Raw genomic sequence first — 57,230 nt, 5'->3', positions numbered from 1 at the left:
CGGGCAGGACGACCCGTCACCCGGCGTGCGCACTCCATCGAAGGGGAACCGGGCGGCCCATGGGCATCTCCCTGATCGTCGTCGTCGTGATCGTGACGGCGTTGGCGTTCGACTTCACCAACGGCTTCCACGACACCGCGAACGCCATGGCGACGTCGATCGCGACCGGGGCGCTGAAGCCCAAGGTCGCGGTTCTCATCTCCGGCGTCCTCAACATCGTCGGCGCCTTCCTCTCGGTGGAGGTCGCGAAGACGATCTCCAGCGGGCTCGTCGACGAGACCAAGATCAACCCGTACATCATCTTCGCGGGCCTGATCGGCGCCATCCTGTGGAACCTGCTGACGTGGCTGCTCGGCCTGCCGTCGAGCTCGTCGCATGCGCTCTTCGGCGGGCTCATCGGCGCCGTGATCGTCGCGGCCGGCGCCGGCGCAGTGCACTTCAGCACCCTGATCTCGAAGATCATCCTCCCGGCGGTGATCTCGCCGATCCTGGCCGGCGTCATCGCGCTGGTCGGCACGGTGATCGCCTACCGGAGCACGGCGAAGTCCGACAGCGAGAGCACCAAGCGTGGCTTCAAGCTCGGCCAGATCGCCTCGGCCTCGATGGTCTCGCTGGCCCACGGCACCTCGGACGCCCAGAAGACGATGGGCGTCATCACGCTGGTCCTCATCACCGCGGGCGTCCTCGCCCCGAACGCCGGCCCGCCCGTCTGGGTGATCCTCGCCGCCGGCCTCGCGATCGGCCTCGGCACCTACCTCGGCGGCTGGCGCATCATCCGCACCCTCGGCAAGCGCGTCAGCGACATCGAGACCCCGCAGGGGTTCGCCGCGGAGACGGCGACGACGGCCGTCATCCTCGCCTCGTCGCACCTGGGCTTCGCGCTCTCGACGACGCAGGTCGCCACCGGCTCCATCTTCGGCGCCGGCGCCGGCCGCCGGATCGCCGGCGTGCAGTGGGGCGTCGCCGGCCAGATGGCCGTCGCCTGGATCCTGACGCTGCCAGCCGCGGCCATCGTCGGCGCGGTCGCCGCGTTCGCCGCCTCCCAGGGCGTCGTCGGGACGGTCCTCGTCGCGGTCGTCGCCATCGCGGTCGGGATCGGCATCTACGCGGCCTCGCGCCGCACCCCGGTCACCGCGGAGAACGTCAACGACGTCGAGTCGCCGGTGGCGCCCGACGAGATCAGGACCAAGGACGGGGTGGTGCAGGCATGAGCATCGCGTGGGGTTCCCTGGGCCTCGTGGCCATCGTGTCCTTCGCCGCCGCGGTGGTGGTGACGGCGCTGGTGTCGTTCGGGATCGTCGGGCTCGCGGCGCGGTCGCCGCGCCCGGACGGGCCCGAGCCGGCGCTCTCGCCGGCGGCGGGTACGGCGGTCGGGGCGACCTGCCTCGTGGTGGCCGCCCTGATCGTGCTCTACGGGCTCTACATCATCGTCGCCTGAGACGCTCGGCCGACGTCGAGACGCGCGGCGTCGCGGACCCTCCCTCGGTCCGCGGCGCCGTTCGTTGATCCGGGGGTCGGCCGATCACGCGCGAACCGTGGTGACCCAGGAACGCGCCGTTGCTGGCGGTCGGGGTGTCAGCGCACGACGTCGTCGGCGAGCGTGTGGCGGCCTCGTTGACCGAGCGTGACACCCCCCGGCCGACTCGGGGTCGGGTCCTGGCGGTATCGACGCGTGCCGCACACACATCGGTCCCGGGGCGCTGTCGGTTCGGGGCAGCACCGACGCGCGCCGCACACTGATCGGGCCCGGGCGCTGTCGGTCCGGGCAGCACCGACGCGCGCCGCACACTGATTCCCCCTACGAGCACGGCGCGGCCGAATGGTCGCCCGCCTCGGAACGGCGAGGGAGTCGGTGCGCGTCGAGCGGATCTCCATTCGCCGTGCAGCGGCTCCCTGATCACCGTCCGAGCCGGCCCCGCGCACCCCGAGCAGTGCGCCGACCACCCCGTGCGCGGGCGGAGTGTGTGCGTCGCGCGCAGGTGCGTTCGGTCTCCTGCAGTCGGGCGGCTGGAGTGTGTGCGTCCCGCGCAGGAGCGTCCGGTCTCCTGCAGTCGGGCGGCTGGAGTGTGTGCGTCCCGCACAGGCGCGTTCGGCCTCCTGCAACCGCGCAGGCGGAGCCCCCCACCCCCGTCAGCCCACGTCCGGGAACGTGGCTTTCCCGACGCTCAGGCGGACCCGCGCGCCCGGCCCAGCTTCTCCCCCACCCCGGCCGCGAGCGTCCGGACCTCATCGGGGTCGGTCCCCGCGTCCGGGCGCACGTGCAGCACGACACCGGCCGGGGTGCGGCGCTGGACGAACCACGCGCCGCCGCTGGGCAGGTCGTGGTGCTGACGGGAGTGGATGGCGCCGGTGACGCGGCGGTGCACGGTCTCGGGGATGCGTCCCGGGTCGGGCAGGGGCAGCGTCACCGGCACCGCGTCGGCCAGCACCACCACCCCGCCCTCGAGGTGCTCGACCTCGCGCGCCTCGATCACCTCGAGCGCCCCCGAGGCCCAGGTCGCCTTCGAGACCAGGTGCCAGGGGACGCGGTGGTCGTCGACCCAGAGCCCCCGGTCGGTGGCGAGCACGACCTCCCCGCGCCGGGTCCGCGAGTCGGCCAGCACGTGCTCATCGGGCTCCAGGGTCCCGGTGAAGCCCTCGGGCGTGATCTCCCGCCCGGTGAGCAGCGCCGCGATCCGGGCCCCTAGGCCGACCACTGGCCCCCGATCGCCTGGTCGCGCAGCGCCTTCTTGTACTGCTCGAGCGCGACGAGGTCCCCGAACAGCTCGTGGTACTCGTCCGCGTCGGTGACCGGGGAGATCCGCTGCAGCCGCGACTTGATCTCCGCGACCTGCCGTTCCACCAGCGCGCCCTGCAGCGCGGTGAGCATCGAGGAGACGTAGCGGTGGTCGTCGGCCTCGCGCGACTGCATCGGCTCGACGGCGAGCTCCGCCACCAGCCGCCCGTACCCGGGCGGGGTGACCTCACCGGTGACCGCCGAGACCCAGCTCGACCCGGAGTACCCGCTCGCCGTGCCGCCCGCGGCGAGGATCGCGCGGTGCACCGCGAGGTAGGCGTCATGGCTGAACGCGTCCTCGGGCAGCGTGTCGTAGACGGGCCCGGCCAGACCGGGCACCTGCAGCGCCGCCTTGAGGACCTCCCGCTGCACGCGCAGCCGCGGATCGTCCCGCGCCGGCATCGGCGGGCCCTCGCCACCGCCGCCCGACGGCGCGACGGGCCGCACCTGCCGTCGTCGGGACCCCTGCTGCTGCCGGGAGTCGGCCGGCTGCCCGGCGGTCTCGCGCACCCGCCGCACCACCTGCGCCTCGTCGGCCCAGCCGGTCCAGCCCGCGAGACGACGGGCGTACCCGTCGCGGAGCTCCACGCGGCGGATCTGGGCCACCAGCGGGACGGTGCGCTGCAGCGCCGCGGTCTGCCCCTCGACGGTGGAGAGGTCGTAGGCGTCGAGGATCGAGCGGATCGCGAAGGTGAACAGCGGCGAGCGCTGGGCCACGAGGTCGCGCACCGCGACGTCGCCGCGCGCCTGGCGCAGCTCGCACGGGTCCATGCCGTCGGGCGCGGTGGCGATGTAGGTCTGCGCGGAGAACTGCTGGTCGCCGTCGAAGGCCTTGAGCGCGGCCGCCTGACCCGCGGCGTCGCCGTCGAAGACGTAGATGACCTCGCCGCGGTCGAACGAGTCGTCCATGAGCAGGCGGCGCAGGACGGCCACGTGGTCGTCGCCGAAGGCGGTGCCGCAGCTCGCGACCGCCGTCGGGACCCCGGCGAGGTGCATCGCCATGACGTCGGTGTAGCCCTCGACGATGACCGCCTGGCGGGTCTTCGCGATGTCGCGCTTGGCCTTGTCGAGGCCGAAGAGCACCTTCGACTTGTGGTAGACGGGCGTCTCGGGGGTGTTGAGGTACTTGGCCTCGATGCGGTCGTCGTCGAAGAGCCGGCGCGCGCCGAACCCGACGACGTCGCCGCCCAGGTCCCGGATCGGCCACAGCAGACGGCGCTGGAACCGGTCGCGGTGGCCGCGCTGGCCGGGGACCGACAGGCCCGCCTTCTCCAGCTCGTCGAGCGTGAAGCCCTGCGCGAGCAGATGCTTGGTCAGCTTCTCCCAGCCGCCCGGCGCGAACCCGCAGCCGAAGGACTCGGCGGCCGCCTGGTCGAACCCGCGCTCGGCGAGGAACTGCCGCGCCGTGTTCGCCTCCCCCGGCGCCCGGAGCTGCTCGGCGTAGAACTCGGCCGCCAGCTTGTTGGCCGCGAGCAGCCGCGACCGCGTGCCCCGGTCACGCTGGACGCTCGACCCGCCGCCCTCGTAGGTCAGCCGGAACCCGACGCGGTCGGCCAGCTTCTCGACGGCCTCCACGAACCCCAGCTGGTCGATCTGCATGAGGAAGTCGATGACGCTGCCGTGCGCCCCGCAGCCGAAGCAGTGGTACGTGTTGTGGCTGGTGCGGACCTGGAACGACGGGCTCTTCTCGTCGTGGAACGGGCAGAGCCCCTTCTGCGAGCCGGGCCCGGCGGGGCGGAGGGCGACGTACTCGCTGACCACCTCGTCGATCCGGTTCCGGTCGCGCACCTCCGCGATGTCGGAGTCCCGGATCCGCCCTGCCACGGCGGTGAGTTTACGACGCCGGGCGCGGGCGGCGGGCGCCCTCCGGTCACCTCGCGGTGGACGTCGGGACCGACGCGCCCAGGAACACCTCGACGGCGGCGACGGTGCGCTCGGGCTGCTCGACGTGCGGGAGGTGCCCGGCGCCCTCGACGAGGGTGAACGGGGCACCGAGCGCCTCGGCGTAGGCCCGGCCGTAGGCGACGTCGACGATCCCGTCGGCCTCGCCCCAGACGACCGCGGCCGGGACGGTCACGGCCGGGAGCCGCCCGAGCAGCGTCGGGTCGAGCATGTAGGGGTCGCCGGCGTAGTCGGCGAACACCGCGGCGTTGGCGGCCATCGCCTCCTGCCGGGCCGCGGGCAACGTCGTCGGGTCGATCCGGAAGCGGTCCGGGTCGGCGTAGGAGAAGTCGGCGATGCGGTCGAGGGGCAGCCCGGAGATGTCGGTGACGGGATGGTCGGGGACCTCGATCCCGACGGCGTTGACCAGCACGATCCCGCCGACGGGCCCGTCGGCGCCGGACTGCAGCGCCATTTCCGCCGCGATCCAGCCCCCGACCGAGCTGCCGACCACGACGACGTCGTGCAGGTCCCGCTCGACGAGCAGGTCGAGGTAGCGGCGGGCGACGTCGGCGACCGTGCGGCAGTCGTCGGGCCGCGGCGTGCCCTCGAAGCCGGGGATGGTCGGCGTCAGGACCCGGTGATCCGCGGCCAGGGCCGCCGAGAGCCCGAGCACCGACGCCGGTCCCCCGCCGCCGTGCAGGACCATGACCGGGCGGCCGGTACCGCGGTCGTCGTAGGCGGGCGTGTACTCCGTCGAGGGTGTCGTCGCGTAGCGGGCCATCACGCCGGCCACCGAGTCGGGGGTCATCGGCGTACCGCCCTCGACCATGGCGCGCAGGTCGCGGAAGTACTGCACGTAGAGGTCGGGCGTGAAGGTGTTGAGCAGGACGGCGGGCTCGTCGCCCGGGTTCGCGAAGGTGTGCGGGGCACCGGGCGGGACCATGACGAGCGAGCCGGCGGGGGCGTCGTGGACGTCGGATCCGACGGTGAAGCGCGCCGTGCCCGAGACGACGTAGAAGCCCTCGTCGTGCCGGGCGTGACGGTGCTGCGGCGGGCCGTCGGTGTGCGGCGCGACGGTGATCTCGCCGATCCCCAGCCGGTGCCCGGTGGTCGACCCGTCCTCGAGGATGCGCATGGTCACCGCGCCGCCGAGCATGATCTCGCCGGCCTGTGGTCCGACGATCGACACCAGGGTCATCGTGACCCCTCCTCGTTCGTGAGAGTTGGCTGTCACGAAAGGACGGTAGTCGCGCCCGGCCTCGTCGTGCAAGTAAGCTCTCACGACGAGAGTCGAGTGTCAGGAGGCGGCGATGGTCGGGCGGGTCCAGCAGAAGGAGCGCACCCGGCGGGCGATCGCCGAGGCGGCGCGCGAACTGGTGGACGCGGGGGGCGAGGTGACGATGCCCGTCGTGGCGTCGCACGCCGGGGTCTCGGAGGCGACGGCCTACCGCTACTTCCCCGACCTCGTGACGCTGCTGCGCGACGCCATCACCGACACCTGGCCCGCCCCCGACGAGCAGCTGCGGGCCGAGCTGGACGGGGTCGACGACGTCGGCGAGCGCGTGGCCCGGGCGACGCGCGTGTTCTGCGGGCGGACGCTGCGCCGCGAGCGGGCGGTGCGGGCGCTCGTGGCGGCGTCGCTGACGGGCGCGAGCGAGGAGCGCCCGGCGCACCGGTTCGAGGTGATCGACCACGCGCTCGCCCCGGTGCCCGAGGGCCCGGAGCGGGAGGCGCTGGTGCGCGCGCTCGCCGTCGTGATCAGCGCGGAGTCGTTGTTCACGCTGCTCGACCTGTGCGGGCTCGACCCCGACGAGGCGACGGCGAGCCTGGTGGAGACGGCACGGAGGTGCGTTGGGTGCGCTGCGCGCTCGTGAGCAGAAAGTGTCGGTATACCGACACTTTCTGCTCACGTGCCGAAGGCACCTCGGTCGACGACGACCCGGTCGATCTCGCCCTCCCCCGCCACCTGACCCTCGCCGTCGACGGCGCGGACGGCGAAGGTGATGCGGCCCTTCTCGTCGGGCCCGGAGGTGACCTCGGCGGTGCACCCGATGGTGCCGCCGACCAGCGTGGGCCGGCGGTGCTTGACCCGCACGGCGGTACCCACGGTGGTGCGGCCCTCGTCGAGCAGCGGTTCCGCGGTGGCCACGGTGGCGGCCTCGAGCCAGGCCACCAGCCGTGGGGTGCCCAGCACGGCCACGTCACCGCTGCCGAGCGCGATCGCGGTGTCCTCGTCGGTCACGTCGTGGAGCATCGCGGCATCATAGGGGCCTGCGGCTCGTGAGCACTAAGTGTCGGTATAGCGACACTTAATGCTCACGAGGGCTCCGCCCACCTACATGGAAGGCGCATCCGCATTGCTCGGCGTCGTCTTCTGCGACGTGATGTCGTGGAAGTTCCGGGTGATGTACTCGGCACTGCGGCAGGCGAGTGCCCCGATCGTGGACGTCGGGTTGACCGCGGCCCCGGTCGTCAGTGTGCTGCCGTCGACGACGAACAGGTTCGGCAGATCCCAGGTCTGGCACCACTTGTTGAGCACCGAGTCGTCGGGCGTGTTGCCCATCCGGCAGGTGCCCATCAGGTGCCAGGCCGGCGGCGGGTAGAGCACGCCGGTGTCGTTCGTCTCGACCGCGCCGACCGCGCGCGTCGCCTCGAAGATCTTGTCGATCCCGTACTCGGCGAGCGCGATGTCGTTCTGGTGCAGCTCGTAGTTCACGTGGGCGGCCGGCAGGCCCGACGAGTCCGTGACGTCGGGGTCGAGCGTGACCGTGTTCGACTCGACCGGCAGGTCCTCGCCGAACATGAAGACCATGAGGTGGTTCGCGAAGTGCCCGTCGAAGAACTCGCGGTGCTTCTCGCCCCACGGCGCGGTGTACCCGGTGTGGGTGCCCATCGCCGCGTAGGCCGGGCCGAACGAGCGCGCCACCTGCATGCCGAATCCGTTGACGAATCCGCGGCTGACATCGGTGTGGTAGAACTCGTGCGAGTACAGGGGCGCGCCGAACGAACCCTTGTATCCCTCGATCGGCTCGTCGAACCACGAGTCGCAGAACGCGAACACGTGGTGCATCAGGTACTTCCCGACGATGCCGTTCGAGTTGGCCAGCCCGTTCGGGAAGTCCTTCTGCGCGCTCTGCAGCAGCAGCCTCGGCGACCCGATGCCGTTCGCCGCGAGGATGACGATCTTCGCCCGGACCTCGTGCCGCTCCCCGGTGTTCCGGTCGATGTAGGTGGCCCCGGTCGCGCGCCCGTTCTCGGCGTTGATCGTCTCGACGCGGGCCATCGTGCGCAGGTCGGCCCCGTAGCGGATGGCGTAGGGCCAGTGCGCGTTCGCCGGCGTGGACAGCGACCCCGTCGGGCTGCCGGAGAGCTCGTTGCCCATGGCCTGGTCGGCCTCGCGGTTCTCCCGCGGCACGGTGATGATCGCGTTGTCGGACGGCCACCAGTGCCAGCCCAGGTCCTTCGACGCCTTGGCGTACTTCAGGCCGAGCTTGCCGGGCAGGACCTCGGGGTCGCGCACGGCCTGCTTGCGGTCCGGGTACGACGGGTCGCCGATCCGGCCCGAGATGCCGTAGATCTCGTCGTTCTCGTCGTAGAACGGGGCGAGGTCCTCGTAGGAGATCGGCCAGTCGATCGTGCCCTCGAGGCCGTGCTCGGTGCCCTTGCGGAAATCGACCGGCTTGTAGCGCGGCCAGTGGCCGGCGTAGTGGACCGTCGAGCCGCCGACGTTGTTCATCATGTACGGCGTCGTGGTGCCGGTGACCGGATAGTCCTCGGGCAGCTGGCGGACGTTCGGGTCGTAGGCCCAGCCGCGCTGCTTCTCGAGCTCCCACTCGTCGTGGTAGTGCGGGTGGTCGGTCGGCTTGACCCACGGGCCCTGCTCCAGGCAGACCACCTTCATGCCGGCCTTGGCGAGCTTGAGCGCGTTGCCCGCCCCGCCGGGGCCCGCCCCGATGATCAGGACGTCGGTCTCCTCGTACGTAGCCATGGTGCGCTCCTCACTTCGTCCAGGACAGCTGGGACAGGTCGACGCGGACGACGTCGGAGGTCTCCAGGTAGGAGCCGTTCTCCTGCGCCTGCGTCAGAAGGTCCTCGTCCCAGGGCTCCGTGGTCTGCAGGTAGCCGTAGGGCAGCGGCGGCCCGTGGTAGTCGCGGCCGGCCGGGAGGTTGCGGTTGATCGCCTGCGTGACGACCGGGCGCGAGTAGTAGCCGTAGTAGACGAGCGCGCGCAGCTGCTCGAACAGCGGGTCCCCGGCCTTCTCCAGGGCGGCGATCGCCTCGGTCCTGGCCGTCGTGTCGCCGTCGACGAACGACCGCCCGAGCCGGTCGAGGCCGGCCTTGAGCTCGTCCTCTCCTGCGAACGGGAAGTGCTTGTTCTGGAAGCCGCTCGGCGTGGTGTAGCGGCCCACGAACGTCACCAGGTCGAGCTCGCTGGCGGTCGGCCAGTCCGGGTGCGGCGGGATGATCGTGTCCGCGGCCGCGTTGATGACGGCGGCCTGCGTGTCGTCGAAGCGGACCGGGTTCTGCAGCCCACCCAGGCGCGGGCGGCCGCTCTCGAAGAAGCCACCCGCCTCGCCGGGCGTGGCCGTGGTCTCGGGGGCGCCGAACGGCGCCGGCTTCTCTCCCAGGGCGTTGTTCACGAGGGATCTCCTCTCTCGGCGTGAGGGGTGTGGGGGCTACAGCGGGGCGCCGGCCCAGTCGGTGGCCGCGCGCAGCGGGTCGAGGTTCACGGTGACGTGCTTGATCTGCGTGTAGTTGTGGACGGCCTCGAGGCCCTCGTCCCGGCCGGTGCCGCTCTGCTTGTGGCCGCCGTGCGGGGTCATCGGGAGCTCGCCGAACCAGTCGTTGATCATCACGCCGCCGACCTGGAGGCGGCGGGCCGTCGAGAGCAGCGTCGTGATGTCCTTGCCGAGGAGCACCGCGAAGAGCCCGTAGATCGAGTCGTTGACCGCCTCGACGAGCTCGTCCTCGGTCGACCACGGGTGCACCGACGCCACCGGCCCGAAGATCTCCTCCTTGGCGATGCGCGCGGAGTTGTCGACGTCGGTGAAGACCGTCGGCTCCACGAAGTAGCCGCCCTCGGGGGTGCCCGCCGGACGGCCGCCGCCGTAGTACAGCGTGGCCTCGGACTTGCCGATCTCGATGTACTCGGTGACCCGGTCGAACTGCTTCTTCGACACGAGCGGGCCCATCTGGGTGCCATCCGCAAACCCGTCACCGACCTGGGTCTGGTCCAGGCGCGCGGTGAGCTTGCCCAGGAACTCGTCCTGGACGTCGCGGTGCACGAAGAGCCGCGTGCCGGCGACGCAGACCTGCCCGGTGTGCGAGCAGAAGCCCTGCACCGCGACCTCGACGGCCTCGTCGAGGTCGGCGTCGGGGTAGACGATCGTCGGGCTCTTCCCGCCGAGCTCCAGGGTCACCTGCGCGACGTGGTCGGCGGCCAGCTTGGAGATCTGCTTGCCGGTCTCGGTGGAGCCGGTGAAGGTGATGCCCGCGACGTCGGGGTGCGCGGCCAGCGCGGCACCCGCCTCCGCGCCGTAGCCGGTGACGACGTTGAACACGCCGTCGGGGAAGCCCGCCTCCTTGACCAGCTCGGCGAACTTCAGCGACGACAGCGACGTGTCCTCGGCCGGCTTGACCACGCAGGTGTTGCCCAGCGCGAGCGCGGGCGCGCAGGAGCGGACGAGGATCAGCAGCGGGTAGTTCCACGGGATGATGTGCGCGGTGACGCCGAGCGGCTCGAGCAGCGTGAACGAGAGCTTGTTGCCCGGCACCTCGATGGTGCGCCCGCCGACCTTGTCCGCGATGCTCGCGAAGTAGTCGAGCCAGATCGGGATCGCGCCGACCAGCTCCTGGGCCTTCGCGAGGTAGTGCCCGGAGTCGAGCGCCTCGAGGCGGGCGAGCTCGTCGGCGTTCTCGGTGACCTTCTCGGCGAGCGCACGCAGGAGGGCGGCGCGGCCGAGGGCGTCGGTGAACTGCCACTCGACGGCGACCTCCCTGGCCGCCGCGACGGCCTTGTCGACGTCCGTCGAGTCGCCGCGCGGGACCTGGCCGATCGTCTCGCCGGTGTTCGGGTCGATCGTCGGGAACGTGCCGCCGGCCCCGGCGGCCGTCCACTCGCCGCCGATGAACATCCGGGCGTCGTCGGCCCTGCGGGCCGTGGGGTCAAGGGTCAGGGACATGCGGAGGACCTCCGGTCCATGTGAATACTTCCGGTCGCCGGAGCGACCACATCCGTTCACCTGCGCAGCTGTCGCTCGTCGACCACGCGGCGCGACTTGTGCTCGGCGCGCTCGAGGGTGTTGGCGTCGACGGACTCGAAGGTCACGCGGACGCCCAGGAAGGACTGCAGGCCCGACCCGGTGGAGCGCTCGAACTCGTCGCGCTGCCCGGCCGGGTGGGTGGTCTCGGCCCGGACGATCATCTCGTCCATCGAGCCGGTGCGGCGCACGATGATCTGGTGCTCGCCGCCGTAGCCGTCGACGCCGCGCAGGTAGTTGTCGACCTCGATCGGATACACGTTCTCGCCGCGGATGTGGATCATGTCGTCGATCCGGCCGTACACGCCCTCGGGCAGCTTCGGGTAGGTGCGCCCGCAGGGGTTGTCCTCCATGACCCAGCGCGTGAGGTCGTTGGAGGCGAGCCGGATCATCGGCTGGGAGGTGCGCTCGAGGTGGGTGTAGACCGGTGTGCCCTCGGAGCCGTACGGCACCGTGCGGAAGGTGTCCGGGTCGCAGACCTCGTGCCAGACGATGTCCTGCCACAGGAGCATCCCGTCCGGGGTCTCCTTGGTGGCCGACGCCGACATGAACGGCGTCATCTCGGCCATCGTCCCGCAGTCGATCACCGTGGCGCCGAACGAGTCCTCGATGGCCTTCCGGACGGCGGGCACCGAGGCGCCCGGCTCGCCGGAGAAGAACATGACCTTCAGCCCGAACTCGCGGGGGTCGATCCCCTCGGACTCGGCCACCTCGGCCAGGCGCAACGCGTACGACGGCGTCGCGTAGAACGCGGCCGGCTGGGTGCGCGCCAGCCAGGTGACCGCCCGCGCCGTCATGCCCTGGGCGCCCGCGCCGAAGGGCAGCACCCGGCAGCGCAGCCGCTCGGCGCCCGACATCGCGCCCCACGAGCCGAGGTAGAGGCTGAACAGCGCGGCGACGAACACCGTGTCCCCGGGCCGCACGCCCATCCCCCACAGGATGCGGGCGTGGTTGTCGGCGATGACCTCCCAGTCCCGGCGCCCGAGGGCGAAGGCCGTCGGGGCCCCCGTCGTCCCGCTCGTGCCGTGGATGTGGTGGATCTCCGACTCGTCGCAGCACAGGTAGTCCCCGAACGGCGGGTGGTTCGCCTGGGACTCCCGCATCTCGGCCTTCGTGACCACCGGGACCTGCTCGAACGCCTCGAAGGAGGTGATGTCGGCGGGCTTCAGCCCGGCCGCGTCCCACTTGGTCTTGTAGAAGGTCGACGTCGAGTACGCGTACTCCATGACCTCGCGCAGCCGCACGAGGACCGCGGCGTCGCGCTCCTCGGGGTCCATGGTCTCCCGGTGCGGGAACCAGTACGGCGACGACGGGTCGGGCAGGTAGTCCTGGTCGTAGCGGGTGGGGAACGCCCACTCCTCCATGCCGGCCATCAGCTCTGCTCTCCCTTCCGACGCTCGACCTCGGCGTCGTTCCACGGCGTGAGCGCCTGGTAGTCGGGCACGAACCCGAGGCCCTTGCCCGAGTCCGGCGACGGCGCGTCCTGGCTGGTGACGACGTCGACGACGGCGGGCGCGTGCTCCAGCGCCCCCCGGATCGCGTCGGCGAGGTCGGCCGGGTCGGTGACGCGCACGCCGTACGCCCCGAACGCCCGGGCCATCGCCGCGAAGTCGGCGTCGCCGAGCTCGGTCCCCGCGACGAGGCCGTAGTTCTCGGCCTGGTCGTAGCGCTCGATGTTCCAGGCGCGGTTGTTCGAGACGATCACGACGACCTTCGCGCCGTGCCGCACCGCGGTGTCGACCTCGGTCGCGGTGATCCCGAAGGCACCGTCGCCGGTGACGGCGACGACGGGTCGCTCCGGGTACGCGAGCGACGCCGCGATGCCGAACGGGGTCGCGACGCCGAGGCAGCCGAACGCGCCGACGTCGAGGTAGCGGGCGCACCGGGTGATGCCGAGCCGCGCGAACGACAGCAGGTCCCCGCCGTCGGCGATCATGATGGTCTCGCCGAGGTCGAGGGCGTCGCCGTCGAGGGCGTCGAGGGCGCCGAAGATGCGGTTCGGGTGGATGTGCCCGTCGGCGCCGTTCTCGGTGGTGTGCAGGGCCTGCCGGTAGTCCTCGGCGCGCTTCCGGTGCTTCGCCTTGAGCTCGTCGCGCCACGCGGTGTCGGGCGCGTGGTCCTTCAGCGCGTCGGCGATCGCCCCGAGCGCGGCGCCCGGCTCGGCGAGGATCTCGACCTCGCCGCGGCGGTTGTCGATCAGCTCGCTCGCGGTGTCGGCGATCCGGACGATCTTCGCGTGCCGGAAGACCGCCGGCGAGCCCATCCCGAGCTGGTAGTCGAGCTGGCGCCCGACGGTGATGAGCAGGTCGGTGTCGCGCATGACCGCGGACCGGGCGCTCCCGACGGCGGCCGGGTGCGCGTCGGGCACGAGCCCGCGGCTCTCCTGCGTGTCGAGGTACGCGGCGCCGCTCGCGTCGAGCAGCCGGACGAGCTCGGTGCCATCCGTGGTGCGCGCGCCGCGGCCGGAGATGACCGCCGGCCTCGACGCGGCCCGGATCAGCGCGGCCACCGCGGCCACGTCGTCGGGGTGGGGCTGTGGGCGGCGCTTCGGCTTCGCCCGCAGGTGCTCGTCGAGGACGAGGGCCGGCGGCACCTCGCGGCGCAGCACGTCGGTGGGGATCTCGAGGTAGACCGGACCGGGCTCGCCGCGGTCCCCGGAGGCGCGGGCCCAGGCCTCGTCGAACTCCCGGAGCACCTGGTCGGCGCTGCGCAGCGTGCGGGAGACCCGCGTGACCGGCTCCAGGATCGCGGTGTGCGGGATGTCCTGCAGCGGGCCCATGTTCGACTGCGGGATCGGCGGGCAGCCGCCGATGACCAGCAGCGGGATGCGCGAGACGGAGGCGTTCGCGACGGCCGTGACGGTGTTCGTGACGCCCGGCCCGGCGGTCACCAGGGCGACGGCCGTCTGCCCGGTGAGCTCGGTGTGGGCGTGCGCCATGTGCACCGCGGAGCCCTCGTCGCGGACGTCGACGATGCGCACGCCCCGCCGCGCGAGCTGGTCCCAGATCGGCTGGATGTGGCCGCCCTGCAGCCCGAACACGCGGTCGACGCCGTGCTCGGTGAGGAACCGCGCCACGACCTCGGCGACCTGCACCGACTGCTGACCTTCTGCCTGGGCGTCCGCCATCGGGCCTCCCCGTCGAGGTGATCTCCGGCACGCGGTCTACGGTGACCGCTGTCACGACCATGGCGCATTCTGAATTCAGAAGTCAATAGCTGCAGGTGATCGACTCGCGACGGCTCGCGACCGGCGGAGCGCGCGATACCGTGTGGCTACCCCGAGGTGGGTGATGTGAAGCACGCCACGTGTGGGAAAGGGCGTCGACCGGTCTCGGGTCCGGTAGTCAGGGCCCGGAGGGATGGGATGAGCGCGCTACCGCAGCTGCCGTCGAGGACCGACCAGGTCTTCGAGGCGATCGTCGACGACATCTGTACCGGTCGTCTGACCCCGGGGACACCGCTGCGCCAGGAGCAGCTCGCGGAGCGGTTCGGCGTGTCCCGCCAGCCGATCCAGCAGGCGCTGCTCCTGCTGCGCAACCAGGGCCTCGTCCGCGAGTTCGGGCGGCGCGGCCTGGAGGTCGCGCCGCTGGAGCCCGAGTTCGTCAGCCACCTCTACGAGCTGCGGGCCGTCCTCGACGGCCAGGCCGCCCGGCTGGCGGCCGCGCGGCGCAGCGACGAGTGGCTGGCCCACGCCGACGGCGTCGTCGCGTCCGGCAACCAGGCGTTCGCCGACCGCGCGTTCGCCCAGATGATCCGCGGCGACGTCGAGTTCCACCGCACCGTCGTCGAGGCCTCCGGCAACCCGCTGCTCGTGGAGAGCGCCGGAGTCATGTGGCGCAACGTGCAGCGGGTGATGGGCGAGGTGCTCTTCCAGGGCGGGGCGCCCGCCTGGATCTGGGAGGACCACACCGCCATCCTCGAGGCCATCCGCGACCGGGACGGCGACGCCGCCGAGGCCCTGTCCCGCCGGCACGCCGAGCACGGCGAGCAGCTGATCCTCGACGCGATGGGGTAGGTGCGCTAGGTGCGCTTCGCGCTCGTGAGCAGAAAGTGCCGCTATGGCGGCACTTTGTGCTCACGAGCCGACGGCACCCCGGTGCACCCCGAGCAGGTGGCGGTAGGCGGCCGCGCTCATCTGGTTGAAGCCCTGCTCCTCGGCGCTGGTCTCGCGGCGCACCTTCCCGGGGACCCCCGCGACCAATGAGCCGGGCGGCACCGTCACGCCCTGGGAGATCACCGCGCCCGCGGCCACCACCGAGCCCCGCCCGACGGTCGCGCCGTTCATGATCACGGCGCCCATCCCGACGAGGACCTCGTCCTCGACCGTGCAGCCGTGCACCACGGCCCGGTGCCCGACGGTGACGTTCTCCCCCACCGTGCACGGGAAGCCCGGGTCGGCGTGCAGGACCGAGCCGTCCTGGATATTGGAGCCGGCGCCGATGGTGATCGCGTCGTTGTCGGCCCGGACGACCGCGCCGTACCAGACGCCGACCTCGGGCCCGATGCTCGCGCGACCCGCCACCACGGCGCCCGGCGCGATCCAGGCGGAGGGGTCGACCTGCGGGGCGTGACCGTCGACGGTGACGAGCAGCGAGTCCATGACCGACATCGAACCAGGCCGGGACCGCTGCAGCCGCCGGCCACCGCGGGCTCGTCGATCACGAGCACAGGGGGCAGGCCCGACGGCGGGTGGACCTGCCTGCTGTGCCCGTGATCAACGGGTCGACGCCGGCCGACCTCAGACGTCGGCGCCGGCCGGCTCCTCGCGCGGCGCGGGGATTTCGGCGTCCGCCGCGTCGTCGGCCGTCTCGTCGTCGACCGCCTCGTCGGCCCGGTCCTCCGGGGTCTCCCCCGCCCAGCGGGCCGGGTCGGGGGCGAAGGTGACGACGACGGGCACCATCGCCGGCGGCGGGGCCGGCTCGTCCGCGACCGTCGACTCGGGCTCGACGCGGTGGGCCTTGGGGACCACCGGCTCGAGACCCGGCAGCCCCTCCGGCCGCGCCGGACCCTTCGAGACCACGGGCTCGAGCCCCGGCAGCCCCTCCGGCCGCGCCGGACCCTTCGGGACCACGGGCTCGAGGCCCGCCAGCCCCTCCGGGCGGGGCGGACCCGCCGTCGGGTGCACCGGCTCGAGGCCGGGCAGGCCTTCGGGTGCCACGGCGGGCACCTCGGGTGCGACGGGCCCGATCAGCCACCGCCCGTCGACGGGGCGGCGCTGCAGGGTCGGACCCGCGGTGAGCGCCTCGACGGGCACGGCCGCCATCTTCTGGCGGGCCCGTGCCACGGACCGCGAGGTCCCGGCGACCACGACGGCCAGCACGAGCCGGTCGCCGTGGGGGTCGGGGACCTCCCGGAGCAGGTGCACGCGGCCGTCGGGGGTCTCGACGGTCGTGGTCGCCTCGAACGCCGGCCTCGACCCGCTCACCGCCGTGGCGGCGCGGGCCAGGTCGGCGTGGCCGGCCCCGAGGAGCTCGAGGTCGGTCAGGTCCCCGTCCCGCGAGCAGGCGTCGAGGACCAGGCCGCTCCCGAGGTCGACGAGGGTCGCCGCGACCACCCGCCGATCCTCGAGCAGCGTCGCCAGCACCGTCGAGAGCCCGTCGGCGCGGACGCACGTGATGTGACGGTGCCGTCCCACGTCAGGCGGTCAGCGACGGCCGGCCTGCTGGTAGTACCCCTGGTCGACCGCGCTCGGACCGGCGTCGGGGCCCTCCATGGTGAAGCGCTGGGCGATCATGCGGAGGTCGCGGCGGGCCATGGCGAGGTTCGCCTGCTGCCGGTTGAGGACGAGGTAGAAGAACACCTTGTCCTCGTCGTTGCGCGAGTAGACCGGCCGGATCAGGTGGTACTGGGTGTCGAGGGTGATCAGGATGTCCTCGATCGTCTCCCGCAGGCCGAGCTTCTGCATGACGTCGAACTTGGCGCGGACGACCTCGGAGTTGCCGGGGGCGGCGACGTCCAGGTCGAACTCGGCGCTGCCGCCGCGTGAGCCGAGGGTCATGCCGCTCTCGTAGTCGACGATCGCGACCGCGAAGGCTCCCTTGATGTTGGTCGCGGCGTTCAGGACGTAATCGATGTCAGCCATGGGGTTCTGTGTCTCCATCGGGGTGGCTTGGATCGTGTGGACGACGGGGGTCAGGACAGACGACGTAGTCCGTCGATCAGCCGTCTCAGCACCGAGGGCTCAGTGGTGAACGCCGCGGTGCCTGCCACGGCGGCCGCTGGGCGGACCGCCGGGACGCTTCGGGGGGTGGCGGGCAGACCCGCCGGGAGGTGGGACCCGGGCCGCCGCCGCGGCAGGTCCGGCAGCTCCTCGACGACGGGCTCGTCGCCGGCCTCGGCGGTCTCCTCGCCGGCCGGGACCGCGTCGTCGGTGGTCTCGGCGTCGGGAGCCGCGTCGTCGGGACCCGCCTCGTCGGGAGCCGCGTCGTCGGGGGCTGCGTCGGGCTCCTCCGCGGGCTCCGGCCGCGCGACCTCGAGGGGCACCGCGTGGATGACCGGCGCGGGCATCGGGGCCGGCATCTCGGTGGTGTCGTCCTCGGGCACGGGCGAGGGCGGCGGCGGCACGACGACGACGGGCGCGAACAGGTTGTTCGGGTCGCGCGGCGCCGGCACCGGGGGCGCGGGCGGGTCCTCGGCCGAGGTGCGCGCCGCCGGCACGGTCGGCCCGACGACGCCCGTCGCCGAGACGACCGGCGTCGGGCCGGTGGGCGGGCCGAGCTCGGGCATGTCCGGCCGCTCGGTGCGACCCGACCACCACACGCCCTCGCGCACGGTGAGCGGCAGGCGCCGGGACGACCGCGCGTCCGCGGTGCCCTTCTTCCCCGTCGGTCCCCGCTCGGGGCGGGGCAGCTGGGTGATGGCGCGGTCCTGGCCGGTGCGGGCGACCGGGGGCTGCTCGTCGCGCGGGCCCGGCACGTCGACGGGCCGGTCCTCGGCCGGGCGCGCGGGCGCCGGCATGGCGACGGGGCCGGTGCCCGGGGACGCGGCGGCGGGGCCCTCCGGTGTCCCGGGCGCGGGGGACGGCCAGGGGGCCGCGGACGTCGACGGGGAGAACCACGACGACGCGGCCTCCGGATCCGGCCGCCGGGGCGCCCACGCCCGGCGCGCCTCGGCCGGGGACGACGCCGACGACGCCGAGGGGGTGAACCAGGAGCGCCGGGGAGCCTCGGGGCCGGTCGACGACGGCGGCGCGGCGGGCCCCGAGGACGTCGGGGAGGACCCGGCGAGGGTCGGCATGGCGGACCCGCCCGAGGCGGACGGCCCGGGCCACGGGGCCGAGGCGGCCGCCGGCGCCGCGGGCATCGTCGGCCCGGTCGGCCCGGGCGAGGTCGGCCAGGAGGACCGGGCAGGTCCCACGGGCGCCGACGACGCGGGCAGCGGCGCGGCCGGCTCCAGCGGGTGGGACGGACGCGCCGGCGCGGACGGGGCCGGTCCCAGCGCGCGGGGGCCGGGCAGCGACACCGGCGACCCGAGCCCCGCGAGGGCCCGGCGCGACCAGGCGAGGTTGCCCCGCGCCCGGTCGATGCGCACGGTCACCCACAGCGGCCCGCGGTCGGCGGGGTCGGTCGTGACGAGGCGGACCAGGTGGAAGGCGTCGTCCGTCGTCAGGACGAGGTCCTCGAGGTCGTGGTGGCGCTCGTGGGAGATGTCGGCGACGCGGCGCGCCCAGTCGACGATCGCCATGGCCGGGCCGGGCGGCCCCCCGGACTCGCCGCGCACACGGTCGCCCCCGGCGTCGACCGCGAGGACGTACTCGGCGCCGGGCAGCGCGGCGAGGCCCTCGACGAGACCCGTGGCCGGTTCCGGGGCGGACGCGCTCTCGGGATCGACGGCGGCCGGTGCCGCCCACCCGTGTGCGACCAACGCCATCCCTCACTGCTCCCGGGGTCCTGGACCGGGGAACGGTAAGGATCGCCCCCCGTGACCGGCAACGGCTCCGTTCAGCCCATCGAGGGACCATTCCCCCGAGGAGGACATGACCGAGCGTTCCTGCTTCGTGTCGGTAGGCGACACGCCGGGGCACTAGTCCGTCCGTACGCGGATGATCAGCGTCCGGGCGTCACCCCTGTCTGCCGACCAGCGGCTGGAGCCTGCCGAAAAGGCCAAGCTGGTCTGAACCGAACAGCCGCTGCAACACCGCCGAGCGGACGTAGAAGCTCAGGGAGACGACCCTGAACCGATCGCGAAGTGCACCGGTTCGGCCCAACGACGAACAACCGTTCGCCGCGTCGAGAACCTCCACTCGTCGCGATCGTGCGACGGCCGACCGGTCGATCGAGCACGTTCGGCGGACAGTCGGTTCCGTCAGCGGATCGACTGTGTACAACCGACTTCGGTGAGCACGGGGTCGCGCGGGAAGCGCAGCGCGGTCCGCGCGGGGGCGCCGAGGAGGTTCTCGCGGAACCGCGACCACGTCATCGGGGCCGACACCGAGTCCTCGAGCTCGCGGATCGCCGGGCACTGCAGGGCCCGCGTCGCGGCCGCCACGTCGTCGGCCCGCACCGCGCGGTCGTCCGGCGGCACACCGCCGCCCTGGGCCACCGACCACGCCGCGGGGAGGTTCTTGTCGTGCCCGACACGGCCGTCGGGGACCATCACCGTGTGGGCCGCCAGGGGCTCCGCCAGCCCGACGGTGTCGGTCACCCGCACGTCGAGCGAGTTGAGCGCCCCGGCCGCCCCGAGGTTGAGGAACACCATCCCGCTGGGCCGGCCCGGCGCCAGCGGGATCGTCTCCCACTCCGGCCCGGCGGGGCCCTTGCCACGGGCCTGGAGGGCGAGCACGTGCACCGGGCTCTGGGCGATGAGCTTGGCGCCGCCGGCGACGTAGGGGTGGTTGCGGTAGTCGTTGGCGGTGAGCGGGTGCGGCGTCCCCAGCAGCTGGACGTAGAAGTCGCGCTCGTCGGCGATGCCCGACGCGGAGATCCCGTCGTAGCCGGGCCGCGCGTGGGCCCCGACGACGAGGCCCCACAGGAGCAGGGCCGCGAGCGGCAGCACGGTGCGCCGGCGGACCGGCAGTGCCATCACCGGGAGGAGCAGGCAGAACACCGACGGCAGCAGCATCCGGGCGTGCATGAAGTCGCCGCCGACCCGCACGACGTACAGCACGTCGGCGAGCCCGCCCACGACCGGTGCCAGTGCGACGGCGGCCGTCCCGGCCCGGTCCCAGGCCCGGGTCGCGCGGACGGCGGGGTCGAGGGGCTCGAGGGGCTCGAGGGGCCCCGCCCCGTCGGGAGGGGCGGAGCGGCCCCGCCGCCGGGCCCACCACTCGCTGCGCGCCAGCCGGGGCCCCACGACCCCGGCCGCGGCCGCCAGCAGGCACAGCGCCGCGACGAGCAGCCAGTACGTGGCGACGGTGTCGCGCAGGTAGGAGTAGCCGCGCCCCCACAGCGCGACCCCGGCCTCCTTCGCCAGCGCCGCGGAGGGCACGAGCAGGCCGTAGTACCCAGCGCGGAACACCTCGTAGCCGGCGGCCGGCGCCGCGCACAGCGCGCCGAGCCCGACCACCCGCAGCCAGCCGCGCCGGTCGCGGGGCTGCTCGAGGACGGCGAGCGCGAGCCCGGCCGCGACCGACACGAGCGCGAGGTCGGGGCGCACGAGCGGGCCGAGCCCGATGACGAGGGCCGTGGGCCAGGCGGGCCCGGGCCGGCGGCGGGCGCCCCGCGGCGCGAAGAGCCGGGGCTCGCGCTGGGAGCGCCGCACGAGCAGCCACCAGGTGAAGGCGAGCCAGCAGAACGACAGCCCCGTCTCGAGGCCCGAGGTGCCGAAGTCCCAGAACGGCGGCATCGCGAGCACGACGAGCCCGCCCGCGGGCACCACGACGCGCCCGAGCCCGGTCAGCCGGCGGGCGGCGTCGAGCGCGAGGCCGAGCGCGGCGGCCGAGAGCACCATCCCGGCGCCGACCGCGACGTACTCCAGCCGGACGGGCAGCCAGGAGAGCCCCAGCAGGACGACGGTCCACAGCGTCGAGGTGTTGGTCTCCACCCGCTCGCCGACGTTGAACACCGGCCCGTGCCCGGCGAGGATCTGCCGCACGGTGCGCAGGAAGATCAGCCCGTCGTCCGACATCCAGCGCCGCTGCCAGATCAGCACGAGGTCTCCCACGACGGCGAGGCCGAGCAGGACCGCCGTCGTCGTCACCGGGCGGCGCCGGGCGCGGCGGGCGAGGTCGCCGGTCAGCCCGACCGCGCGCGTCGCGGCGGGGAGCCCGGAGCGCCGCGTCGTCCCCGGGGCCTGCGCGGCCCCGGGCTGCGCCGTCTCGGCCGTCACCCGTCCTCCCCCCGCCGTCATCCCGGGACCAGCCGCCGCGGCCCGGCCCCGTCGGGGGCGAGCCGGGCCGACCACGAGCGGGCCTGCGCGTCGGTGAGGACCGCGACCTGGTCGACGACGACCCGCAGCCGCGCGGCGGCGTCCCCCGCAGCGTCCCACGCGGGACGGAAGGCCGGGTCGAGCGCGTGCGGCGCGCCGTCGTGCAACCGCCCGACGAGGTCGCGCAGCAGCGCCCGCTCCCGCTCCTGCGCGGCCAGCCGGGCGGGGTCGGACATCACCCAGCGCACGGCGGCCGCCTTCAGCAGCGTCACCTCCGCGCGGGCCCACGAGGGGACCACGAGGTCGTCGTCGGGACCCGGCGCGTCGCCCGTCTCCGCGAGCGTCCCCTCCACGGCGGCCGTAACGAACCGGCCGACGAGGTCGCTGGTCAGGCGCTTGAGCGCGACCTGCGCGGCGAGCGTGCCCGGCTCTCCGCGGCGTCCCGCCTCGCGCGCCACCGTGCGCAGCGGGGGGTGGTCGGCGAGGCGGCCGGCCGCGGCCTCGAGGTCGGCGGTGGCGGCCCCGAACGCGGCCGCGGCGAGCGCGACGAGGCCGTCGTCGGGACGGGCGAGGTGGCCGGGGTCGATGCGGCCGGCCAGCACGGCGTCCTCGACGTCGTGGACCGAGTAGGCCACGTCGTCGGCCCAGTCCATCGTCTGCGCCTCGAGGCTGGGCACTCCCGTGCGGTCCTCGGGCAGGCCCGCCCGCACCCAGGTGAACACCTCGGCGTCGTCGTCGTAGACCCCGAACTTGCGGACGCCGTCCCGGCGCCGCCAGGGGTACTTCAGGCAGGCGTCGAGGGTTGCGCGGGTGAGGTTGAGGCCGCGGCAGCGCTCGTCGTCGAGGGTCTTGGGCTCGAGGCGGGTGAGCAGCCGCAGCGTCTGGGCGTTGCCCTCGAAGCCGCCGGCGTCGGCCATGACCTCGTCGAGCGCGCGCTCGCCGTTGTGCCCGAACGGCGGGTGGCCGATGTCGTGGGCGAGGCCGGCGGTGTCGACGACGTCCGGGTCGAGGCCCAGGTCCTCGGCCATCCCCCGGCCGATCTGCGCGACCTCGAGGGAGTGCGTGAGGCGGGTGCGGGGCACGCCGGTGACCTCGGCGTCCTCCCCCGGGCCCACCACCTGCGTCTTGCCCGCGAGGCGGCGCAGCGCCGCGGAGTGCAGCACCCGGCCGCGGTCGCGCGCGAACGGCGAGCGCCGGTCCCGCCCGCCCTTGGGCTCCTCGGGGAAGAACCGCTCGCGCGGGTCCCTGGTGGTGCTCACTGCAGGCTCGGGTCGGCGAAGTCCGACGAGGCGTGCGCGAGGTGGTAGTAGAGCAGCCCCGCGGTCTCGCGGACGATGTAGAAGAACTGGGTGCGCCGGGTCTGGGACACCGGGCCGCCCTTGGCCGGCGAGGTGGTGGCGTCGAGGCCGACGTCGCGGGCCATCGTCCGCGACCGCAGCGAGTGCCAGGGGTCGCTGACGATCACCGCCGACGCCCAGCCGTGCTGCGCCGCGACCGACCCGACCGCCTCGAAGCTGCCGAGCGTGTCCCGGCCCTCGTCGATCGGGAGGACGTCGCGGTTGGGCACGCCGTGCTCGGTGAGCCACCGGTCGCCGCTCTCGGCCTCGGAGAACTGGTCGCCGCGGGCCGCGCCGCCCACCGTGACGATCCGCGGCGCCACCCCCTGCTGGTAGAGCGTCAGCGCGTGCTCGAGCCGGGCCTCGAGCACCGGCGACGGCCGGCCGTCGTACTGGGCGGCGCCGAGCACCAGGATCATGTCGGTGGGCGTGCGCTCGTCGACGCGGCCGAGCTCCCAGACCCGGAACGCGGTGCCGCCGACGAGCAGCAGCCCGATGACGATCGCGCCCACGACGACGCGGGGCGCCCAGGTCAGGGCGGCGCGGGGGCGGGCCCGCGGCGAAGCCGATCTTCCGGTCCTGCGGGTGCGGGTCGGGGCGGGTCCGCTCCGGGTCATGCGCCGATCTGCCCCCGCCCGGCCGAGAGCGCCCCGGGCTCGCGGCCGCTCCGGGCGGCGATCACCTCGGCGACGATCGACACCGCGGTCTCGGCCGGGGTCCGCGCCCCGAGGTCGAGACCGACCGGGCCGTGGATGCGCGCGAGGTCCGCCTCGGTGACCCCTGCGGCCAGCAGGCGCTCCCGGCGGGCTGCCTGGGTGCGCCGCGAGCCGAGCGCCCCGAGGAAGCCGTGCCCGTGGCGCAGGCCGGCGAGCAGCGCGTCGTCGAACCCCGGGTCGTGGTCGAGCAGGACGAGCACGTCGGCGTCGGTGAACGCGGCGACGGCGGCCGTGGTCTCCTCCCGCCCGGCGAGCCGGCGGGAGCCCCACCCGAGCACGCCGGCCTGGGCCTCGAGCGCGTCGGCGATCGCTCCCGCACCCACCACCAGCAGGGACGGCACCGGCACCCACAGGTCGACCAGGACGTCGGCGCCGGCGAGCTCGGTGCGGTCGGTGGCGGTGGCGCCGCGGCGCGCGAGGCCCCGGACGTGCGCGACGACGGCCTCGTCGAGCTCCGCGGCGCCGAGCGAGCCGTGGACCTCCCCGAGGTCGGTCCCGACGACGGCGAGGGCCGCGGCCCCGTCCGCGGTGGACGCCAGCGCGGCGGGGACGCCCGCGGCGAAGGCCCGGGCGAGCGCACCCGCCGGATCGGCCGCGAGGGGGTGCGCGAGCAGGGTGGCCCCGCCCGCGCAGGCCAGCCCGGCGGCCACGGCGTCGTCCTCCGCCACGTGGGCCTCGGTGGTGCCCGGGGCGGAGAGGGCGCTGCGGGCGAGGTCGACCGCCGGGGCGTCGAGCGCGCCCCGCAGCAGGTCGCCCGCGGTCACGACCTCGCCGAGCAGCGTGCCGCGCGCCGCCAGCAGCTGGCCCGGCTCGACGGTGCCGAACCCGTGCCGCGCGAGGACGCGCACGACGCTGACGGGAGCAGCCGGATCGTCTCCTCCGGCGAGGACGTCGCTCAGCTGGCTCACACCCTCAGGGTAGGCGAGCCCCCCGACGGTCCCCGCCCGGCGGGCGCGCCCGCCGGGCCGGGCTGGCGGTGACCGACGTCACACCCGTCGTCTCCGCCGCGAGATCCCGGGAGCGGCGGGCGACACCCGCCGTCGTACGCACGAGTAGTGCCGTACCGTGCGCCGCCCGCATCGGTGCCCCGAATTCCTCGCCCGTTCGGCGTACGGGATCCCGGGGATTTTCCTGTTACCCGTCGTTTCCTATGATCTCCGGTAGCACGAACAATGCGTTCGGAGATCCCGCGGTACCGCACGACGAACTGGTGGGAACTGCGCGCGACCCGCATTCTTTCGGCCATGAGGGCGGCACAGCGGTACGACGACGTGGTGATCACCGGACTGGCGCACGTCGACGCGCCGCACCGGGTCACCTCCCGCGAGCTCGAGGACCGGATCGCCGGGACCCTGGGGCGCCTGCGGATCACGCCCGGCCTGCTCGAGAAGCTGTCGGGCATCGCCGAGCGCCGGGTGTGGGACGAGGGCACCATGCCGAGCGAGGTGGCCGCGCGGGCCGGGGAGGACGCCCTCGCCCGCAGCGGCGTCCCGCGCCACGAGATCGGCGCGCTCATCAACACCTCCGTGAGCCGCGACCACCTCGAGCCGTCCACCGCGAGCATCGTGCACGGTCGCATGGAATTGCCGCCGGAAGCCGTGAACTTCGATCTGGGCAACGCCTGCCTCGGATTCCTCAACGGGATGAACCTCGTCTCGACGATGATCGAGCGCGGCGAGATCGACCACGGACTCGTCGTCGCCGGGGAGACGAGCCGATTCGCGATGGAATCCACCCTCGCCCGGCTCGCGGGCGACGAGGCCACCCGCGCGATGTTCCACGAGCAGTTCGCGACGCTGACCGTCGGGTCGGGCGCGGTCGCGATGGTGCTCTCCCGCGCCGACGGCCCCGGCGGGCACCGCTACCTCGGCGGGCTGGGCCGGGCCAGCACCGTCGGGAACTCCGCGCTGTGCGTCGGGCAGGCCGACGAGATGCGCACCGACAGCTCCGGGCTGCTGGCCGCCGGCATGGAGCTCGCCGGGCGCGCCTGGAAGGAGGCCGTCGCGGCGTTCGGGTGGGACGCCGCAAGCTACGACGTGTACTGCCTCCACCAGGTCAGCAAGGTCCACACCCGCGCGGTGTCCGACCAGCTCGGCCTCGACCACGACCGGTTCCCGTCGCAGTTCCCGCTCTTCGGCAACATCGGCCCGGCCGGGGTCCCGACGGTGCTGTCGAAGGCCGTCGAGGACGGCGTCGTCACCGACGGCTCGCGCGTGATGCTCATGGGCGTGGGCAGCGGGATCAACGCTGCGGCCGCGGAGGTGCTGTGGTGAGCACCGAGGCGCTCGCCTCCCGCACCCTGACCGTCGGCGGCCACACCATGGCCTACGTCGACGAGGGGTCGGGGCCGCCCGTCCTGCACGTCCACGGGAACCCGACGTGGTCGTTCTACTGGCGCTCCCTGCTCACGACGCTGCCCGCCGACGGCTTCCGGGTGATCGCGCCGGACCACATCGGGATGGGCCGCTCCGACAAGCCGTCCCGCGCCGAGTACCCCCACACGCTGGCGCGCCGGGTCGCGGACCTGACCGAGTTCGTCGACGCCCTCGACCTCGACGGGCCGCTCTGCCTCGTCGTGCACGACTGGGGCGGCCCGATCGGTCTCTCGTGGGCCGTCGAGCACCCCGAGCGCGTCGACCGGGTCGTCGTGCTCAACACCGCCGCGTTCCCGCTGCCCGCCGACAAGCGGATCCCGTGGACGCTGCAGGCGGCGCGGCTGCCCGTCGTCGGCGACGTCGCGGTCCGCCGGTTCAACGCCTTCTCCCTCGGCGCGCTCGTCCTCGGCTCCGGCCGGCCCTGGCTCGGCGCCGAGGCCCGCCGCGGCCTGCTCGCCCCCTACGACCGTCCCGAGCACCGCGTGGCCGTGCACGCCTTCGTCCAGGACATCCCGACCGGGCCCGCCGACCCCGCCCACCCGGTGCTCGTGCGCCTCGCCGAGCGGCTCCCGCTGCTCGGGGAGAAGCCGGTGGCGGTGCACTGGGGCATGAAGGACCCGGTGTTCGACGCGTCGATCCTGCGCCACCTGCTCGGCTACCTGCCCCACGCCGAGGTGCACCGCTACCCCGGCGCCGGCCACTACGTCCTCGAGGACGCCGCGGACGAGATCGTGCCGCGGGTGCGGCGGTTCCTGGCGGCCGGTCGATGAGCACCGCGACCCCGACGACGACCCTCGACGGCCTGCTCGCCGAGCACGGGGCGGCCCGCCCCGACGACGCCGCGCTGGTGCTGCCGGGGTTCGGCGGCTCGACGCGCACGGTCTCCTTCGGCGCGCTGGCGCGGCGGGTGACCGCGGCCGCGTCGGGACTGCTCGCCGCCGGCATCGGCCCGGGCACCCGCGTCGCCCTGCTCGTGCCCCCGACCGCCGACTTCTTCGTGCTCGCCTACGCGCTGGTGCGGGTGCGGGCGGTGCCGGTCGTCGTGGACCCGGGCATCGGGCTCGGCCGGGTGCGGGACTGCCTGGGCGAGGCGGCGCCGGAGGCCTTCGTCGGGATCGCGACGGCGCACCTCGCCCGGCGCGCCCTGGGCTGGTGCCCGTCCGCGCGGGTCGCGGTGACCGCCGGCCCGGTGCCGGTGCCGGGCACCGTGTCGCTGCGCCGCGTCGAGCGGGAGGGGTCCCGACGCGGGCCGCGGGCACCGCTCCCCCGCCCCGACGGGGTCCCGGCCGCGATCCTGTTCACCAGCGGGTCGACCGGCCCGCCCAAGGGCGTCGAGCACCACGAGGACGGGCTGCTCGCCCAGGCCGGCCTGATCCGCGACCTCTATGGCCTCGGCCCCGGCGACGTCAGCCTCGCCACCTTCCCGCCGTTCGCGCTCTTCGGGCCGGCGCTCGGGATGACGACGGTGGTGCCGCGGATGGACCCGACGCGGCCGGCGAAGGTGGTGCCCGCGCGGCTGGTGACGGCCGCGCGGCGCAGCGGGGCGACGGTCATGTTCGGCTCCCCCGCCGTGCTCGACCGGCTCGGCCGCGGCGCCCCCGCCGGCACGACGCTGCCCGCCCTGCGCCAGGTCGTCTCGGCGGGGGCGCCGGTCCCCCGCGACACCCAGCGGCGGGTACTCGCGCTGCTGGGCCCGGGCGCCCGGGTCCACACCCCGTACGGCGCCACCGAGGCGCTGCCGGTGACGACGATCGCGAGCGACGAACTGCTCGCCCTGCCCGACGACGGCATCTGCGTGGGGCGCCCGGTCCCCGGCGTCGACGTCGCGCTGATGCGCCCGGCCGACGGGCCGGTGGCGGCGCTGACCCCCGACCGCCTGGTGGGCGCCGGCGAGGTCGGGGAGGTCGTGGTCCGCGGCCCCGTCGTGAGCCCCGCCTATGCCGACCGCCCGGACGCGACGGCCGCCGCCAAGGTGCGCTGGGACGGCCGGCTCGCGCACCGCACGGGCGACCTGGCCTCCCGCGACGACGACGGCCGGCTCTGGTTCGCCGGCCGCGTCACCCACGTCGTGCACACCGCGGACGGCCCGCTGCACAGCGTGCCGTGCGAGGAGGTGCTCAACCACCACCCGGCGGTGCGCCGCTGCGCGCTGGTCGGGGTGGGGCCGGCGGCGGCGCGCAGCCCCGTCGTCGTCGTGGAGATGCTCCCCGGCCACCGGCTGGACTCCGAGGTGGCCGGGGAGCTGCGGGCGCTCGCGGCGGCCGACCCGCGCACGGCGACGATCGAGGTGTTCCTCGCCCACCCCGGTCTGCCCGTCGACCCGCGCCACAACTCGAAGATCGACCGCGAGGCACTCGGCCGGTGGGCCGCGCGGGAGCTGGCGTGACGGCGCTGGTCACCGGGGGCGGGGGCTTCGTCGGGGGTGCCGTCGTCGACGCGCTGCTAGCCCGCGGCGAGCCGGTCGTGAGCCTCGCGCGCGGCGACTACCCGGCGCTGCGCGAGCGCGGGGTGACCACGGTGCGCGGGGACCTCACCGACCCGGTCGCCGTGCGGGAGGCCCTCGTCGGGTGCGACACCGTCTTCCACGTCGCCGCCCGGGCCGGCATCCGGGGCACCGTCGCGCAGTTCCGGCACAGCAACGTCGAGGGCACCCGGGTGCTGCTCGACGCGTGCCGCGCGGCGGGCGTGCGGCGGTTCGTGTTCACCAGCACGCCGTCGGTCGTGCACACCGGCGGCGACATCGCCGGCGGCGACGAGTCGCTGCCCTACGCGACGCACTTCGACGCGGCCTACCCGGAGACGAAGGCCGAGGCCGAGCGGCTGGTGCTGGCCGCGAACGGCCCCGACCTCGCGACGGTCGCGCTGCGCCCGCACCTCGTGTGGGGCCCGGGCGACACCCAGCTGGTCCCGCGGATCCTGGCGCGGGCCCGGGCGGGGCGGCTGCGCTTCGTCGGCGACGGGTCGGCGGTCATCGACACCACCTACGTCGACGACGCGGCCCGGGCCCACCTCGACGCCGCCGACCGGCTCGCCCCGGGCGCCGCGTGCGCCGGACGGCCGTACTTCATCACCTCCGGCGACCCGCGCCCGGTCCGCGAGCTCGTCAACGGCATCGTCGTCGCCGGCGGGCTGGAGCCGGTGCGCGGCACCGTGCCGGTGGGGGTCGCCGTCGCGGCCGGCGCGGCGGTGGAATCGGTGTGGCGGGTGCTGGACCGGGTCCCGTTCCTCGGCGACGTCGGCGACCCGCCGATGACCCGCTTCCTCGCCCGCCAGCTCGCCACGGCGCACTGGTTCGACATCTCGGCCGCCCGCCGCGACCTCGGCTACGAGCCGCGGGTGTCGCTGGACGAGGGGTTCGCGCGGCTGTCCGGTGCGCTCCGCGCTCGTGAGCACTAAATGCCGGTATAGCGACAGTTAGTGCTCACGAGCCGGAGGCACCTAACAGCCGATGAGCCGCGCCGCCAGGTAGCCCTCGAGCTGGTCGAGCGCCACACGCTCCTGGGTCATCGCGTCCCGGTGGCGCACCGTCGCCGCCTGGTCGTTGAGTGAGTCGAAGTCGATCGTGACGCAGTACGGCGTCCCGATCTCGTCCTGGCGCCGGTAGCGGCGACCGATGGCCCCGGCGTCGTCGAAGTCGACGTTCCAGTGCTGCCGGAGCTTCGCCGCGACGTCGCGCGCCACCGGCGAGAGGTCGGCGTTGCGCGACAGCGGCAGCACGGCCGCTTTCACCGGCGCGAGGCGCGGGTCGAGCTTGAGGACGGTGCGCTTGTCGACGCCGCCCTTGGCGTTCGGCGCCTCGTCCTCGGTGTAGGCCTCGAGCAGGAACGCCATCATCGGCCGCCCGACGCCGGCCGCGGGCTCGATGACGTAGGGCTTGTACCGGGAGTCGGTGGCCTGGTCGTAGTAGCTCAGGTCGACGCCGCTGTGGTTCGAGTGCGTCGTGAGGTCGAAGTCGGTGCGGTTCGCGATGCCCTCGAGCTCACCCCACTCCTGCCCGGCGTTGAACTCGTAGCGGTACTCGATGTCGACCGTGCGCTTCGAGTAGTGGGAGAGCTTCTCCTTGGGGTGCTCGTAGTGGCGCAGGTGGTCCCGCGCGATCCCGAGCCCGGTGTACCAGCGGGTCCGCTCGTCGATCCAGTACTGGTGCCACTCCTCGTCCGAGCCCGGCTCGACGAAGTACTCCATCTCCATCTGCTCGAACTCGCGCGTGCGGAAGATGAAGTTCCCGGGCGTGATCTCGTTGCGGAAGCTCTTGCCGATCTGGCCGATGCCGAACGGCGGCTTCTTCCGCGCCGTCGACATGACGTTCGCGAAGTTGACGAAGATGCCCTGCGCGGTCTCCGGGCGCAGGTAGTGCAGGCCCTCCTCGGACTCGACCGGCCCGAGGTAGGTCTTGAGCATCATGTTGAACTCGCGCGGCGGGGTGTAGGAGCCGCGGACTCCGCAGTTCGGGCAGGGCACCGTCGAGAGGTCGTAGGACACGTGGCCCTCGGAGTCGGTGGACTCCAGCGACGGGCCGCCGGTGCGCTCGGAGAAGTCCTCGGCGAGCTGGTCGGCGCGGAACCGGCGGTGGCAGTTCGTGCACTCGACGAGCGGGTCGGTGAACACGTCCACGTGGCCGGAGGCCACCCACACCTGCTTGGGCAGGATGACGCTCGAGTCGAGCCCGACGACGTCGTCGCGACCGGTCACCATCGTCCGCCACCACTGGCGCTTGATGTTGTCCTTGAGCTCGACGCCGAGGGGACCGTAGTCCCAGGCCGACCGGGTACCGCCGTAGATCTCCCCCGAGGGGAAGACGAACCCGCGGCGCTTGCACAGGTTCACCACGGTCTCGATGCGGGCGCTTCCGGTGGGGGTCGGCACTTCTGTTCTCCCGACGGCGGGCCGCGCGGCCCGCCGGACTCGCTGGTCGTCTGGCCTACCCAGCGTAGCGAGGCTCGGCCGGCCGCTCGATCCACCGGTTCACCCGAGGATGCTCGGGCGCTCCTCGACCCCGCCATCGGCCGCCGGGGCGGTCAGCCGGCGCTCGAAGGTCGCGGCCTCGTCGGTGCGGGCCGCGGAGAGGAACGGCACCACGTGCTCGCGGACGTCGAAGGGCGCCAGCGCGCGGCGGTAGGCGGTGAGCGAGGCGAACACCGCGACGAGCACCCACTCCCCCGGCGCCTCCACGGCGCTGCCGAACTCGACCCGCTCGCACCCGGGCTGCGCGGCCAGGAGCCCCACGGCGCGCCGCGCGCGGTCGAGGAAGTCGTCCCCGGCCTCGTCGAACCGGCACACCAGCAGCACGGCACCGACCTTATCGACACCGGGTGTCAGTATCGGGAGGAGGTGGGACACTGGAGGACACAGGCCGGGACGACGACGAGGGCGGTGGAGGACGGTGCCGACGCGAGGCGGCGGGCAGGGTGCCCGCCGAGGGCTGCGCCGGGGCGACACGAGGCGCCCGCTGCTGCCCGGATCGGGGCCGCTGGCCGGGGTGTCGCCGATCCTGGCGTTCCTGGTCGTGGTCGCGGTGTTCGCCGTGGGCGCGATCGTCGGGGGGCTGATCGGGGCGCTGCTGCTGGCGCTGCTCGCCGTCGGGGTCGCCGTGCTGCTCGCCACCACGTGGCCGCGGCTCACGCCGCCCGAGCGCCTCGCCCGCGTGCTGGTGCTGGCCGTGCTCGTGGCAGTGACGATCGGGGTGGCGCTGCGGTGAACGCCGTCCAGATCCAGGCGCCCGACGAGGCCCCCCACCTGCCCGCCGACGCCCCCGCCCCGCCGCCCACCGAGACGCTGGCCGCGGCCGGCGAGCTGCTGCGCGCCCTCGCCGCGCCGGTGCGGATCGCCGTGGTGCTCCAGCTGCGCACCTCCCCGCGCTGCGTGCACGAGCTGGTCGACGCCCTCGGCGTCACCCAGCCACTGATCAGCCAGCACCTGCGGGTGCTCAAGGCGGCCGGCGTGGTGCGCGGTGAGCGCCGGGGCCGCGAGGTCGTCTACCGGCTGGTCGACGACCACCTCGCCCACATCGTCGTCGACGCCGTCGAGCACGCCGAGGAGGACGCGTGAGCACGGACGGGGCCCGTCCCACCGTCGTGCCCGGCCAGCGGGCGACGCGCCAGCGGGCTGCGATCGGCGACCTGCTCGACCAGCTCGACGACTTCCGCTCGGCCCAGGACATCCACGAGGAGCTGCGCCGCCGCGGGGAGGGCATCGGGCTGACGACGGTGTACCGCACGCTGCAGGCGCTGGCCGAGGCCGGGGAGATCGACGTGCTGCGCACCGCCGCGGGCGAGGCGTCCTACCGGCGCTGCTCGGACACCCACCACCACCACCTGGTGTGCCGCAGCTGCGGGCGCACCGTCGAGGTGGAGGGACCCGCCGTCGAGCACTGGGCGGAGAAGGTCGCCGCCGAGCACGGCTTCGCCCAGATCGACCACACCGTGGAGATCCTCGGGGTGTGCGCGACCTGCCGGGCCTGACGGGCCCGGCACCCGTCGTCGGGACCGCCCTCAGGAGGTGCCGACGAGGTCCGCGCGGACCTGCGAGGCGGTGGAGACGACGAGCATGAGCAGCGTCCCGAGCGGGTCGGGGGCGAGGCCCTCGGCGGGGAACGCGTAGCGCAGGGTCACGTCCCACCCGTCGTCGGTGGCGATCGCGCCGAGCGTGCCGAAGAGCCCCTGCCCGGCCCGCTCGGCGATCTGGCGGGGGATCTCGTCGCCGACGAGGTCCCACGCGACGACGCAGGTCAGCGACAGCACGGCCAGCCCCTCGACCAGCTCGATCCCCTGCACCGCGCACGGCACGTCGCCGTGGCGGAAGGACAGCGCGCCGTCGTCGTCGACCCGCACCTCGACGAACTTCTCCAGCGCCTCCCGGGCGGTGATGAGCAGCGTGGCGGTGGTCGCGGCCTCGCGGCTCACGGGTTCTCCTCGGGGTCGGTCGCGCCGTTCGCGGTGGGGGCGTCGGCGGCGCCGCCGTAGCGGCGGTCGCGGCTGGCGTAGATCTCGCAGGCCTGCCAGAGGTGGCGGCGGTCGAAGTCCGGGAAGAGCGTGTCGAGGAAGACCATCTCGGCGTAGGCGGACTGCCAGAGCAGGAAGTTCGAGGTGCGCTGCTCCCCGGAGCTGCGCACGAACAGGTCGACGTCGGGCATGTCGGGCTCGTCGAGGTGGCGGGCGATCGCGCGCTCGTCGATGCGGTCCGGGTCGATCTCGCCGCGGGCGGCCCTCCTCGCGAGCTCGCGGGCGGCCTGCACGATCTCCGCGCGCCCGCCGTAGTTGACGCACATGGTGAGGGTGACGACGTCGTTGTCGCGCGTCAGCTCCTCGGCCTTCTCGAGCTCGGAGATGACGCTGCGCCACAGCCGCGGCCGCTGCCCCGACCAGCGCACCCGCACCCCCATCGCGTGCATCTCGTCGCGGCGGCGGCGGATGACGTCGCGGTTGAACCCGAGCAGGAAGCGGACCTCCTCGGGACTGCGCCGCCAGTTCTCGGTGGAGAACGCGTACGCGCTGATCCACTTGACGCCGAGGTCGATGCAGCCGCGGACGACGTCGAGCAGCTGCCCCTCGCCCTTCCGGTGCCCCTCGATCCGCGGCAGGCCCCGCTGGTTGGCCCACCGGCCGTTGCCGTCCATGACGAGCGCGACGTGGTTCGGGACGAGGTCCGGCGGGATCGGCGGGGCGGTGGCGCCGCTCGGGTGCGGGGTCGGCGGCATGATCGTCGGGTCGCCGGGGCCGCGCAGCGGGCGGCCGGAGCGGCCGGTGCCGGTGCGGTCGGGACGCTGACGGAGGGGGCTCACGGGAGGGCTCCGGCGTCGTCGGGGGTGCGTTCGTCCTGTTCTTCCGCGCGAGGGGAACCCTCGGCCGGTTCTAGCGACCGGATGTTCCCCTCGCGTCCCGCGGGCACCCGCTCGTCACCGCCGCGAGGGGACGATCCGGTCGCTCTTTCCGCATGAGGGTTCCCCTCGTGCGGGAGGTCGTCGGGCATCCCGGCCTCGAGATCCACCCGCGGCACCCCGCGGCGGTCCACCAGCGGCAGCGAGCGCAGCCGACGCTCCAGGTGCCACTGCAGGTGGGCGGCGACGAGGCCCGCGGCGTCGCGCCGGGCGTCGGGCGGGCTCTCCTCCGCGACGTCCCAGTCGCCGTCGCGCAGCGCCTCGAGCAGCCGCCACGTCCACCACGACGGCACGACGGCGCCGCCCGGACGGCACGCGTCGCACACCGCCCCGCCCGCCGCGACCGCGAACCGGTGGTGGAACCCGTGCGTGCCCTCGGGCGCATCGAGGGGCGTCTCCGGCTCCGTCCCGCAGCGCGCACACTCGGTGATCGCCGGGGCGTACCCGGCGATGACCATCGCGCGCAGCAGGTACGCGTCGAGCACCAGGTGCGGGTCCCGACGACCGCCCGCGAGACCCCGCAGCGCCCCCACCAGCAGCAGGAAGAGCTCCCGGGCCGGCTCCCCCTCCTCGGGGGTGAGCCGGTCGGCGGTCTCGAGCAGCGCGCAGCCGGCGGTGTAGCGCGGGTAGTCGACGACGAGGTCCCCGCCGAACGCGTCGATCGTCTGCACCTGCGTGACGATGTCGAGGCTGCGGCCGGTGTGCAGCTGCAGGTCGACGTGCCCGAAGGGCTCCAGCCGGGCCCCGAACCGCGAAGTGGTGCGGCGGACCCCCTTGGCGGTGGCACGCACCTTGCCGTGGCGGTGGGTCAGCAGCGTGACGATGCGGTCGGCCTCACCGAGCTTCTGACACCGCAGCACCACGCCGGTGTCGCGGTAGAAGCTCACGCGTCCATCCTGACACTTCGTCGGGCCGGTTTCCCGACGCCAGGCGCATCACCCGTCCGGCCCTACGTGTCCGATTCGTCGGCGGACTAACGTCACTCTCCGTCACATCAAGCCGAGGAGGAACCTCCATGACCACTCCGCAGCAGCAACCCACCGGCTACGACGCCTGGTCGCCCACCCCACCCCCGGCCCAGCCCCTGTACGGCCCGCCGGGCCACCTCCCGGCCGCGCGGTGGAACACCACGTCGATCGTCGCGCTGATCACGGCGTTCTTCCTCCCGCTGGTCGCGGTGGTGCTGGGGTGGGTGTCGGTCCGGCAGATCGCCCGGACCGGCGAGCAGGGCAAGCCGCTCGCGATCACCGCCCTCGTGATCGGCGGCCTCGGGTGCCTGGGCTGGATCCTGTTCTGGACCGCGATCATCGCCGGGGGCGGGAGCTTCTCCTACTCGGTGGGTGGGTAGCGAGCGCCGTTCGGGGCCGAGTGGGCGGCCATGGCTGCCCCCGGAGCCGTGGAGGTCCACTCGACCGCCGAGGGCCGCGCCGAGTGGACCTCCACGGCTGCCGCCCCAGCCCTGATGGTCCACTCGCCAGCCACCTAGAACCCCAACCGCCGCAACTGCCGCGGATCCCGCTGCCAGTCCTTGGCCACCTTGACGAACAGGTCGAGGTGGACCTTCGTGCCGAGCATCGCCTCGATCTGCTGGCGGGCCCGCGTCCCGACGTCCTTGAGCCGCGACCCGCCGCGCCCGATGACGATCGCCTTCTGCGACTGCCGCTCCACGAAGATCTCGGCGCGGATCTGCAGCGTCTTCCCCTCGGTCATCTCCTCGACGACGACGGCGAGCGAGTGCGGCAGCTCGTCCCGGACCCCCTCGAGAGCGGCCTCGCGGACGAACTCGGCGATCATCGTCGTCTCCGGCTCGTCGGAGAGCTCCCCCTCCGGATAGAGCGGCGGGCCGGGCGGCATCTGGGCGAGCAGCAGGTCGGCCAGCAGCGAGACCTGGTCGCCCTTCGTCGCCGACACCGGCACGATCTCGGCGAACTCGGCCACCTGCGAGAGCGCCATCAGCCGCTCGGCGATCACGTCCCGGCTCACCAGGTCGGTCTTGGTGAGGATGCCGATCAGCGGCGTGCGGTCGGCGACCTTGCGCAGCTCGGAGACGATGAACCGGTCGCCGGGCCCGATCTCCTGGTCGGCCGGCACGCAGAACCCGACGACGTCGACCTCGGCCCACGTCGTGCGCACCACGTCGTTGAGCCGCTCCCCCAGCAGCGTCCGCGGCTTGTGCAGCCCCGGGGTGTCGACGAGCACGAGCTGCCCGTCGTCGCGGTGCACGATCCCGCGGATGGCGTGCCGGGTGGTCTGCGGGCGCGACGAGGTGATCGCCACCTTCTGCCCGACCAGCGCGTTCGTCAGCGTCGACTTCCCGACGTTCGGCCGCCCGACGAAGCAGGCGAACCCGGAACGGAAGCCCTCGGGCCAGGTCACGACGCGACCGCTGTGTCCACAGCCTTGCCCTCGAGCCGCGCGACGATCTCCCGCCCGATGGGCAGGGCCGCCGTCGCCGCCGGCGAGGGCGCGTTGAGCACGTGCAGCACCGTCGGCTCGTCGGCCGCCGCGGCCGCCGTCGAGCCGTCCTGCACGAACAGGAAGTCGTCGACCAGCGAGCCGTCGGGACGCACCGCCTGGGCGCGCACCCCGGCGCGGCGCATGACGTCGTGCGGCGGGTGCAGGTCGGCCGCGGTCGTGCCGGGCAGCATCTTCGACACCGCCCGGGCCATCGCCGCCTTCGACACCGACCGGTGCATCTCGCCGAGCCCGTAGCGCCACTGCCGGGCCGCGAGCGACAGGAACCCCGGATCGGTCAGCGTCCCGGCGAGCTCGCGCGCCCGCAGCGTCCGCCAGTCGTAGCCCTCGCGGGCCAGCGCGAGCACCGCATTCGGCCCCACGTGCACCGAGCCGTCGACGCCGCGGGTGGCGTGCACCCCGAGGAACGGGAACGCCGGGTCGGGCACCGGGTAGACCAGGCCGCGCACCGCGTCGGCCTTCGGCCCGCGCAGGTCGGAGTACTCGCCGCGGAACGGCACGGTGCGCACCCCGGGGTCGAAGCCCGAGGCGCGGGCGATCTCGTCGGAGCGCAGGCCCGCGCAGACCACGACCTGCCCGGCCAGCAGGTCACCGGCGTCGGTGTGCACGACGACGTCCCGGCGCCGGCGCACGGCCGAGCGCACCGCCCGTCCGGTGTGCAGCGTCGCCCCGCGGGCGACCGCCAGCTCGGCGAGCCGGCGGGTGATCGCCTCGTAGTCGCAGATCCCGGTCGAGGGCACCCACAGCCCGGCCACCGCCGAGACGGCGGGCTCCCGGTCGCGCACGCCGGCGGCGTCGAGCTCGTGCACCTCGACGCCGTTCGCGCGGCCCCGCCGGACGAGCTCGGCCATCCGGCCCCGTTCGGAGTCGTCGGTGGCGACGACGACCTTGCCGCACTCCGCGTAGGGCAGCCCCTGCTCCGCGCAGAACGCCTTGGTCTCCGCGCACCCGGTGACGGCGAGCCGGGCCTTGAGCGAGCCGGGCGCGTAGTAGAGCCCGGAGTGGATGACGTTGGAGTTGCGGCCGGTCTGGTGGGCGGCGAGCGAGGACTCCCGCTCGACCAGCGCCACCGAGGTGTGGCCCGCGTCGAGCAGCGCGGTGACGACGGCGAGCCCGACGATGCCGCCCCCCACGACGACGACGTCGTGGCGCGGGCTCGGGCCCGGCACGGATCCGGTCCCTGCGCGCGGCGCGTCAGCCACGGTGCTCCTCCCCCCGGGCTCCGACCAGCCCGGACTCGTGGGTCTCCTGCTTCTCCCCGGCCTCCCCACCATGCCGGTCGTCGGCCTCGCCGTCGGCCTCGGGGGGCGGGTTCGCGCGGGTCGGGCTCCGCTGCGCGTCGTCTCCCTGCGGGTCCCACACGAGCACCGACACGATCCGCATCCGGCCGCGGGCGTCCTCACCGCCCTCGGCGCGCAGCCGCAGGCCCCCGACCTCGGCCTCCGCGCCGGGCAGCGGCACCCGGCCGAGGCGCTGGGCGAGGAGCCCGCCGACGGTGTCGACGTCCTCGGTGTCGAACTCCACGCCGGTCGCCTCCTCGAGGTCCTCGACCGGGAGGCGAGCGGAGACCCGCAGCGACCCGTCGTCGAGACGCTCCAGCGGGCGGTGCTCGGCGGTGTCGTACTCGTCGGTGATCTCGCCGACGATCTCCTCGAGGATGTCCTCGATCGTCACCAGCCCGGCGGTGCCGCCGTACTCGTCGACGACGAGGGCCATGTGGTTGCGGGTCCGCTGCATCTCGCGGAGCAGTTCGTCGGCCTGCTTGGAGTCCGGGACGAACGCCGCCGGGCGCATGATCTCGGCGACGGCCCCGGGGTGGTCGGTCGCGGCGTGCTCCGGGTCGTTCGCCTGCGCCGTGGTGAACCGGACCATGTCCTTGAGGTAGAGGACGCCGACGGTGTCGTCGACGTTCTCCCCGATCACCGGGATCCGGGAGTAGCCCGAGCGCAGCGCGAGCGCGAGCGCCTGGCGGACGGTCTTCTCCCGCTCGATCCACACCATCTCGGTGCGCGGGACCATCACCTCGCGCACCAGGGTGTCGTCGAGCTCGAACACCGACTGGATCATCGAGCGCTCGTCGTCGTCGACGAGGCCCCGGGCCTCCGCCATGTCGACCAGCTCGCGCAGCTCCACCTCGTGGCTGAACGGTCCCTCGCGGAAGCCGCGCCCGGGCGTGATCGCGTTGCCGATCCAGATCAGGAGCGTGGCCAGCGGGCCGAGCAGCCGCACGAGCGCGCGGATCGGCAGGGCGACCGCGAGCCCGATGCCGTAGGGGTGCTGCAGCCCGAGGGTGCGGGGGCCGACCCCGATGAGCACGTACGACACGACGATGACGACGACGGCCGCGATCGTCACCGCCAGGCCGTCGACCTGCACGAACTGCAGCGCGACGTACGCGCCGAGCACCGTCGCGACGGCCTCGCAGGACAGCCGCAGCAGGAGCAGCAGGTTGAGGTGGCGGGGCTTGTCCGCCACCACCGCCGCCAGCGCCCGCGCCCCGGTCCGGCCCTCGCGCACCAGCTGGTCGACCCGGGCCGGCGACATCGTGGTGATCGCCGCGTCCGCGGCCGCGAACACCCCGGCCAACGGCACCAGCAGCAGCGCCACGACCAGCTCGGCGGCCTGGGCCCCGGTCACGACGGGTCCGGTCCGCCGGGGGGATCGTCCAGGCCGACGGTGCCCAGCAGCTTCGCGTCCGCGGCGCGCTGGCGCTCGCGGGTGAGCCGCTCCCGCTCGGCGCGGGCCCGCTCGGCCACCTCGGTGCGCCACCCGGAGAGCAGCTCGCCCTGCAGGCCGAACATCTCCTTCTCCTCGTCCGGCTCGGCGTGGTCGTAGCCCAGCAGGTGGAGCACGCCGTGCACGGTGAGGAGGTGGAGCTCGTCGTCGAGCGAGTGCCCGGCCGACGCGGCCTGGTCCCGCGCGAACGCCGGGCACAGCACGATGTCCCCGAGCAGGCTGGGGCCCGACGGCGGCGCGTCGGGGCGCTTGGCGGTGTCGAGCTCGTCCATCGGGAAGCTCATGACGTCGGTCGGCCCCGGCTCCTCGAGCCACCGCTCGTGCAGCTCCGACATCGGCTCGAGCTCCACGAGCAGGATCGAGAGCTCCGCCAGCGGGCTCACCCCCATCTGCTCGAGGGCGTAGCGGGCGACGTCGACGATCGGCGCCTCGTCGACGTCGACCCCGGACTCGTTGGCGATCTCGATGCTCATCGCGCTCAGCGTCCCCGCCGCTCGCGACGGTTCTGCGGCGGCCCGTTCCGCGGGGCGCTCGGCACCGCCTTCGGACCGCCGGTGTTCCGCGCGTCCCAGCGCCCGTAGGCGTCGATGATGTCGGCGACGAGCCGGTGGCGGACCACGTCGGAGCTGGTCAGCTCGGCGAAGTGCACGTCGTCGACGCCGTCGAGGATCTGACGCACCACCTGCAGGCCCGACATCTGGCCGCCCGGCAGGTCGACCTGGGTCACGTCGCCGGTCACGACGATCTTCGACTCGAAGCCCAGGCGCGTCAGGAACATCTTCATCTGTTCCGGAGTGGTATTCTGGGCTTCGTCGAGAATGATGAACGCGTTATTAAGAGTTCTCCCGCGCATGTACGCTAGTGGCGCAATTTCGATTGTTCCGGCCGCCATCAGCTTCGGCACGGACTCCTGGTCGAGCATGTCGTGCAGCGCGTCGTAGAGCGGGCGCAGGTACGGGTCGATCTTCTCGGAGAGCGTGCCGGGCAGGAACCCGAGCCGCTCCCCCGCCTCGACGGCCGGGCGGGTGAGGATGATCCGGGTGACCTGCTTGGCCTGCAGCGCCTGGACCGCCTTGGCCATGGCCAGGTAGGTCTTGCCGGTGCCGGCCGGGCCGATCCCGAAGACGATCGTGTTGACGTCGATCGCGTCGACGTAGCGCTTCTGGTTCAGCGTCTTCGGCCGGATGGTGCGCCCGCGCCGGGACAGGATGTCCAGGCTGAGCACCTCCGCGGGAGAAGCGCCCTCCGCCGCCCCGTCGTCAGCGAGCATCCGCACCGTGCGGCGTACCGCGTCCGGATCGATCTGCTGGCCGCGGCTCGCGAGCACGACGAGCTCGGCGAACACCCGCTCGGCGAACCCGACGTCGGCCGGGTCCCCGGTCAGCGTCAGCTCGTTGCCGCGGACGTGGACGTCCGCGTCCAGCAGGTCCTCGGCCTCGCGGAGGTTCTCGTCGCGCTTGCCGAGCAGCGCTAGCAGGGCGGACTCGGGGACGACGATGCGTGATTCGCCGGACGTGGTCGCGCTCCCGGGCGTGGGGTCTGGCGTGGGTCCCTGGCCGGTCACGTGCAGATCGGTCCTGCTTCCTGCCTGGGAGCGGCCTCCGCTCCCCGCGTCGTCGTTGGAGACACCCGTACGGCTATCCCTCTGGCTACCGACAACCACTCTAGCCGCCACCCCCGACACCGTTCTGCCCGCGTGAGGCGGGTCGGGCGCCGCCGAGTGGCAGCACCGGGCCCTCCCACCGAGCGCGCAGCCACCGGTCGTGCGAGGTCACGACGACGGTGCCGGGCGCCTGCCCGAGCGCCTCCTCCAGCTCGGAGGCGAGCCGCAGCGAGACGTGGTTGGTCGGTTCGTCGAGCAGCAGCAGGTCGGGGCCGGCCGCGACGGCGACGGCGAGCGCGAGCCGTCGCCGCTGGCCCACCGACAGCCCGCCGACCGGCGTGCCGTGCTCCCGCTGGTGGAGCAGGCCGAGGGTGCGCAGGGGCACCTCCTCGGCGGTGACCGCTCCCACCAGCGCGGCGTAGGCGGCGCCGGCGGTCCGGTCGAGGGGCCCGACGTCGGGATCCTGCTCCAGCAGCGCGACCCGCCGCGCCCCGACGTCCACCCGCCCGGCGTCGGGGGCGAGCCGGCCCGCCAGCACGGCGAGCAGCGTCGACTTCCCCGACCCGTTCGGCCCCGTGACCAGCAGCTCCTCCCCCACCGGCACGTCGAGCCGGTCGACCGCCACCCGCGGGGGCGCCCCCGGCACCCCGTCGACCCGCAGGCCCCGCACGCTCACCGCGAGCCCGGACCCGCCGTCGTCGTCGCCGGTCAGCGGGCCCCGGAAGCGCAGCGGCGCGGGCGGCTTCGGGAGCGCGTCGCGCTCGGCGGCCTCGAGCCGGCGCTCGGCGTCGTGCACGCGTCGGGCCCGCGCCCGCTCGACTCCCGCGCCCTTGAACGCGTGGACGAACTTGTCGTTGTCCGTCGGCCCGCGCCCCGCCGCGATCGAGCGCAGGTCGGTCCGGGTCCTCTCCCGCAGCCGCGCGATCTCCTCCTGCTGCGCGGCCCAGGTCTCCTCCCACCGGCGCCGACTGCGGGCCTGGTGGTCGAGGTAGGCGGAGAACGTGCCGCCGAAGCGGCGCCCGCCCGCGCCGTCGGTCCCGAGGGCGCCGGCGTCGAGGTCGACCAGCTCGGTGGCCACGCGGTCGAGGAAGGTCCGGTCGTGGCTGGCCGCGACGACGACGCCGGGCAGGTCCACCAGGGACCGTTCCAGCAGGTCGAGGGCCTCGTCGTCGAGGTGGTTGGTGGGCTCGTCGAGCAGCAGGCAGGCCGGGCGGCGCACGAGGGCCGCCGCGAGGGCGAGCCGGGTGCGCTCACCGCCGGAGAGCGTGGCGACCGGACGGTCGCGGTCGAGGTCGGCGACGCCGAGCGCGGCGGCGGTGATCTCCGCGCGCCGGTCAGCGTCCCAGGCGTCGTGCCCGACCGCCCACGCGAGGACGTCGTCGTACGCGACGGCGACGTCCGTGCCGGCGGAGAGTTGCCCGGCGAGGTGCTCGAGCCGCGCGACGGCGTCGTGCAGCGGGCGCAGGGCGTCGTCGAGCAGCTCCCCGACGGTGCCCTCGGCGCCGGGGGCGGGCTCCTGCGGCAGGTACACGAGGTCGTCGGGGACCTGCACCGACCCGGCGTCAGGGGCGTCCCGGCCGGCGAGCAGGCGCAGCAGCGTGGACTTGCCCGTGCCGTTCTCCCCGATCAGCCCGACGCGGGTGCCGGGGGCGGCGACGAGGTCGACGCCGTCGAGGACCCGGCGGTCGGCGAACGTGCGGGTGAGGCCGCGGGCGACGAGCGGCGCAGCGGTGGTCGTGGGGGCAGCCATGGGCGACGTCTCCGGGAGGCGGAGGGGTGACCCCGGCGGGCGCGCAGGTGGGCCGCGGCCGGTGGTCGGGACGTCGTCAGAGCTCCATGGTGCGCTCGACGATACCGGGGGGACCGGGCTGGTCAACGGGGTTTCCGCCGGGCCACCCGGCCCCGACCCGCGAGATCACGTCTTCGGCGGCGTGTCCTCGCGACGGTTGGGCGTGTCGCCACCGAAATCGCGATCAAGGACCGGCGCCTCCCCCGTTACCCGAGCAGGCCCATGACCTCGTCCCGGACGGAGCGCCAGGCCGCCGTCGCCGGGTCGATGAGCTGGAAGTGGTCGACCCCGGGCAGCTCGACGAGGCGGGCCTGCCCGCGGGCGGCGGTCGCGGCCGCGACGTAGCGCCGGGACTGGTCGATCGGCACCGTCGCGTCGGCCGTCCCGTGCACCGCCACGACGGGGCACGGCGCGGGCACGAGCGCGGCCGGCGAGGCCACGGCGTAGCGGGCGGCCTGGGTCGTCGGGGGTCCGCCGAGGAGGTCGACGACGGCGCCGGCCCCGAGCCCCTGGTCGGCGCCCGCCACGAGGTCGAGCACCCCGGCCTGTGTCACCACCCCGCGCGGCGCGACCCGCGGGGCTGCGCCGGGCGAGGGTCGCTGCAGCCGTGACCTCGACCCGGCCCACGCCGCGAGCTGCCCGCCGGCGGAGTGGCCGAGCAGGACGACGCGGCCGGGGTCCAGGGCCTGCCCGGCTCCCCGGGCCGCTTCGGCCGCCGTCCCGGCGAGGAGGTCGACGGCGGCCGCGACGTCGTCCAGCGTCGTCGGGAACCCGCCGCCCGCGCCCACTCGCCGGTACTCGACGTTCAACGCCGCGACGCCGGCGTTGGTGAGGTCGACCGCGAGCGGCTCCCCCAGCTCCAGGCCGTACTGCGCCCGCCAGTAGCCCCCGTGGAGCACGACGACGACCGGCAGCGGACCGGGCGCCCCCGGGGGCGGCAGGTGGAGCACCGCGTACTGGGCGGGGTCGGGGCCGTAGCGCAGGGTCGTGGGCCCGGGGGTGCCGGGGCGGGCGGCCGGGGTGGCCCCGCCGACGCCGCTCCCGACGGTGCTGCACGCGGCGAGCAGGCCGGTCGCGGCGGCGGCGAGCGTGGCGAGGACGGAGCGGCGGGTCATCACCGGGTCCACCGGCCGGTGCGGACCCCCAGAGCCCCCAGCGCGACGGCCCCCGCCGACGACGTCCGCAGGACGTCGGGGCCGAGCCGGACCGGCGTCGCGCCGGCCTCGACCAGCCGGGCCGTCTCCGCCTCGGTGACCCCGCCCTCGGGCCCGACGACGAGGACGACCTCGCCGGCCTCGGGCAGCGCCACGGTCGCGAGCGACTCCTCGGCCGCGGCCTCGAGCAGCAGCGGGGTGGTGCCGCCGAGCCGCCCGGCGAGCTGCGGCGTCGTCACCGGGTCGTCGACCCGCGGGACGCGCGGACGCCGGGCCTGCTTGGCGGCCTCGGTCGCGGTGGCGCGCCAGCGGGCGAGGGCCTTGGCACCGCGGGGCCCGTCGTCCCACCGGGTCACGCACCGCTCGGCGCGCCAGGGCACGACGGCGTCGACCCCGGCCTCCGTGGCCAGCTCGACGGCCAGCTCGCCGCGGTCGCCCTTCGCGAGGGCCTGGACGAGGGTGATCACCACGGCCGGGGGTTCGTCGTGGCGGCGCTCCCGGATCGTCGCGGTGACGCTGCCCTTCGCGGTCGAGGTGACCTCGGCGCGGGCGCGGGTCCCGGCGCCGTCGCCGAGCAGGATCACCTCGCCGGGCGTGACCCGCTTGACGTCGGCCGCGTGCCGGCCCTCGGGGCCGCCCAGGGTGACCACGCCGGACGTCGGGACCTCGTCGACGAGGAACAACGCCGGGCGCGACCAGGCCTCGAGATCGTCGGTCACGGTCGGCCGAGGTCAGCGGCGGGCCGGTACTGCCCCGGAACCGGCCGAGCGCGCCACGCGCGAGCGGCGCCGTCCTCGCGCCGGACGCGAGCAATGTGCCATTGCTCCCATGGGGCCGGCCGACCCCGCGACGAGCGAACGGCGCCGTCGTCGCGTCCCACGGCAGGAATGCGCCATTGCTGGCACGAGGCCGGAGCCGCGCACCAGGCCGGAGCCGCGCACCAGGCCGGAGCGCTCACCGCCCCCGACCGGCCGTCTTCCGTCGGCCGAACAGCCCGTTGCGGTGCTGCCCCGCGTACTCGGGCTGCTCCTCCCCGCGCAGGGCCGCCAGCTCGCGCAGGAGCTCGGTCTGGCGGGCGTCGAGCTTCTCGGGCACCCCGACGTCGAGGTGCACCAGCAGGTCGCCCCGCCCCTCGGTGCGCCCGGACGAGCGCAGCCGCGGCATCCCCTTGCCGCGCAGCGTGTAGACGGTGCCGGGCTGCGTGCCGGGCTCGACGTGCAGCTCCTCGTCGCCCTCGAGGGTCCGCTGCTGCAGCGTCGTGCCGAGCGCGGCCGCCGTCATCGGCAGCGTCACGTGGCAGTGCAGGTCGACGCCGTCGCGCTCGAAGTAGTCGTGGGGCTCTTCGGAGACCTCGACGTAGAGGTTGCCGGCCGGGCCGCCGCCGGGCCCGACCTCGCCCTGGCCGGCCATCCGGATGCGCATCCCGTCGCCGACGCCGGGCGGGACCTGCACGGTCACGGTGCGCCGGGCCCGGACGCGGCCGTCGCCGCCGCACTGCTGGCAGGGGTTGGGGATGATCTCGCCGAGCCCGCGGCACACCGGGCAGGGCCGCGCGGTGACGACCTGCCCGATGAACGAGCGCTGCACGTTCTGGATCTCGCCGCGCCCGCCGCAGGTGTCGCAGGGGATCGGGTGCGAGCCCTCCTCCGCGCCGCTGCCGTGGCAGCGCTCGCAGAGCACCGCGGTGTCGACGGTGAGCTCGCGGGCCACGCCGGCCGCGCACTCCTCGAGGGTGAGGTCGATACGGATCAGCGCGTCCTCGCCGGGCTGGACGCGCCCGCGCGGCCCGCGACCGGAACCGCCCCCGGCGGCGCCGAAGAACGCGTCCATGATGTCGCCGAGCCCGCCGAAGCCGGCGCTGCCGAACCCGCCGCCGAAGCCCCCGCCGCCGCTGCTGCCCGCGGTGGCCAGCGGGTCGCCGCCGAGGTCGACGATGCGGCGCTTCTCCGGGTCGGAGAGCACCTCGTAGGCGCTCTTGACCTGCTGGAAGCGCTCCGCGGCCTCGGGGTTGACGTCGGGGTGGAGCTCGCGGGCGAGCTTGCGGTACGCCCGGCGGATCTCCGCCTCGTCGGCCTCCCGGCTCACGCCGAGGATGTCGTAGTAGTCCGTGGCCACGCTCGTGTGTCCTCGTCGTCCTTCGTCGTCGTGCGGGTGTCGGGGTACCCGCGGATCGGTGGGGGTGGGGAGCGCCCGTCGTCAGCGTCCGCCCACGATCTCCCCCACATAGCGCGCGACGGCCCGGACCGCCGCGATCGTGCTCGGATAGTCCATGCGGGTCGGGCCGACGACGCCCATGCCGCCCAGCGCCTCGCCGGGCGTGGACAGCGGCCCGTAGCCGATGGAGATCGTGGAGGTCGCCCACATCTCCTCGGCCTCGTTCTCCTCGCCGATGCGCACCGTGACCTGTGCCGGGTCGCTCGACGCGGTCAGCAGCCGCAGCACGACCACCTGCTCCTCGAGCGCCTCGAGGACGCCGCGCAGCGAGGTGGCGTCGGCGCCCTGGCGGGCGAGGTTCGCCGTGCCGCCGAGGACCAGGCGCTCCTCGGGGTGCTCGACCAGCGACTCCACCAGCACCGAGGCCAGCGTCGTCAGGACGTGGCGCAGGTGGTCGGGGCCGTCCTCGGGGAGCGCCGCCACGCGGGCCGCCGCGGTGGTGAGCGGCTGCCCGACGAGCACGGTGTTGAGCAGGCCGCGCAGGAGCCCGACGTCGTCGTCGGTCAGCACGTCACCGAGGTCGACCACCCGCTGGTCCACCCGGCCGGTGTCGGTGATCAGCACGAGCATCAGCCGGGCCGGGGTGAGCGGGACGACCTCGAGGTGGCGCACCGTCGAGCGGGAGAGCGTCGGGTACTGCACGACGGCGACCTGGCGGGTGAGCTGGGCGAGCAGCCGCACGCTGCGGCGCAGCACGTCGTCGAGGTCGACGGCGCCGTCGAGGAAGGTCGCGATGGCCCGCTTCTCGGCCGCCGAGAGCGGCTTGATCTGCGAGAGCCGGTCGACGAAGAGGCGGTAGCCCTTGTCGGTCGGGATCCGGCCCGCGCTGGTGTGGGGCTGGATGATGTAGCCCTCGTCCTCCAGCGCCGCCATGTCGTTGCGGACCGTGGCGGAGGAGACCCCGAGGTTGTGCCGGTCGACGATCGCCTTGGAGCCCACCGGTTCGTTGGTGGCCACGAAGTCCGCGACGATCGCGCGCAGTACCGCGATGCGGCGTTCCTCGGCGTTCATCGACGTCGGACCTCCTCCCGCCGGTCGTGGCGATCCGACTCTCCATCCTAGGCGAGACGTGCCCACCCGGTCGGACGTGTGTGAGTCGGGGTCGCTCAGGTCCGCGGACGACGGTCCGCTCAGCCGGCCCCGACGGGCACCGGGCGCGCCGCGAGCAGCCCCTCGACGCTGCGCACGACGACGCGGGCGGTCTCGGTGGTGTCGCGGTCGGCGAACGGGTCCTCGGCGCGGGCACGCCAGCGGGCCAGCGTGGCGAGCGCCACGGCCCGCAGCTCCCCGTCGCCGGTGGCCTCGTCGAGCCCCAGTCGGGCCGCCGCCGACGGGCCGCGGTCGCCGAGCAGGCGCTCGGCCTCCTCGGTGAGCTCCGCGCCGGAACCGCGGCGCGCGGCCGCCAGCGGGCGGCGCCGCAGCGTCGTCAGGAGATCCAGTTCGACGATCTCGTGGGCGCCCGAGCGGGCCCGCTCCAGCTCGGCGGCGAGGGCGGTGAGCGCCGCCGCGCCCGGACCCGTCGCCGGCCGCGGCACCGGCGAGGGCCGCCGCGGCGCCGCCGGTTCCTCCGCGCGGGCCCGCCGCACCAGCCGGTCGACGGCGAGCAGGGCGGCGCGGGCCTGGAAGACGTCCCTCCGGGCGAGGAAGCGCTCGCCGAGCACCCCGCGGAGCTCGTCGAGGCCGCTGCGGCGGGCGAGCTCGGCGGCGAGCGCGGCCGAGTCGTCGACGCCGCGGCGCAGCAGCGAGGTCGCGAGCCGCACCCCGAACACCCCGAACCGGTCGAGCAGCGCGAGCCGCGTGCCCTCGGGGAGCCCGGCCGCGTCCGGCCCGCTCCCGGCGGCGACGAACCGGTCGGCGGTGAGCAGCTGCTCGTCGAGCTCGGCGCGCTCGAGGCGGGCGAGCGTGCGCAGCGCGGTGAACTCGACGCCGCGCAGCGTGCGGGCGGTCTCGGCGAGCAGCCCGGCCACCGTCGTCGTCGTGGCGCACCACGGGCGCAGCGCCGGGTCGCTGCGGTAGCGCCGCGCGACCTGGCCCGCGGCCATCACCGCGTCGACCCGGCCGCCGCCGACCTCGTCGGCCCGCGAGAGCACCACCAGCGTCCCCGCGGCCCCGACCCCGGCCGCGACCCGGTCGCCGTAGGCCTCGAGGAAGGCGACGTCGGGCTCGTGCAGGTGGCGCACCAGGTGCACGACGACGTCGGCGCCCCAGCCGCCGTGCTCGTCGTCCCCGGCGCCGTCCTGCCCGTGGCCGACCCACGGCCGCGGCCGGCCCTCGAGCGCGGCCGAGTCGACGCCGGGGGTGTCGACGAGGGTGAGCTCGCGCAGGTGCTGGGAGGGCCAGTCGACGTGCAGGGCGGCGACGCGGTCGAGCGGGAGCCGCTCGAGGTCGAGCACCAGCGACCCCCGACGGTGCAGCGCCGGCAGCTCGGCGGGGTCGGCCGGACGGCGCGCGCCGCGGTAGACGACGCCGATGCGGGGGCTGGGCGCGTCGGCGTAGTGGGTGACCAGGCGGGTGCACTCCCCCACCCCGGTCGGGGCGATCTGCTCGCCGACCAGCGCGTTGAGCAGCGTCGACTTTCCCGACTTCACCGACCCCGCGAGCGCCACCCGCAGCGGCCCGCCGAGCCGGCCGCGGTGGGCGTCGAGCAGGGCGAGGGCGTCGGGGTCGGCGGCGAACACCTCGGTGGCGCGGTCGAGCACGCCGCGGGCCGAGTCCAGCAGGGCGCTCACGGGGCGGCCGTCCCGGCGTGGATGCGGGCCCCAGGTTCCGAGCGAGGGGCCCCATCGCTCGATCTCCCCGACCGAACGGGCCCTTCGCTCGAAGCCGGGGAGGAGCGCGCCACCGCTGCGAACCCCGCCCGGCAGGCCGCCACCCGCTCCGCGAGCAGCTCGACCCGCCCCAGCTCGGCCCGCACGTCGCGCAGCCGCCGGTCCCGGGCACCCGTCGCGACCTCCTGCGCCGCCGCGGCCGCCGTCACCGCCTCGGCCACCGACCGGGCGAGGATCTCGGCCTGGCCGGTGAAGTGGTCGCGCAGCGTCCGCTGGACGTCGCGCAACAGGTCGCGGGAGCGCTTGCCGGCCAGGTGCAGCACCTCCTCGGCGTGCTTGCGCACCGCCTGCTTGGCCTCCGCCCGACGACGCTGCAGGGCGCGTTTCCGCTCGTCGCGGATCGTCTTCGAGCCCAGCAGCACCCCCGCGCCCACCGAGAACGGGTTGATCAGCGCGAGCCCCGACAACGTCGTCACCATCCCGACCATCAGCACGCCGCCGTAGGACCCGCGCATCCCGACGACGAGCCCGTTGGCCCACCCGATGCGCTCCAGCTCGGGCACCTCGATGTCGGGGACCCGCGGCAGCTCGGCGCGCACCAGCACCCCACCGGGCATGGTCTGCTCGACCGGGCTCTCGGGCTCGACCTCGTGCGCCGCCACCAGGGCCCCCGTCGAGGCCCCGGGCAGCCGGCCGCGGACGTCGTCGCCGGAGAGCGCGAAGTGCTCGGCCACCCGCTCGGCGAGCCGCCAGGTGCGCTCCCCCGCCCACACGAACGTCGTCGCGACCGCCTCGGCGACCTCCTCGGTCAGCCACGGCGCGAAGGTGTCCCACGAGGCGCCCGGGTCGGCCGCGTCGAGGGCCTCCTCGGCGGCGCGCACGACGTGGCGCATCCGGTCGCGCAGGTCCCAGTCGATGTCGGAGACGAGGTCGGAGACGCCGTCGGCGAGCGTCTGCTGCCAACGCGCGCTGCGCTCCTTGAGCTCGGCGGCGCGGTCGCGGGCGGCGGTGAGGTCGGCGGCGACCTCGCGGGCCCGCTCCGGGTCCTCGAGCCCGACCCGCTCGGCCTCCAGCGCCGCGCCCAGCTCCGCGACCGCCCCGGCGACCTGGTCGAGGACCCCGAGCGCGACCCCGGCCCCGGCGGGGTCGGCCACCCGGTCCCGCAGCAGCGCGGCGAGCGCCGGGAGCCCCGACTCGTCGGCGACGGCGGGCGCGGTCGGCTCACCCCGCTCGGCCAGGCGGCGGGCGTGGGCGGCGAGCGTGGCCGAGATCGGCAGCACGTCGGCCTCGAGGCCGTGGGCGGCGAGGTGGCGGCGGTCGAGGTCGCGGACCTCGCGCCAGCGCGGGTGCAGGTCGACCTTGGTGAGCGCGACGACGACGGTGCCGCACTGCTCGGTGGCCGCCCGGACCAGCGCGATCTCGGGGGCGGTGAGCTCGCGGGAGGCGTCGCTGACGACGACGACCGCGTGCGCCTCCGGGAAGCCCGCCCGCACCGCGAGCCCGCGGGCCGAGCGCGGGCCGCTCTCGCCCGGGGTGTCGACGAGCACGAGCCCGTCGGCCACCAGCCCGTCCGGCACGGTGACCTCGGCGGCGGTCCAGGTGGTGGCGTCGTCGGGCGGGTCGCCGGTGACGGCCCGGGAGAGGTCGGCCGCGCCGACCGGTCGCCGGACCTCGTCGTCACCGGTCGTCCCCACGAGCGTGGCCGTCGTCTCCGGGCCGTGGCGCACGACCGTCGGGAGCCGGGTGGCGACGTCGTCGTGCACCGGGCAGACCGGGGTGCCGACGAGCTCGCCGACCAGCGCACTCTTGCCCTGCTTGAAGTCCCCGACGACGAGGACCCGGGCCCCGGTGTCGGCGAGCCGGTCGCGGGCGGCGCCGAGCGCGGCGGCGAGGTCGGGCCGGCCGTAGGCGGTGGCGGCGCGGACCGCGAGGGCGGCGACCGCGCGGGCCTCGTCGTGATCCGGTCCTGGCTCCGCGCTCACCCGCACCCCCCGCCACGTCGTGACCCCGCGCCGAGCGGACTGCTCCGTTCGGCCGTATCCGGACCCTAACCGGGAGTGGTCTCGGAGAACCGCCGCGCGCAGCGGCACGGACGGTGGACCTTGGGCCTCCGGCCTCGTGCGTGCGTTCCCGTGTCAGGACACGGGAACGCACGCACGAGCGCGGACGCGCGAACAGCCGGGCCCCGACGTGGAGGGGCCCGGCTGTTCGGCCGGTCGCGGCGGGCGCGGTCGCCACGACCGGATGGGGGTGGCTCAGTGCGCGACGACCTCGTGGGTGTGCGCCTCGTGGGCGGCGAGGACGCCGTCGTCGTGCAGGTCCGGGGTGGCGGTGTCGTGGGCGAAGAGCGGGCCCGCGTCCCGGGTGCCGGCGTCGGCGTCGCCGGGGCCGGTCGAGGTGGCGTCGTGGGTCGAGTTGTCGGTGTTGTTGCTGTCGTGCTGGCTGGTGTCGGTGGCGGTGACCGTCGTGGTGGGGTTGTGGGTCGGGGTGGCCGTCGAGGCACCCGAGGCCGAGGTGGCGTCGCCGGCGCCGAACGACGTCGCCGCCGAGTTCTCCTCGGTGCCCGTCGCCGGGTCGTGCAGCGAGACCGCGCCGCCGTGGGACGCGCCGACCGAGCCGCCGACGGAGGTGGCGTCCCCGTCGCCGAAGGCCGCGGTGCCGCCGTGGTTGACCATGTTGCCCTCGCCGGCCACGGAGCCCGCACCGGTCGCGACCGGGGCAGCGAGGTTGCCGCCGACGGCCACGGCCCCGTCGCCGGACGCGATCTGCGGGTGGGTGTCGACGGTCGTGGTGACGTCGCCGTTGGCGATGATGTGCTGGTTGAGGTCGGTCGTGAAGTTCGCGTCGTGGGAGTCGAACGCGTAGTTGTTCGTGACCCAGTTCAGGTGCTGCACGACGCGGTCGATCTCGTGGTGGTGCTCGTGGGGCTCGGGCGCCGGGTGCCAGTGGTGGGCCGGCTCGTGATGCCAGTCGGGGGTCCAGTGGTGGTCGGGGTCGGAGACCACGGCCGCGGTGGAGGCGGTGGCGGCGCGGACGTCGTCGTCGTAGCGGGCGGCGACCGCGGCGGGGGCGTGGTCCATGACCAGCGGCAGCGCGTCGCGGGTGTCGGCGAAGCACAGGTTGTCCAGGCCGGCGGCCGCGAGGGTGCCCTGGGGGTCCTGGGCGAAGGCGGCCTGCGCCGACGGGTCGCGCAGCAGGTCGAGCAGGAACTGCAGGATGGTCTTGGCCTCGGTGGCGGGCATCGGTGGCTCCTCGGTGAGCGGGAATCTCTCGGCTCTCCGGAGCAGCGGGCTCCGGCGTCGAGGTGAACGCTAGGGACGCCGACCGGCCCTGCCATCGGTGTTTCTCCCGCGTCCCCGGGGCGCCGGGGAGGGGGATCCGACCACCCCCTCCCGTCCCTCCCCGGACCCCGATGCCGGCAATGGCACATTCCTGCCACCAGACGCCAGGACGGGGCCACTCACCCATCTCCGGCTCGCGCGGCCCGCGCCGGCAACGGCACATTCCTCGCACCTGACGCCAGAACGGCGCCGCTCGCTCATCGGCCGGCCCACCCGCCGTCGGCCGCGGAACGAACCCTCCGACCGGCACGCGCACGCTGCGCGCTCACCCGACGCGAGCATCGACACCCACTTGGGGGGATCGCCTCAACCTCCACCGCGAATACTCCGATTGGCTCAGTATGTTGGCCTTGACTGCCTAGTGACGATGTGCGGTCGAGCGGGTGACGGGGGGAGCACGGTGGGTTACGACCTCGGCATCGACCTGGGCGGGACGACGGTCGTCGCGGCGGTCCTGCGCTGGGCCGGCGGGCAGCCCGAACCGGTGGCGATCGGGGAGGCGGGGGCGCTGACGGTCCCGGCGACCGCGCACCGCGGGAGCGACGGCACGGTCCGCACCGGCGAGGACGCCGAGGAGCGCGCCGTCGTCGAGCCGGACGGCGTCGTCCGCGACGTGACCGCGCGGCTCGGCGACGAGGTCCCGCTGGTCGTCGGGGGCGAGCCGTGGCGGGCCGACGACGTCGCCGCCGAGATCGTCCTCGCGGCCGTCCGGCGGGTCGCCGCGCGCGAGGGCGGCGCGGCGCGCGCCCTCGCCGTCACGCACCCGGCGGGCTGGGGCCCGCACCGCGAGCGGACGCTGCGCCGCGCCCTGGTCCGCGTCGGCCTGGGGCACGCCACGCTGATCGCCGAGTCCCGCGCCGCCGCGCTGGCCGGGGCCCACGGCACCGTCGCCGGCGTCTACGACCTCGGCGGCCGCAGCTTCCGCGCCGCCGTCGTGCGCCGGGGCCGGGCGGGTGGCACGGAGGTCCTCACCGACTCCGGGGCCCCGGACCGCGCCGGCGGCACCGACGTCGACGCGGCCGTGCTCGCCCTGGTCCGCGAGCAGCTCGGCGACGACCTCGGCGCCGCGATCGAGGAGCTTCCCGACGACGAGGCCCGGCGCGGCCTGGCGACGCTGCGCGACGCGGCGCACGCCGCCAAGGAGCAGCTCTCGGCCGAGACCGAGGCGTCGGTGATGGTCTCCCTCGGCGCGCTGCACACCACCGTGCGGATCACGCGCGCCGACCTCGAGGCCCGGATCACGCCGCTGGTGGCCGCGACGGTCGAGTCGTTCGCGAGCACCGTCGACGCGGCCGGGGTGCCGCTCGACGACGTCGTGCTCGTCGGCGGGTCGTCCCGCATCCCGCTCGTGGCCCGGCTGCTCGCCGAAGAGCTCGGGCGCCCGGTCCACCCGGCCGCCGACCCGGTGACGGTGGTGGCCCAGGGCGCCGCCCTGGCCGCGGCGCAGCACGCCGCCGCGCGCCGGCGCGAGGCGGGGCTGGGCGAGCCAGGGCTGGGTGGGTCTCGTCCCGGGCCGGTGCCGACGTCGGGTGGGGCGCGGCACCGCGCCCCGGACCCCGACCCCGACCCCGACCCCGACCCCGACTCCGACGCCGTGCCCGTGGGGGCGGCGGCGGCGCGTGCGGGCGCCGCCGCCACCGCGGCGATGACGGCGGCCTACGCGACCGGCGCGAGCGCCGGGCACCACGCCCTCCGCGAGGACCTCGACGAGCCGCCCGGGACCGGCGGGGGCGGCGCGCTCGCCGCTGGCCGATCCGCGACGGCGCTGCTGGAACGGCCGCGCACCGCCGCCGACGACGTGCCCCGGCCACCGGTGCACACCGCGATGGCCCCGGTCGGGCCGCACGCCGAGCCCGGGCCGCTGCGCCGGTACCGGTCCTGGCTCCTCGCCGGGCTCACGGTGGTGGTGCTCGGCGCGGTCGCGGCGGCGGTCCCGATCCCGGGCCTCACCGCGTCGCGGGCCGCCGAGCCCGCGCCGACTCCCGCGACGACGGCGACCAGCCCGGCCCCGCCCTCCGCGAGCCCCTCCCCCACGCCGGTGGCCCCGGCGCCGACCGCACCGACCCCGACGACGGGCGCCGACCCGTCGTCGTCGGGATCGGGGACGGCGTCCTCCGGGAGCGGATCGTCGTCGGGCAGCAGTTCGTCGGGCAGCAGTTCGTCGGGCAGCGGCTCGTCGGGCAGCTCGTCCAGAGGTTCGTCGGGGACCCGGCACTCGACCGCCTCCCACCCGGCCGCCACGCGCACCAAGGCCTCCCCCGCCGCGTTCGCCCCGGCCGCCGCGCCCGCGCCGACCGCCGCCCCGGACCCGTCGTCGGGAGCCCCGGCAGCCACCGCCGCACCGACTCCGGCCGCGCCCGCGCCGACGGCGACGAGCGCCGCCGTCGAACCCGCCGCCGCCTCGACGAGCACGCCGACGCCGGTCCCCGGGGCCGGCTCGTGACCGCCGACCCCGTCCGTCCCGGGCCCGGTCCCGACGCCGCCGCCGCGGCCCGTGCCGCCCAGGACGGCGACCTGGACGCCGCCCTGCGCGGCGCCGACGCCGCGCTGCAGGCCGACGACCCGCGGGAGCAGGACGCCGGCGCGGTGGTGCTCGCAGCGGTGCTGCCCCAGCGGGGGCTCCTCGCGCGGGCGGCGGAGGTGCATCGCTGGCTCGCCGGGCGTCGGGGCCGTCCCGCGGCGGGGGCCGCCGTCGCGCTGCTGGGGTCCGGGGCGCTCGCCGAGGGCCAGCAGGCCGCTGCGTGCGGCGGCGGGCTGCCGGGACTGCGCGACACCGCGGAGACGCTGACCGCGCAGGGGCTGCTCGCGTCGGTCGAGGGCTCGGCGGGCACGGCGCTCTCGCTGCTGGTCCGCGCGACGACGGCGCTGGCGTCGGCGGTGGAGCGGTCCCCGATGGGCGACTCCCCGGCCGCGCTCGGCGCCCTGCTGGCCCTGCACCGCGGCGAGCCGGAGCTCGCCGACCCGCTGCTGGACCTCGCCGTCGACACCGACCTCGGCGGGCCGGGCCTGCGCCGCCGGCACCTGCTGCTGCGGGGCTGGGTGGCGCTGCTGCGCGACGACGAGGACGCGGCCCGCACGGCCCTCGGCGCGGCCGCCGACCTGCCCGGCGCGCCGGAGCCGCGCGACGAGCTCACCGGGGTCGCCCTGGAGGTCGCCCTCGCCCGGCGGGCCGGGGACACCCGTGGGCTGCTCGACCTGTGGTCCCGCGCCCGCCAGGCCCTGCTGCGCCACCCCGTGGACCTCTACTGCCTGCTCCCCGTGGGCGAGCTCGCCGTGGCCGCCGCCCGGCTGGGCGAGACCCGCTGGGTCGAGCCGCACCTCGCCGAGGCCGACGTGCTGCTCGAGGCGCTGGGGCGGCCGGCGTCGTGGAGCACGTCGTGGCACTGGGCGGGCCTGCACGCGGCGATCACCGCCGAGGACCGCGCGGCCGCCGCGGCGCACGCCGGGGCGCTGGAGGCCGCCGTCGTCCTCAACGACCGCGCCGCGGCCCCCGCCCGGGCCGCCCGGGTGTGGCTCGCGGTGCTCGACGGGGCGGTCGACGCCGAGGAGGTCGCGCAGGCCGCCGCCGGGCTGCGCGCGGTCGGGCTCGGCTGGGACGGGACGCGGCTGGCCGGCGAGGCCGCGATCCGCACGACCGACCGGGCCGCCTCCACCGCCCTGCTCGCGTGCGCCCGCACCCTGCAGGCCGGGCGGACCCCGGTCGCGCCGGTCGCCACCGCCCAGGCGCCCGCGATCCCTGGGCCCCCCGACCCGACGACCGAGGCCTCGGCGCGCGCGGCCGCCACGGTGCGGGCCCGGCGCGCGGGCGCGGCGGCGCTGACCGAGCGGGAGCGCGACATCGCCGACCTCGTGCTCGAGGGGCTCACCTACCGCGAGATCGCGGGCCGGCTCTACCTGTCCGCGAAGACGGTGGAGCACCACGTCTCGCGCATCCGGCGCCGGGTCGGGGCGGAGAGCCGGGCGGAGCTGTTCCAGGCCCTGGGTGGCCTGCGGCCTCGTGAGCACTAATTGTCGCTATACCGACAGTTAGTGCTCACGAGGCGTCAGCCACCTATCCGGACCGCGGAAATCCCGTGGTTCGTCGGGAGGAACAGCGCGTTGCCGCTCAGCGCGGGCGTGGCGAACCGGGTCGAGTCGCCGACCGACACCCGCGCCCGCTCGGTCCCGGTCGCCGCGTCGAGCCCGATGAGCGCGCCGTCCTGCTGGAGCGACCACACCGTCGTCCCGACGATCAACGGCGAGCCCGTCACCTGCGACGGCGCCTGCCAGCCCTTGACCAGCCGGCCGTCGGTGCCCACGCGCACCTGCAGCAGCCCCGACGAGCACGGCAGGTACGCCACCGCGCCGCCGCCCTGCACCGGGGCCGCCGCCCCGCCGCCGTAGGCCTCGCACCCGTCGACCTCGCCCTTCTGCCCGCCGACCCCGCCCATCCCGGCGAGGTCGACGAGGAACACGTTGCCGCCCTTGCCCGCCGTGACCACGTAGTGCGTGCCGGGCATCAGGACGGGGCCCATCGAGCCGAGGTCGGCGTCGGCCGAGTTCTCCTCCGCCCACTGCTGCGGGGCGAACCCGTCGACGAGCGCCAGCGCGGACGACAGCCGCAGCACCGAGTCGCTGTGGTCCCAGGTCCCGGACGTGGCCTCGCCGTTGCCGGTGGTGACGATGACGTCGCCGTTGGGGAGGGCGGCCGGTCCGGACGCGGCCCAGATCCCGGCTTCGCGTGAGGTGGGGACGACGAAGGTCTTCGCCGGGCCGGTGCCCGTCGTCGGGAGCCCGACGACGCTGCCCCGGTACTGCCCGCAGTCGCCGTAGTTGCCGCCGTAGGGGACGTAGACCGTGCCGGCGTCGACGAGCAGCGCGCCGCGCTGCAGGTGGGTGGCGGGGTCGACGCCGGGCACGTCGGCGTCGCGCTTGCTGCGGACGCCGCCGTTCGCCGGGTCGATGCCGTAGAGCTGGTGGCGCACGCCGGCCTCGGTGGTCGCGACGAACACCTGTCCGCTGGCCGGGTCGAGCGCGGGCGAGCCGGTGATGCCGATCGGGTCGATGTTGCCGCAGGGCAGCGCCGAGCCGGGCAGGGGATCGGCGAGGTGGGTGCGCCACCGGACCGCGCCGGTGACCGCGTCGAGCCCGTAGACCGACCCGCCCTCGGTGGCGGCGACGACCTCGCCGGCGACGACGACCGGGCTCCCGTAGACCTTCCCGTCGAGCGGGGTCTGCCAGGCGAGCCCGGGGTTGGCGGGGTCGGGTCCGGCGGCCACGTAGCCGGCGCGGGTGGCGTCCCCGTGGTAGGTCGTCCAGTCGGCCCCGGCGCGCACCCCGCCGGTGGGGGTCGGCGGCGGGGCGGGCGCCCCGGCCACCGCCGGCAGGACGAGCCCGGCGCCCGACGCCGGCACGCTCGGCGCCGGGTAGGGCGCGACCGTGGCGGGCGCCTGCGGCGGCGGGGCCGCGGGTCCCGCGTCGGAGTCGGAGGACCCCGACGAGCACCCCGCCAGCACCAGCACCCCGACGACGGTGGGCACCAGCGCCGCCGTCCACCGCCCCCACCGCGCGCGCCGCGTCACGGCGACGATGTTGCACCGGTGGTCAAGAGGTGCCTCCGGCTCGTGAGCACAAAGTGCCGC

The 57,230-nt window shown here is 75.1% G+C and carries 51 protein-coding genes; 14 read left to right on the top strand and 37 right to left on the bottom strand.

The window, feature by feature from the left end; genetic code table 11:
• The first annotated feature begins 59 nt into the window (after positions 1-59).
• Entirely contained in the window at positions 60-1,211 is a 1,152-nt protein-coding gene (locus HH311_RS25075) for an inorganic phosphate transporter (RefSeq protein ID WP_169186441.1), read from the top strand.
• Positions 1,208-1,438: a hypothetical protein gene (locus tag HH311_RS25070; RefSeq protein WP_169186440.1), complete on the top strand. Its 231-nt coding sequence runs from the start codon at positions 1,208-1,210 to the stop codon at positions 1,436-1,438. The genes HH311_RS25075 and HH311_RS25070 overlap by 4 nt, the downstream gene beginning before the upstream one ends.
• 727 nt (positions 1,439-2,165) lie before the next feature.
• Here HH311_RS25070 and HH311_RS25065 read toward each other — a convergent pair.
• Genes HH311_RS25065 through HH311_RS25055 form a run of 3 tightly spaced genes read right to left on the bottom strand, consistent with a single transcriptional unit; the run spans position 2,166 to position 5,858 of the window.
• On the bottom strand, positions 2,166-2,696 hold the full coding sequence (locus HH311_RS25065) for a hypothetical protein (RefSeq protein ID WP_169186439.1): 531 nt from the start codon (positions 2,694-2,696) through the stop codon (positions 2,166-2,168).
• Positions 2,684-4,600 (bottom strand): DNA primase, encoded by a 1,917-nt coding sequence (gene dnaG, locus HH311_RS25060; RefSeq protein ID WP_169186438.1) that lies wholly within the window; start codon positions 4,598-4,600, stop codon positions 2,684-2,686. The genes HH311_RS25065 and dnaG overlap by 13 nt, the downstream gene beginning before the upstream one ends.
• A gap of 46 nt (positions 4,601-4,646) precedes the next feature.
• A complete protein-coding gene (locus HH311_RS25055; protein ID WP_169186437.1) occupies positions 4,647-5,858 on the bottom strand; it encodes an alpha/beta fold hydrolase in 1,212 nt (403 codons plus the stop codon).
• A gap of 112 nt (positions 5,859-5,970) precedes the next feature.
• Between HH311_RS25055 and HH311_RS25050 the strand changes: the two genes are divergently transcribed.
• Complete coding sequence (locus HH311_RS25050; RefSeq protein ID WP_169186436.1) at positions 5,971-6,534, top strand: TetR/AcrR family transcriptional regulator; 564 nt, start codon at positions 5,971-5,973, stop codon at positions 6,532-6,534.
• 32 nt (positions 6,535-6,566) lie between these two features.
• Here the strand turns inward: HH311_RS25050 and HH311_RS25045 are convergent, their stop codons facing one another.
• The 6 genes from HH311_RS25045 to HH311_RS25020 all read right to left on the bottom strand — a co-directional run bounded on the left by HH311_RS25045 (position 6,567) and on the right by HH311_RS25020 (position 14,047).
• Positions 6,567-6,914 carry a thioesterase family protein gene (locus HH311_RS25045; RefSeq protein WP_169186435.1) on the bottom strand — a complete coding sequence of 116 codons (348 nt, stop codon included), beginning with the start codon at positions 6,912-6,914 and terminating at the stop codon, positions 6,567-6,569.
• Between the two features lie 81 nt (positions 6,915-6,995).
• Positions 6,996-8,648, bottom strand: a complete 1,653-nt coding sequence (locus HH311_RS25040) for a GMC family oxidoreductase (protein WP_169186434.1) — start codon at positions 8,646-8,648, stop codon at positions 6,996-6,998.
• Positions 8,649-8,658: 10 nt separating this feature from the next.
• Complete coding sequence (locus HH311_RS25035; protein WP_169186433.1) at positions 8,659-9,300, bottom strand: gluconate 2-dehydrogenase subunit 3 family protein; 642 nt, start codon at positions 9,298-9,300, stop codon at positions 8,659-8,661.
• 36 nt (positions 9,301-9,336) lie between these two features.
• The gene (locus HH311_RS25030; RefSeq protein WP_169186432.1) at positions 9,337-10,842 is read right to left on the bottom strand and encodes an aldehyde dehydrogenase; all 1,506 of its coding nucleotides are present in this window, start codon (positions 10,840-10,842) and stop codon (positions 9,337-9,339) included.
• 56 nt (positions 10,843-10,898) lie between these two features.
• The gene (locus HH311_RS25025; RefSeq protein ID WP_211190776.1) at positions 10,899-12,293 is read right to left on the bottom strand and encodes a phenylacetate--CoA ligase family protein; all 1,395 of its coding nucleotides are present in this window, start codon (positions 12,291-12,293) and stop codon (positions 10,899-10,901) included.
• Positions 12,293-14,047, bottom strand: a complete 1,755-nt coding sequence (locus HH311_RS25020; RefSeq protein ID WP_169186431.1) for a thiamine pyrophosphate-binding protein — start codon at positions 14,045-14,047, stop codon at positions 12,293-12,295. Before HH311_RS25020 ends, HH311_RS25025 begins: the two co-directional genes overlap by 1 nt.
• Before the next feature lie 237 nt (positions 14,048-14,284).
• On the opposite strand from HH311_RS25020, the gene HH311_RS25015 reads away from it, so the two are divergent.
• On the top strand, positions 14,285-14,935 hold the full coding sequence (locus tag HH311_RS25015) for a GntR family transcriptional regulator (RefSeq protein ID WP_169186430.1): 651 nt from the start codon (positions 14,285-14,287) through the stop codon (positions 14,933-14,935).
• A 60-nt stretch (positions 14,936-14,995) separates the two neighbouring features.
• Here the strand turns inward: HH311_RS25015 and HH311_RS25010 are convergent, their stop codons facing one another.
• From HH311_RS25010 to HH311_RS24970, 9 genes are all read right to left on the bottom strand, one after another.
• Positions 14,996-15,520, bottom strand: coding sequence for a gamma carbonic anhydrase family protein (locus tag HH311_RS25010; protein WP_211190775.1), 525 nt, complete (start codon positions 15,518-15,520; stop codon positions 14,996-14,998).
• Positions 15,521-15,658: 138 nt separating this feature from the next.
• Positions 15,659-16,555 carry a hypothetical protein gene (locus HH311_RS25005; RefSeq protein ID WP_169186428.1) on the bottom strand — a complete coding sequence of 299 codons (897 nt, stop codon included), beginning with the start codon at positions 16,553-16,555 and terminating at the stop codon, positions 15,659-15,661.
• 9 nt (positions 16,556-16,564) lie between these two features.
• Positions 16,565-17,002 (bottom strand): hypothetical protein, encoded by a 438-nt coding sequence (locus HH311_RS25000; RefSeq protein WP_169186427.1) that lies wholly within the window; start codon positions 17,000-17,002, stop codon positions 16,565-16,567.
• 50 nt (positions 17,003-17,052) lie between these two features.
• Positions 17,053-18,789 carry a hypothetical protein gene (locus tag HH311_RS24995; RefSeq protein WP_169186426.1) on the bottom strand — a complete coding sequence of 579 codons (1,737 nt, stop codon included), beginning with the start codon at positions 18,787-18,789 and terminating at the stop codon, positions 17,053-17,055.
• 190 nt (positions 18,790-18,979) lie between these two features.
• Complete coding sequence (locus HH311_RS24990) at positions 18,980-19,162, bottom strand: hypothetical protein (RefSeq protein ID WP_169186425.1); 183 nt, start codon at positions 19,160-19,162, stop codon at positions 18,980-18,982.
• 62 nt (positions 19,163-19,224) lie between these two features.
• Positions 19,225-21,186 (bottom strand): hypothetical protein, encoded by a 1,962-nt coding sequence (locus tag HH311_RS24985; protein ID WP_169186424.1) that lies wholly within the window; start codon positions 21,184-21,186, stop codon positions 19,225-19,227.
• A 17-nt stretch (positions 21,187-21,203) separates the two neighbouring features.
• The gene (locus tag HH311_RS24980; protein WP_169186423.1) at positions 21,204-22,484 is read right to left on the bottom strand and encodes a deoxyguanosinetriphosphate triphosphohydrolase; all 1,281 of its coding nucleotides are present in this window, start codon (positions 22,482-22,484) and stop codon (positions 21,204-21,206) included.
• Positions 22,481-23,179 carry a YdcF family protein gene (locus HH311_RS24975; protein WP_248293064.1) on the bottom strand — a complete coding sequence of 233 codons (699 nt, stop codon included), beginning with the start codon at positions 23,177-23,179 and terminating at the stop codon, positions 22,481-22,483. The genes HH311_RS24980 and HH311_RS24975 overlap by 4 nt, the downstream gene beginning before the upstream one ends.
• On the bottom strand, positions 23,176-24,186 hold the full coding sequence (locus HH311_RS24970; protein WP_169186422.1) for an XdhC family protein: 1,011 nt from the start codon (positions 24,184-24,186) through the stop codon (positions 23,176-23,178). Before HH311_RS24970 ends, HH311_RS24975 begins: the two co-directional genes overlap by 4 nt.
• A 336-nt stretch (positions 24,187-24,522) precedes the next feature.
• Between HH311_RS24970 and HH311_RS24965 the strand changes: the two genes are divergently transcribed.
• From HH311_RS24965 to HH311_RS24950, 4 genes are read left to right on the top strand one after another with little or no spacing between them, the layout of a single operon-like run.
• Positions 24,523-25,551 (top strand): 3-oxoacyl-ACP synthase III, encoded by a 1,029-nt coding sequence (locus tag HH311_RS24965; protein WP_169186421.1) that lies wholly within the window; start codon positions 24,523-24,525, stop codon positions 25,549-25,551.
• Complete coding sequence (locus tag HH311_RS24960; protein WP_169186420.1) at positions 25,548-26,423, top strand: alpha/beta fold hydrolase; 876 nt, start codon at positions 25,548-25,550, stop codon at positions 26,421-26,423. Before HH311_RS24965 ends, HH311_RS24960 begins: the two co-directional genes overlap by 4 nt.
• On the top strand, positions 26,420-28,039 hold the full coding sequence (locus HH311_RS24955; protein WP_169186419.1) for a fatty acid CoA ligase family protein: 1,620 nt from the start codon (positions 26,420-26,422) through the stop codon (positions 28,037-28,039). Before HH311_RS24960 ends, HH311_RS24955 begins: the two co-directional genes overlap by 4 nt.
• Positions 28,036-29,049: an NAD-dependent epimerase/dehydratase family protein gene (locus HH311_RS24950; protein WP_169186418.1), complete on the top strand. Its 1,014-nt coding sequence runs from the start codon at positions 28,036-28,038 to the stop codon at positions 29,047-29,049. The genes HH311_RS24955 and HH311_RS24950 overlap by 4 nt, the downstream gene beginning before the upstream one ends.
• Before the next feature lie 42 nt (positions 29,050-29,091).
• On the opposite strand, the gene HH311_RS24945 is transcribed toward HH311_RS24950, so the two are convergent.
• Complete coding sequence (locus HH311_RS24945) at positions 29,092-30,519, bottom strand: glycine--tRNA ligase (RefSeq protein ID WP_169186417.1); 1,428 nt, start codon at positions 30,517-30,519, stop codon at positions 29,092-29,094.
• A 99-nt stretch (positions 30,520-30,618) separates the two neighbouring features.
• Positions 30,619-30,942 (bottom strand): antibiotic biosynthesis monooxygenase family protein, encoded by a 324-nt coding sequence (locus HH311_RS24940; protein WP_169186416.1) that lies wholly within the window; start codon positions 30,940-30,942, stop codon positions 30,619-30,621.
• Between the two features lie 94 nt (positions 30,943-31,036).
• Here HH311_RS24940 and HH311_RS24935 point away from each other — a divergent pair, with 94 nt between their 5' ends.
• From HH311_RS24935 to HH311_RS24925, 3 genes are read left to right on the top strand one after another with little or no spacing between them, the layout of a single operon-like run.
• A complete protein-coding gene (locus HH311_RS24935) occupies positions 31,037-31,351 on the top strand; it encodes a DUF6703 family protein (protein WP_312030385.1) in 315 nt (104 codons plus the stop codon).
• A complete protein-coding gene (locus HH311_RS24930) occupies positions 31,348-31,701 on the top strand; it encodes a metalloregulator ArsR/SmtB family transcription factor (protein WP_169186415.1) in 354 nt (117 codons plus the stop codon). The genes HH311_RS24935 and HH311_RS24930 overlap by 4 nt, the downstream gene beginning before the upstream one ends.
• The gene (locus tag HH311_RS24925; protein WP_312030384.1) at positions 31,698-32,114 is read left to right on the top strand and encodes a Fur family transcriptional regulator; all 417 of its coding nucleotides are present in this window, start codon (positions 31,698-31,700) and stop codon (positions 32,112-32,114) included. The genes HH311_RS24930 and HH311_RS24925 overlap by 4 nt, the downstream gene beginning before the upstream one ends.
• Before the next feature lie 30 nt (positions 32,115-32,144).
• Here HH311_RS24925 and HH311_RS24920 read toward each other — a convergent pair whose 3' ends face one another.
• The 3 genes from HH311_RS24920 to recO all read right to left on the bottom strand — a co-directional run bounded on the left by HH311_RS24920 (position 32,145) and on the right by recO (position 34,416).
• Positions 32,145-32,555 (bottom strand): hypothetical protein, encoded by a 411-nt coding sequence (locus tag HH311_RS24920; RefSeq protein ID WP_169186414.1) that lies wholly within the window; start codon positions 32,553-32,555, stop codon positions 32,145-32,147.
• Entirely contained in the window at positions 32,552-33,349 is a 798-nt protein-coding gene (locus tag HH311_RS24915) for an isoprenyl transferase (RefSeq protein ID WP_211190785.1), read from the bottom strand. The genes HH311_RS24920 and HH311_RS24915 overlap by 4 nt, the downstream gene beginning before the upstream one ends.
• 80 nt (positions 33,350-33,429) lie before the next feature.
• Positions 33,430-34,416 carry a DNA repair protein RecO gene (recO, locus tag HH311_RS24910; protein WP_312030383.1) on the bottom strand — a complete coding sequence of 329 codons (987 nt, stop codon included), beginning with the start codon at positions 34,414-34,416 and terminating at the stop codon, positions 33,430-33,432.
• Between the two features lie 128 nt (positions 34,417-34,544).
• Between recO and HH311_RS24905 the strand changes: the two genes are divergently transcribed.
• On the top strand, positions 34,545-34,877 hold the full coding sequence (locus tag HH311_RS24905) for a DUF4190 domain-containing protein (protein WP_169186413.1): 333 nt from the start codon (positions 34,545-34,547) through the stop codon (positions 34,875-34,877).
• Positions 34,878-35,011: 134 nt separating this feature from the next.
• On the opposite strand, the gene era is transcribed toward HH311_RS24905, so the two are convergent.
• From era to HH311_RS24840, 13 genes are all read right to left on the bottom strand, one after another.
• On the bottom strand, positions 35,012-35,905 hold the full coding sequence (gene era, locus HH311_RS24900) for a GTPase Era (protein WP_169186412.1): 894 nt from the start codon (positions 35,903-35,905) through the stop codon (positions 35,012-35,014).
• Positions 35,902-37,173 (bottom strand): L-2-hydroxyglutarate oxidase, encoded by a 1,272-nt coding sequence (gene lhgO / locus HH311_RS24895; RefSeq protein ID WP_169186411.1) that lies wholly within the window; start codon positions 37,171-37,173, stop codon positions 35,902-35,904. The genes era and lhgO overlap by 4 nt, the downstream gene beginning before the upstream one ends.
• A gap of 25 nt (positions 37,174-37,198) precedes the next feature.
• The gene (locus HH311_RS24890) at positions 37,199-38,641 is read right to left on the bottom strand and encodes a hemolysin family protein (RefSeq protein WP_169186410.1); all 1,443 of its coding nucleotides are present in this window, start codon (positions 38,639-38,641) and stop codon (positions 37,199-37,201) included.
• Positions 38,638-39,213: an rRNA maturation RNase YbeY gene (gene ybeY / locus HH311_RS24885; RefSeq protein WP_169186409.1), complete on the bottom strand. Its 576-nt coding sequence runs from the start codon at positions 39,211-39,213 to the stop codon at positions 38,638-38,640. Before ybeY ends, HH311_RS24890 begins: the two co-directional genes overlap by 4 nt.
• A gap of 5 nt (positions 39,214-39,218) precedes the next feature.
• Positions 39,219-40,238, bottom strand: coding sequence for a PhoH family protein (locus tag HH311_RS24880; protein WP_312030401.1), 1,020 nt, complete (start codon positions 40,236-40,238; stop codon positions 39,219-39,221).
• Positions 40,239-40,404: 166 nt separating this feature from the next.
• Positions 40,405-42,093, bottom strand: a complete 1,689-nt coding sequence (locus HH311_RS24875) for an ABC-F family ATP-binding cassette domain-containing protein (protein ID WP_169186407.1) — start codon at positions 42,091-42,093, stop codon at positions 40,405-40,407.
• A 245-nt stretch (positions 42,094-42,338) separates the two neighbouring features.
• The gene (locus tag HH311_RS24870) at positions 42,339-43,247 is read right to left on the bottom strand and encodes a S9 family peptidase (protein ID WP_169186406.1); all 909 of its coding nucleotides are present in this window, start codon (positions 43,245-43,247) and stop codon (positions 42,339-42,341) included.
• Positions 43,247-44,005: a 16S rRNA (uracil(1498)-N(3))-methyltransferase gene (locus HH311_RS24865; protein WP_169186405.1), complete on the bottom strand. Its 759-nt coding sequence runs from the start codon at positions 44,003-44,005 to the stop codon at positions 43,247-43,249. The genes HH311_RS24870 and HH311_RS24865 overlap by 1 nt, the downstream gene beginning before the upstream one ends.
• A gap of 235 nt (positions 44,006-44,240) precedes the next feature.
• Positions 44,241-45,401 carry a molecular chaperone DnaJ gene (gene dnaJ, locus HH311_RS24860; RefSeq protein WP_169186404.1) on the bottom strand — a complete coding sequence of 387 codons (1,161 nt, stop codon included), beginning with the start codon at positions 45,399-45,401 and terminating at the stop codon, positions 44,241-44,243.
• Positions 45,402-45,482: 81 nt separating this feature from the next.
• Entirely contained in the window at positions 45,483-46,511 is a 1,029-nt protein-coding gene (hrcA, locus tag HH311_RS24855) for a heat-inducible transcriptional repressor HrcA (protein ID WP_169186403.1), read from the bottom strand.
• Between the two features lie 119 nt (positions 46,512-46,630).
• A complete protein-coding gene (locus HH311_RS24850) occupies positions 46,631-48,229 on the bottom strand; it encodes a dynamin family protein (RefSeq protein ID WP_169186402.1) in 1,599 nt (532 codons plus the stop codon).
• Positions 48,226-50,250, bottom strand: coding sequence for a dynamin family protein (locus HH311_RS24845; RefSeq protein ID WP_169186401.1), 2,025 nt, complete (start codon positions 50,248-50,250; stop codon positions 48,226-48,228). The genes HH311_RS24850 and HH311_RS24845 overlap by 4 nt, the downstream gene beginning before the upstream one ends.
• A 273-nt stretch (positions 50,251-50,523) precedes the next feature.
• On the bottom strand, positions 50,524-51,510 hold the full coding sequence (locus HH311_RS24840) for an IniB N-terminal domain-containing protein (RefSeq protein WP_169186400.1): 987 nt from the start codon (positions 51,508-51,510) through the stop codon (positions 50,524-50,526).
• 499 nt (positions 51,511-52,009) lie between these two features.
• Between HH311_RS24840 and HH311_RS32845 the strand changes: the two genes are divergently transcribed.
• Both HH311_RS32845 and HH311_RS24830 read left to right on the top strand, forming a co-directional pair.
• The gene (locus HH311_RS32845; protein WP_169186399.1) at positions 52,010-54,052 is read left to right on the top strand and encodes an Hsp70 family protein; all 2,043 of its coding nucleotides are present in this window, start codon (positions 52,010-52,012) and stop codon (positions 54,050-54,052) included.
• The gene (locus HH311_RS24830) at positions 54,049-55,617 is read left to right on the top strand and encodes a LuxR C-terminal-related transcriptional regulator (RefSeq protein ID WP_169186398.1); all 1,569 of its coding nucleotides are present in this window, start codon (positions 54,049-54,051) and stop codon (positions 55,615-55,617) included. Before HH311_RS32845 ends, HH311_RS24830 begins: the two co-directional genes overlap by 4 nt.
• Before the next feature lie 35 nt (positions 55,618-55,652).
• Here the strand turns inward: HH311_RS24830 and HH311_RS24825 are convergent, their stop codons facing one another.
• The gene (locus HH311_RS24825) at positions 55,653-57,170 is read right to left on the bottom strand and encodes a PQQ-binding-like beta-propeller repeat protein (protein WP_169186397.1); all 1,518 of its coding nucleotides are present in this window, start codon (positions 57,168-57,170) and stop codon (positions 55,653-55,655) included.
• Positions 57,171-57,230 lie beyond the last annotated feature (60 nt).

Origin of the sequence: Actinomycetospora sp. TBRC 11914, from assembly GCF_012933465.1 — a bacterium.
Classification (GTDB): domain Bacteria; phylum Actinomycetota; class Actinomycetes; order Mycobacteriales; family Pseudonocardiaceae; genus Actinomycetospora.
The sequence above is the reverse complement of the archived record's forward strand: the minus strand, read 5'-3'. Positions and strand labels throughout refer to the sequence as shown.

Bases quoted from the DNA above. Each gene is read 5' to 3' on its own strand.
- hrcA (WP_169186403.1), bottom strand. From the start codon at position 46,511: ATGAACGCCGAGGAACGCCGCATCGCGGTACTGCGCGCGATCGTCGCG.
- HH311_RS25050 (WP_169186436.1), top strand. From the start codon at position 5,971: ATGGTCGGGCGGGTCCAGCAGAAGGAGCGCACCCGGCGGGCGATCGCC.
- HH311_RS24840 (WP_169186400.1), bottom strand. From the start codon at position 51,510: ATGCCCGCCACCGAGGCCAAGACCATCCTGCAGTTCCTGCTCGACCTG.
- ybeY (WP_169186409.1), bottom strand. From the start codon at position 39,213: ATGAGCATCGAGATCGCCAACGAGTCCGGGGTCGACGTCGACGAGGCG.
- HH311_RS24870 (WP_169186406.1), bottom strand. From the start codon at position 43,247: ATGACCCGCCGCTCCGTCCTCGCCACGCTCGCCGCCGCCGCGACCGGC.
- HH311_RS24955 (WP_169186419.1), top strand. From the start codon at position 26,420: ATGAGCACCGCGACCCCGACGACGACCCTCGACGGCCTGCTCGCCGAG.
- HH311_RS25010 (WP_211190775.1), bottom strand. From the start codon at position 15,520: ATGGACTCGCTGCTCGTCACCGTCGACGGTCACGCCCCGCAGGTCGAC.
- HH311_RS25015 (WP_169186430.1), top strand. From the start codon at position 14,285: ATGAGCGCGCTACCGCAGCTGCCGTCGAGGACCGACCAGGTCTTCGAG.
- HH311_RS24915 (WP_211190785.1), bottom strand. From the start codon at position 33,349: ATGCCGCCGACCCCGCACCCGAGCGGCGCCACCGCCCCGCCGATCCCG.
- HH311_RS25040 (WP_169186434.1), bottom strand. From the start codon at position 8,648: ATGGCTACGTACGAGGAGACCGACGTCCTGATCATCGGGGCGGGCCCC.
- HH311_RS24975 (WP_248293064.1), bottom strand. From the start codon at position 23,179: ATGACCCGGAGCGGACCCGCCCCGACCCGCACCCGCAGGACCGGAAGA.
- HH311_RS24965 (WP_169186421.1), top strand. From the start codon at position 24,523: ATGAGGGCGGCACAGCGGTACGACGACGTGGTGATCACCGGACTGGCG.
- HH311_RS24905 (WP_169186413.1), top strand. From the start codon at position 34,545: ATGACCACTCCGCAGCAGCAACCCACCGGCTACGACGCCTGGTCGCCC.
- HH311_RS24875 (WP_169186407.1), bottom strand. From the start codon at position 42,093: ATGGCTGCCCCCACGACCACCGCTGCGCCGCTCGTCGCCCGCGGCCTC.
- HH311_RS25030 (WP_169186432.1), bottom strand. From the start codon at position 10,842: ATGTCCCTGACCCTTGACCCCACGGCCCGCAGGGCCGACGACGCCCGG.
- HH311_RS24995 (WP_169186426.1), bottom strand. From the start codon at position 18,789: ATGGCGTTGGTCGCACACGGGTGGGCGGCACCGGCCGCCGTCGATCCC.
- HH311_RS25070 (WP_169186440.1), top strand. From the start codon at position 1,208: ATGAGCATCGCGTGGGGTTCCCTGGGCCTCGTGGCCATCGTGTCCTTC.
- HH311_RS25000 (WP_169186427.1), bottom strand. From the start codon at position 17,002: ATGGCTGACATCGATTACGTCCTGAACGCCGCGACCAACATCAAGGGA.
- HH311_RS25075 (WP_169186441.1), top strand. From the start codon at position 60: ATGGGCATCTCCCTGATCGTCGTCGTCGTGATCGTGACGGCGTTGGCG.
- HH311_RS25045 (WP_169186435.1), bottom strand. From the start codon at position 6,914: ATGCTCCACGACGTGACCGACGAGGACACCGCGATCGCGCTCGGCAGC.
- HH311_RS25025 (WP_211190776.1), bottom strand. From the start codon at position 12,293: ATGGCCGGCATGGAGGAGTGGGCGTTCCCCACCCGCTACGACCAGGAC.
- HH311_RS25020 (WP_169186431.1), bottom strand. From the start codon at position 14,047: ATGGCGGACGCCCAGGCAGAAGGTCAGCAGTCGGTGCAGGTCGCCGAG.
- HH311_RS25055 (WP_169186437.1), bottom strand. From the start codon at position 5,858: ATGACCCTGGTGTCGATCGTCGGACCACAGGCCGGCGAGATCATGCTC.